This window comes from Comamonas sp. 17RB, assembly GCF_030056555.1.
In the GTDB taxonomy this organism is placed as follows: Bacteria; Pseudomonadota; Gammaproteobacteria; order Burkholderiales; family Burkholderiaceae_C; genus Comamonas; species Comamonas terrigena.
In genome coordinates this window covers 1-57,452 of the sequence record NZ_JASHHY010000004.1, presented here as the reverse complement: position 1 = coordinate 57,452, position 57,452 = coordinate 1, and the positions used below count along the sequence as shown (strand labels likewise).

Annotated in this window: 48 protein-coding genes (1 of these 48 running past the window's edge); 20 read left to right on the top strand and 28 right to left on the bottom strand. The window is 61.4% G+C overall.

The window, feature by feature from the left end:
• The 6 genes in view from QM470_RS08540 to QM470_RS08515 are tightly spaced (at most 37 nt apart) and all read left to right on the top strand, a layout consistent with a single transcriptional unit that may run on beyond the window.
• Positions 1-937, top strand: the 3' portion of a protein-coding gene (locus tag QM470_RS08540) for a KpsF/GutQ family sugar-phosphate isomerase (protein WP_283339174.1). It extends 41 nt beyond the left edge of the window; only the last 937 of its 978 coding nucleotides appear in the window; the start codon falls outside the window, past its left edge; the stop codon is at positions 935-937.
• Between the two features lies 1 nt (position 938).
• Positions 939-3,029, top strand: coding sequence for a capsule polysaccharide biogenesis protein (locus QM470_RS08535; protein ID WP_283338925.1), 2,091 nt, complete (start codon positions 939-941; stop codon positions 3,027-3,029).
• A gap of 37 nt (positions 3,030-3,066) precedes the next feature.
• Complete coding sequence (locus QM470_RS08530) at positions 3,067-4,533, top strand: capsule polysaccharide biogenesis protein (RefSeq protein ID WP_283338924.1); 1,467 nt, start codon at positions 3,067-3,069, stop codon at positions 4,531-4,533.
• The gene (locus QM470_RS08525; protein ID WP_283338923.1) at positions 4,534-5,742 is read left to right on the top strand and encodes a hypothetical protein; all 1,209 of its coding nucleotides are present in this window, start codon (positions 4,534-4,536) and stop codon (positions 5,740-5,742) included.
• Complete coding sequence (locus QM470_RS08520; protein ID WP_283338922.1) at positions 5,739-7,124, top strand: cytochrome P450; 1,386 nt, start codon at positions 5,739-5,741, stop codon at positions 7,122-7,124. Before QM470_RS08525 ends, QM470_RS08520 begins: the two co-directional genes overlap by 4 nt.
• On the top strand, positions 7,121-7,465 hold the full coding sequence (locus tag QM470_RS08515) for a hypothetical protein (protein ID WP_283338921.1): 345 nt from the start codon (positions 7,121-7,123) through the stop codon (positions 7,463-7,465). The genes QM470_RS08520 and QM470_RS08515 overlap by 4 nt, the downstream gene beginning before the upstream one ends.
• 18 nt (positions 7,466-7,483) lie before the next feature.
• Here the strand turns inward: QM470_RS08515 and QM470_RS08510 are convergent, their stop codons facing one another.
• Positions 7,484-10,192 carry a chemotaxis protein CheW gene (locus QM470_RS08510; RefSeq protein WP_283338920.1) on the bottom strand — a complete coding sequence of 903 codons (2,709 nt, stop codon included), beginning with the start codon at positions 10,190-10,192 and terminating at the stop codon, positions 7,484-7,486.
• Between the two features lie 184 nt (positions 10,193-10,376).
• On the opposite strand from QM470_RS08510, the gene QM470_RS08505 reads away from it, so the two are divergent.
• Positions 10,377-11,189 (top strand): SOS response-associated peptidase, encoded by an 813-nt coding sequence (locus tag QM470_RS08505; RefSeq protein ID WP_283338919.1) that lies wholly within the window; start codon positions 10,377-10,379, stop codon positions 11,187-11,189.
• Positions 11,190-11,365: 176 nt separating this feature from the next.
• Here QM470_RS08505 and QM470_RS08500 read toward each other — a convergent pair whose 3' ends face one another.
• Together QM470_RS08500 and QM470_RS08495 are read right to left on the bottom strand one after the other, a co-directional pair.
• Positions 11,366-11,920, bottom strand: coding sequence for an NUDIX hydrolase (locus tag QM470_RS08500; protein ID WP_283338918.1), 555 nt, complete (start codon positions 11,918-11,920; stop codon positions 11,366-11,368).
• Positions 11,921-12,137: 217 nt separating this feature from the next.
• Positions 12,138-12,839: a fumarylacetoacetate hydrolase family protein gene (locus QM470_RS08495; protein WP_280000892.1), complete on the bottom strand. Its 702-nt coding sequence runs from the start codon at positions 12,837-12,839 to the stop codon at positions 12,138-12,140.
• A gap of 138 nt (positions 12,840-12,977) precedes the next feature.
• Between QM470_RS08495 and maiA the strand changes: the two genes are divergently transcribed.
• Together maiA and QM470_RS08485 are read left to right on the top strand one after the other, a co-directional pair.
• The gene (maiA, locus tag QM470_RS08490) at positions 12,978-13,649 is read left to right on the top strand and encodes a maleylacetoacetate isomerase (RefSeq protein WP_283338917.1); all 672 of its coding nucleotides are present in this window, start codon (positions 12,978-12,980) and stop codon (positions 13,647-13,649) included.
• Between the two features lie 77 nt (positions 13,650-13,726).
• Positions 13,727-14,626, top strand: coding sequence for a purine nucleoside phosphorylase YfiH/LACC1 family protein (locus tag QM470_RS08485; protein WP_283338916.1), 900 nt, complete (start codon positions 13,727-13,729; stop codon positions 14,624-14,626).
• 194 nt (positions 14,627-14,820) lie between these two features.
• Here QM470_RS08485 and QM470_RS08480 read toward each other — a convergent pair whose 3' ends face one another.
• Positions 14,821-15,180, bottom strand: a complete 360-nt coding sequence (locus tag QM470_RS08480) for a hypothetical protein (RefSeq protein WP_283338915.1) — start codon at positions 15,178-15,180, stop codon at positions 14,821-14,823.
• Positions 15,181-15,391: 211 nt separating this feature from the next.
• Between QM470_RS08480 and QM470_RS08475 the strand changes: the two genes are divergently transcribed.
• The 4 genes from QM470_RS08475 (at position 15,392) to QM470_RS08460 (ending at position 21,561) form a co-directional block, all read left to right on the top strand.
• A complete protein-coding gene (locus QM470_RS08475) occupies positions 15,392-17,086 on the top strand; it encodes a PHA/PHB synthase family protein (protein ID WP_283338914.1) in 1,695 nt (564 codons plus the stop codon).
• Positions 17,087-17,223: 137 nt separating this feature from the next.
• Positions 17,224-18,402 (top strand): acetyl-CoA C-acetyltransferase, encoded by a 1,179-nt coding sequence (locus QM470_RS08470; protein ID WP_283338913.1) that lies wholly within the window; start codon positions 17,224-17,226, stop codon positions 18,400-18,402.
• A 237-nt stretch (positions 18,403-18,639) separates the two neighbouring features.
• Positions 18,640-19,377: an acetoacetyl-CoA reductase gene (gene phbB, locus QM470_RS08465; protein WP_283338912.1), complete on the top strand. Its 738-nt coding sequence runs from the start codon at positions 18,640-18,642 to the stop codon at positions 19,375-19,377.
• Between the two features lie 1,509 nt (positions 19,378-20,886).
• On the top strand, positions 20,887-21,561 hold the full coding sequence (locus QM470_RS08460; RefSeq protein WP_283338911.1) for a LysE family translocator: 675 nt from the start codon (positions 20,887-20,889) through the stop codon (positions 21,559-21,561).
• Between the two features lie 126 nt (positions 21,562-21,687).
• Here QM470_RS08460 and QM470_RS08455 read toward each other — a convergent pair whose 3' ends face one another.
• The 6 genes from QM470_RS08455 to dapC form a co-directional block, all read right to left on the bottom strand.
• The gene (locus QM470_RS08455) at positions 21,688-23,733 is read right to left on the bottom strand and encodes an ABC-F family ATP-binding cassette domain-containing protein (protein ID WP_283338910.1); all 2,046 of its coding nucleotides are present in this window, start codon (positions 23,731-23,733) and stop codon (positions 21,688-21,690) included.
• A gap of 156 nt (positions 23,734-23,889) precedes the next feature.
• Positions 23,890-24,819: a 50S ribosomal protein L3 N(5)-glutamine methyltransferase gene (prmB, locus tag QM470_RS08450; protein WP_283338909.1), complete on the bottom strand. Its 930-nt coding sequence runs from the start codon at positions 24,817-24,819 to the stop codon at positions 23,890-23,892.
• Positions 24,820-24,843: 24 nt separating this feature from the next.
• The gene (gene dapE, locus QM470_RS08445; protein ID WP_283338908.1) at positions 24,844-26,058 is read right to left on the bottom strand and encodes a succinyl-diaminopimelate desuccinylase; all 1,215 of its coding nucleotides are present in this window, start codon (positions 26,056-26,058) and stop codon (positions 24,844-24,846) included.
• 43 nt (positions 26,059-26,101) lie between these two features.
• Positions 26,102-27,283 (bottom strand): PilT/PilU family type 4a pilus ATPase, encoded by a 1,182-nt coding sequence (locus QM470_RS08440; RefSeq protein WP_283338907.1) that lies wholly within the window; start codon positions 27,281-27,283, stop codon positions 26,102-26,104.
• A gap of 167 nt (positions 27,284-27,450) precedes the next feature.
• Complete coding sequence (gene dapD / locus QM470_RS08435; protein WP_066534269.1) at positions 27,451-28,284, bottom strand: 2,3,4,5-tetrahydropyridine-2,6-dicarboxylate N-succinyltransferase; 834 nt, start codon at positions 28,282-28,284, stop codon at positions 27,451-27,453.
• Between the two features lie 9 nt (positions 28,285-28,293).
• Entirely contained in the window at positions 28,294-29,499 is a 1,206-nt protein-coding gene (dapC, locus tag QM470_RS08430) for a succinyldiaminopimelate transaminase (RefSeq protein WP_283338906.1), read from the bottom strand.
• A 195-nt stretch (positions 29,500-29,694) separates the two neighbouring features.
• Between dapC and QM470_RS08425 the strand changes: the two genes are divergently transcribed.
• The gene (locus QM470_RS08425) at positions 29,695-31,206 is read left to right on the top strand and encodes a methyl-accepting chemotaxis protein (protein ID WP_283338905.1); all 1,512 of its coding nucleotides are present in this window, start codon (positions 29,695-29,697) and stop codon (positions 31,204-31,206) included.
• A gap of 124 nt (positions 31,207-31,330) precedes the next feature.
• On the opposite strand, the gene QM470_RS08420 is transcribed toward QM470_RS08425, so the two are convergent.
• The 3 genes from QM470_RS08420 to dusA form a co-directional block, all read right to left on the bottom strand.
• Complete coding sequence (locus QM470_RS08420; protein ID WP_283338904.1) at positions 31,331-32,116, bottom strand: RnfABCDGE type electron transport complex subunit B; 786 nt, start codon at positions 32,114-32,116, stop codon at positions 31,331-31,333.
• 9 nt (positions 32,117-32,125) lie between these two features.
• The gene (locus tag QM470_RS08415; RefSeq protein ID WP_283338903.1) at positions 32,126-33,517 is read right to left on the bottom strand and encodes a polyhydroxyalkanoate depolymerase; all 1,392 of its coding nucleotides are present in this window, start codon (positions 33,515-33,517) and stop codon (positions 32,126-32,128) included.
• 141 nt (positions 33,518-33,658) lie between these two features.
• Positions 33,659-34,657 carry a tRNA dihydrouridine(20/20a) synthase DusA gene (dusA, locus tag QM470_RS08410; RefSeq protein WP_283338902.1) on the bottom strand — a complete coding sequence of 333 codons (999 nt, stop codon included), beginning with the start codon at positions 34,655-34,657 and terminating at the stop codon, positions 33,659-33,661.
• A gap of 1,559 nt (positions 34,658-36,216) precedes the next feature.
• Between dusA and QM470_RS08405 the strand changes: the two genes are divergently transcribed.
• On the top strand, positions 36,217-37,548 hold the full coding sequence (locus tag QM470_RS08405) for a tetratricopeptide repeat protein (RefSeq protein ID WP_283338901.1): 1,332 nt from the start codon (positions 36,217-36,219) through the stop codon (positions 37,546-37,548).
• Positions 37,549-37,891: 343 nt separating this feature from the next.
• On the opposite strand, the gene QM470_RS08400 is transcribed toward QM470_RS08405, so the two are convergent.
• The 5 genes from QM470_RS08400 to QM470_RS08380 form a co-directional block, all read right to left on the bottom strand.
• Positions 37,892-38,935, bottom strand: a complete 1,044-nt coding sequence (locus tag QM470_RS08400) for a site-specific integrase (protein ID WP_283338900.1) — start codon at positions 38,933-38,935, stop codon at positions 37,892-37,894.
• Between the two features lie 143 nt (positions 38,936-39,078).
• A complete protein-coding gene (locus QM470_RS08395; RefSeq protein WP_502846820.1) occupies positions 39,079-39,504 on the bottom strand; it encodes a DUF6691 family protein in 426 nt (141 codons plus the stop codon).
• Between the two features lie 36 nt (positions 39,505-39,540).
• Positions 39,541-39,990, bottom strand: coding sequence for a YeeE/YedE family protein (locus QM470_RS08390; RefSeq protein WP_283338899.1), 450 nt, complete (start codon positions 39,988-39,990; stop codon positions 39,541-39,543).
• Entirely contained in the window at positions 39,987-40,355 is a 369-nt protein-coding gene (locus QM470_RS08385) for an ArsR/SmtB family transcription factor (RefSeq protein ID WP_283338898.1), read from the bottom strand. The genes QM470_RS08390 and QM470_RS08385 overlap by 4 nt, the downstream gene beginning before the upstream one ends.
• A gap of 397 nt (positions 40,356-40,752) precedes the next feature.
• A complete protein-coding gene (locus tag QM470_RS08380) occupies positions 40,753-40,938 on the bottom strand; it encodes a YgaP family membrane protein (RefSeq protein ID WP_066534252.1) in 186 nt (61 codons plus the stop codon).
• A gap of 220 nt (positions 40,939-41,158) precedes the next feature.
• Between QM470_RS08380 and QM470_RS08375 the strand changes: the two genes are divergently transcribed.
• Complete coding sequence (locus QM470_RS08375; RefSeq protein ID WP_283338897.1) at positions 41,159-42,106, top strand: MBL fold metallo-hydrolase; 948 nt, start codon at positions 41,159-41,161, stop codon at positions 42,104-42,106.
• Positions 42,107-42,527: 421 nt separating this feature from the next.
• Here the strand turns inward: QM470_RS08375 and QM470_RS08370 are convergent, their stop codons facing one another.
• Complete coding sequence (locus QM470_RS08370) at positions 42,528-43,769, bottom strand: MFS transporter (RefSeq protein WP_283338896.1); 1,242 nt, start codon at positions 43,767-43,769, stop codon at positions 42,528-42,530.
• Between the two features lie 165 nt (positions 43,770-43,934).
• Between QM470_RS08370 and QM470_RS08365 the strand changes: the two genes are divergently transcribed.
• The gene (locus tag QM470_RS08365) at positions 43,935-44,708 is read left to right on the top strand and encodes an AraC family transcriptional regulator (RefSeq protein ID WP_283338895.1); all 774 of its coding nucleotides are present in this window, start codon (positions 43,935-43,937) and stop codon (positions 44,706-44,708) included.
• A 159-nt stretch (positions 44,709-44,867) separates the two neighbouring features.
• On the opposite strand, the gene QM470_RS08360 is transcribed toward QM470_RS08365, so the two are convergent.
• Together QM470_RS08360 and QM470_RS08355 are read right to left on the bottom strand one after the other, a co-directional pair.
• Complete coding sequence (locus QM470_RS08360) at positions 44,868-45,401, bottom strand: GNAT family N-acetyltransferase (RefSeq protein ID WP_283338894.1); 534 nt, start codon at positions 45,399-45,401, stop codon at positions 44,868-44,870.
• The gene (locus tag QM470_RS08355; protein ID WP_283338893.1) at positions 45,398-46,012 is read right to left on the bottom strand and encodes a helix-turn-helix domain-containing protein; all 615 of its coding nucleotides are present in this window, start codon (positions 46,010-46,012) and stop codon (positions 45,398-45,400) included. The genes QM470_RS08360 and QM470_RS08355 overlap by 4 nt, the downstream gene beginning before the upstream one ends.
• A gap of 505 nt (positions 46,013-46,517) precedes the next feature.
• Between QM470_RS08355 and QM470_RS08350 the strand changes: the two genes are divergently transcribed.
• Positions 46,518-47,675 carry a serine hydrolase domain-containing protein gene (locus QM470_RS08350; RefSeq protein WP_283338892.1) on the top strand — a complete coding sequence of 386 codons (1,158 nt, stop codon included), beginning with the start codon at positions 46,518-46,520 and terminating at the stop codon, positions 47,673-47,675.
• Positions 47,676-48,444: 769 nt separating this feature from the next.
• Complete coding sequence (locus tag QM470_RS08345; RefSeq protein ID WP_283338891.1) at positions 48,445-49,668, top strand: GGDEF domain-containing protein; 1,224 nt, start codon at positions 48,445-48,447, stop codon at positions 49,666-49,668.
• Between the two features lie 40 nt (positions 49,669-49,708).
• On the opposite strand, the gene QM470_RS08340 is transcribed toward QM470_RS08345, so the two are convergent.
• The 5 genes from QM470_RS08340 to tsaA form a co-directional block, all read right to left on the bottom strand.
• Complete coding sequence (locus QM470_RS08340; RefSeq protein WP_283338890.1) at positions 49,709-50,593, bottom strand: TlpA disulfide reductase family protein; 885 nt, start codon at positions 50,591-50,593, stop codon at positions 49,709-49,711.
• A gap of 545 nt (positions 50,594-51,138) precedes the next feature.
• Positions 51,139-52,152, bottom strand: coding sequence for a c-type cytochrome (locus tag QM470_RS08335; protein WP_283338889.1), 1,014 nt, complete (start codon positions 52,150-52,152; stop codon positions 51,139-51,141).
• A gap of 16 nt (positions 52,153-52,168) precedes the next feature.
• The gene (locus tag QM470_RS08330) at positions 52,169-52,837 is read right to left on the bottom strand and encodes a c-type cytochrome (RefSeq protein ID WP_283338888.1); all 669 of its coding nucleotides are present in this window, start codon (positions 52,835-52,837) and stop codon (positions 52,169-52,171) included.
• 360 nt (positions 52,838-53,197) lie between these two features.
• Positions 53,198-54,157 (bottom strand): DMT family transporter, encoded by a 960-nt coding sequence (locus tag QM470_RS08325; protein ID WP_283338887.1) that lies wholly within the window; start codon positions 54,155-54,157, stop codon positions 53,198-53,200.
• Between the two features lie 206 nt (positions 54,158-54,363).
• A complete protein-coding gene (gene tsaA, locus QM470_RS08320) occupies positions 54,364-54,864 on the bottom strand; it encodes a tRNA (N6-threonylcarbamoyladenosine(37)-N6)-methyltransferase TrmO (RefSeq protein ID WP_283338885.1) in 501 nt (166 codons plus the stop codon).
• A 239-nt stretch (positions 54,865-55,103) separates the two neighbouring features.
• On the opposite strand from tsaA, the gene QM470_RS08315 reads away from it, so the two are divergent.
• Positions 55,104-55,298, top strand: coding sequence for a hypothetical protein (locus tag QM470_RS08315; RefSeq protein WP_066534228.1), 195 nt, complete (start codon positions 55,104-55,106; stop codon positions 55,296-55,298).
• 173 nt (positions 55,299-55,471) lie between these two features.
• On the opposite strand, the gene QM470_RS08310 is transcribed toward QM470_RS08315, so the two are convergent.
• Positions 55,472-56,308 carry an alpha/beta fold hydrolase gene (locus tag QM470_RS08310; protein WP_283338884.1) on the bottom strand — a complete coding sequence of 279 codons (837 nt, stop codon included), beginning with the start codon at positions 56,306-56,308 and terminating at the stop codon, positions 55,472-55,474.
• 274 nt (positions 56,309-56,582) lie between these two features.
• Positions 56,583-57,083 (bottom strand): hypothetical protein, encoded by a 501-nt coding sequence (locus QM470_RS08305; RefSeq protein ID WP_283338883.1) that lies wholly within the window; start codon positions 57,081-57,083, stop codon positions 56,583-56,585.
• Positions 57,084-57,452 lie beyond the last annotated feature (369 nt).

Here is a 57,452-nt window from a genome sequence, read left to right as displayed (position 1 = left end):
AGAAACGCTGGATATAGAGATTGAAGCACTCAAGCGCATGCGTGACCGTTTGGATTCGCGCATTAATGAAGCGGTGGAGCTGATTCTGGCTATGCAGGGGCGAGTGGTAGTGGTTGGTATGGGTAAATCCGGCATCATTGGCCAAAAGATCGCTGCTACCTTGGCTTCCACAGGTACACCTGCTTTTTTTGTACACCCTGGTGAGGCATTTCACGGTGACCTGGGCATGATCAAGCCCATTGATGTGGCGCTGCTGATCTCCAACTCGGGTGAAACGGAAGAAGTGCTGCGTGTGCTCCCGTTTCTGCAGTACCAGCAGAACAAGATGATTGCGCTGACAGGCAAGATGGATTCCACCTTGGCTCAGTACTCGCATGTGGCGTTGGATGTAGGAGTGGAGCGTGAAGCGTGCAAGAACAACCTTGCACCCACCAGTTCGACCACCAATACCCTGGCAATGGGCGACGCACTGGCGGTGGCACTGACAGTGAAGCGCGATTTTCAGCCGGAGGATTTCGCGCGCTTTCACCCCGGCGGCAGCTTGGGGCGCCGTCTATTGACCCGTGTGTGCGATGTGATGCACAAGGATCCGTTGCCCGTGTGCGCACCTGATGCGTCTTTCCGTGACGTGGTGAATTCGATCACCTATGGCCGCCTGGGGCTGACGCTGGTGATGGGTGGAGAAATGCTCAAGGGCATCATTACCGATGGTGATCTGCGACGAGCTTTTGAAGCGCAAGACGAGGTCAAAAATTTAACTGCTGCGCAATTAATGTCTCCCAACCCATTGACGATTGCTGCCAACACCCGCTTTGCTGACGCAGAGGCGTTTATGCGAGAAAAGAAAGTGGGAGCGTTGGTTGTGCAAGATGCGCAGGGAAGCACTGTAGGCGTTCTTCAAATCTACAGCATGACTCAGCTTCCGCCTGCGGTTTGAGATGAGTTTGGGTATTGTCTCCAAGGGAATAGCCAAAATTCCCTTTTTGTCGGAACTCTTGGGCGAGGACGTTCGGTTAACTTCCAAAGCCAAGCACTTGTCGGCTATTGCAGGCTGGGGACTGAAGCCCAGTACACATGCGGCACGCCGGTATGCAAAGAAACATCGGTTGCCTTATGTGGCGCTGGAAGACGGCTTTTTACGCTCCTTTGGCACAGGGGAAACACACCCGCCTTTGGCGGTGGTGCGCGATGAACTTGGGATTTATTACGACTGTACCAAGCCCAGCAGTTTGGAAAATCTGTTGAATAGCGATGATGCTTTGCAAGAGGTTGTGAAGGCAGGAAATGATCGCGCGCGTACACAACTGCTGCATGCCAAGCTTAGTAAATACAATCATGCGCCACTATTAAATCCAAAGCAATTAAGTGATGGTGATGTTGCCAGAGTGCTGGTAGTGGATCAAACCTATGGGGATATGAGTGTTGCCTTGGGAGGAGGCGATGAACATTCTTTTCAGACCATGTTGCAAGCCGCGCTGTCTGATAACCCCGAGGCGACAATTTATGTGAAAACACACCCCGAAGTCTCGTCAGGGCGCAAAGCCGGCTACCTAACCAATCTGCAGACGGACTTGGTCCAGCGCATAGTGGTTCTACGCGATGCCGTGAATCCAATCAGCTTGATCGAGCAGATGGATAAGGTATATGTAGTCAGCTCCACCATGGGATTTGAAGCCTTGATGGCAGGTAAGCCAGTGAGCTGCTTTGGTGTGCCGTGGTATGCGGGATGGGGTGTCACGGATGACAGACAGCCAGATCACCCCGCCATGTTGCGCCGTTCCGCAAGGCGTGGAATCAGCCGCTCTGTAGATGATTTATTTACAGCGGCATATGTGCAGTACACGCGTTATCTGAATCCTGAAACACACCAAGCAGGCGATATTTCTGATGTGATGGCATGGCTGCAGCGGCAACAAGCCATGGCACAACGCTTTAGTGGACGCATGATTGTGGTGGGTTTCCGGCGTTGGAAAGCTGCCAATGTTCGATCCATGCTGTCGCTCCATCCCGGCAGGGTCATCTTCGTAAAAAACGCTTCAGCTGCAGCGGTATTGCTGCCAGAGGACTGTGATTGCCTTGTGTGCTGGGGCAGGGTACCGCCAGCTGGTCTGGCCGAGCTGGCCAAGCAAAGCGGTTCGCGTTTGCTCCGTATGGAGGATGGATTTATACGCTCAGTGGGACTGGGTTCGGACCTTATTCCTCCACAGTCATTTGTGCTGGACGCAAAGGGGATTTATTTTGACCCATCCCAGCCTTCCGAATTGGAAATTTTGCTGAATGAGCATAATTTTACGCCAGAAGATTATTCCCGATCTGATTATGTACGGCGGACTATTATTCAGCATGGTATTACTAAATATAATCTTGAACCTTTGATGCCTGTGCAGTGGGACGTTGAAGATGTTAATCGCCAAGTTGTTTTAGTGCCAGGGCAGGTCGAGGATGATGCATCCATTCGTTTTGGATGTGATTGTGTTAACGGCGTGCATACGAATGCTGGTTTGTTAAGCGCTGCACGCAAGCAGTTTCCCAACGCCTTTATTGTGTATAAACCGCACCCAGATGTGGCAAGTGGGAATCGCAGTGGAAAATTAGCGATGACTGAAGCGCTGCAATGGGCTGATCATGTAGAAATACGCGCGTCCGTTGTGAGCTGTATCGAGAGATGCGATACGGTGGTGACCATGACATCATTAACTGGCTTTGATGCACTGCTGCGTGAAAAGCAAGTTGTGGTATATGGACGCCCTTTCTATGCGGGTTGGGGATTGACTCAAGACATGCTTCCAATCCCGCGCCGGGCACGCGCATTGAGCTTGGATGAGCTGGTGGCATGTGCATTATTGCACTATCCTTTGTATTGGGATCCTGTTTTGAAAGGCTACACCAATTGTGAAGCAGTTCTTAATCAAATTATAGAAAAACGTGATCGTTTGATCGGCGCCGAGAATTTAGATAAATTACGCGTAGGCTATTTTCGACGTCAGCTTAGGAAGCTGATGGTATTATCTAGATCATTTAATAATTAGATTTATAATCTTTAAAATATTGCAATAATAATTAAATATGAGTAAGTCTAGTTTCCACGGTAAGAGAGTACTTTTTCTGCAAGGTCCAGTCGGTCCGTTCTTTTGGAATCTATCCAAGGATATGAGATCGAAAGGGGCAGACGTATATAAATTTAATTTCAATGCGGGGGACTGGATATTTTTCCGGAGGGGCGCTGATTCTTTCAAAGGTAGTTTGGCTGAATGGCCCGATGTCCTAGAAAAATTTATAAAAGAAAAGAATATTGATGTAATCATACTTTTTGGAGACTGTCGGCCTGTTCACGCTTGTGTAAGAGGTTTGGCGCAAGAGTTGGGTTGCGCCGTTGGTGTTTTTGAAGAGGGATATTTGCGACCGGACTATGTCACTTTTGAGCCAGTAGGAGTAAATGGAAACTCTGAATTCTCACAAAGCCTTGGCCCGTGGCTTGTGCAGCAGGCGATTTCTATTCATGCAACTAATAAAGTTAACAAAGATAAAATAAAAAAAGAATCAAACAGTATTCCGGTTGGGAACACGTATTGGCATGCTGCGGTCTGGGGCATGCTTTATTTTTTTGTTTCCTGGTTTTCTCAATGGTTCTGGAACAATACCTTGCATCACCGCCAAATGTCTGTGCTGGATGCTCCTTTTTGGTGGCTCTCATATGGACGTAAGCTCTGGTACAAGATAAAGGAGAAAGGAATAGAGGAAAAACTGTGTGGCGATTTACGTCACCGGTTCTTCTTGATTCCTTTGCAGGTACATAATGATTCGCAAATTACGGTGCATTCTGATTTTGATTCGGTCTGTAACTTCGCTGATTATGTGATGCGGTCTTTTTCCAAAGCATTAATCGAGGAGCGGAAAAAAATTCTGCCAAAGGACGGCGTCTCTATTTCAGACGCAGTGCTGGTGTTCAAACACCACCCGATGGACCGCGGTCATAGAAATTATGGCAAAGCGCTAAAACTACTCACACGTCGTTATGGCTTGGAAGGCAAGATTATTTATATTCATGATCAGCATCTGCCTGCTTTGCTGAAGGCGACGCGAGGGGTGGTTCTTGTGAATAGTACCGTTGGTTTGTCTGCACTCAAACATGGTGCACCCGTCAAAGTGTGCGGAACTGCCCTGTACGATATGCCTGGATTGACTTTTCAGGGGCGATTGCGCGATTTTTGGCATATGAGTGAACAGGCAACTCCTGATGCAGAAGAGTTGAAGCGGTTCAAACAAGCACTTATTCGCCGGACGCAGCTTAATGGAAGTTTTTACAAGAAGCTGTCTCAGGTTGAATGGCAGTGTGGTGTTGCTCTTGATGGTCAAATGGCTGAACGTCTATGGCCGGTTGCTGTTTCAGCGGTCCAAAAGCCTTTGTCCCAATCGTTAAAGGCACCGCTGCTGGCTCCGGCGGAAATGCCTTCTGATGGCGTATTGCTTGCCGCATCTGCTCGGCGTCAACGAAATTTCGAAGAGCAGGGCACTTTGAGCATGGAATCCTAGATGCTGTACCAGCAAGAAAAGGCTGAGTTGCCTTCAAAAAATGACCGGTTAATACTTTTTGTCGGTGGATATGATCCACGCGGTGCGCGGCATTATCACCAGATGATGCAGCGTGAATCCTTGAAGCAGGGCGAAGTATCGCAGGAAAGTTACAAAGTAGGCAGTCGCCACCGTTGGGAGCCCGGATTAAAAGAAGGACTTCTTCACTCCCAATGGACCATTAGCAATGATCGAGGCAAATCCAGTGATTATGTTTTTGTAGATTGGTCAGATTTGGTGCGCCAGAGTTGGGACTCAAGAATTGCAGATGTTGTATGGCAGGGGCTGAAAACGTATTGCTTGATATTCCGCAATAAAAATGTATTGAGCCCATTGCTGAAGGCAACACCCTATGCAATCTGGACGTTGGCCTACCCATTGATGTGTATGCTGCTTTGCTTGGTGCTTGCATGCATTGCAATGACAGTATTGTATAAAATCAATCCGGGATGGGGAGGCTTTACAGGCGGTATATTGCTTGGTTCCATTTTTCTATGGGCAGGGTATGCCATTGATAAGAGAATACATGTTAGCTGGTTGCTTAGAATATTGAATTTCTCAAGAAGAGAAGCAGAAAGTTCATTGCATGAGGTTGATGATCGCTTCAAGAGAACCGCAAACATTGTTGCGAGACAGATAATTTCAGGCGACTACAAAGAACTGGTTGTAATTGGTTTTAGCGTCGGTAGCGCTGTAGCGGTTTCTTTTGTACAAACGATACGTGAAGAATTTATTTCAAAAGGTTGTCCTAAACAAAAAATCAATTTACTGACACTGGGCAATTGCATTCCATTATTCTCGCTTATGCCAGGAGCGGACAGGATGCGCCGCAATTTAGTTGAGTTAGCTAAAGATGAGAGTTCTTATTGGGTCGATATTTCATCTCCTGGCGACAGTGTAAGCTTTGGGATGTGTGATCTGCTGGCGTTGAGTTTTCCCAAGCAGGACTGCAGGGCTTTAGAAGGGTGCGTCAACCCTAGAAGTATGTGTACCCCACGTTTTCACAAGCTGTTCAGACCATCTTCTTACCGCTGGATAAGGCGCAACAAGATGCGGATGCATTTCCAATATTTGATGGCATCGGAGTTATCCGGTGCATACGATTATTTTAAGCTGCTCACGTGTAAAGAGTCGCTACCAGATTTTATTGAGAAGAGATTGGTTCGATGACACTGTTTTGCCCTGCTTATCCAAAGCCTCATTCTGAGAAAGCATCCAAGCTGAGCTTGTTCTGGCACGCACGCCGTTCATGGTTGGATGCGCTGTACGAGCGAAGCTATAGCATGCAAATGGGAGAGGTTCATTTGCCCGGCGTTGATCTCTACATGGTCAATGACTCGCAAGAGATTAAAAAAGTCATGCATACCGAGGCACAGGATTTTCCTAAAAGCCATCTGATGCATGAATCGCTGGAGCCTTTGCTCGGAGACAGTCTGTTCACCACCAATGGGGCACAGTGGCAGCGTCAGCGGACTATGATGAATCCTGCCTTTGAGCAGGCGCGTTTGAATGTTGCTTTTCCACGTATGCTGGGTGCAGCGAATGCCATGTTGGAACGCTTGGATGCGCTGGAAAATGACGTGGCGTATGACATTGAAGTGGAGATGTCACATGTCACCGCTGATATCATTTTCCGCACGATTTTTTCAACCCCTCTGCAGGGTGCTGATGCCCACCGGGTCTTTGATGCCTTTGCACGTTACCAAGCATTGGCTCCCAAGCTCATGTTGCCAGCCCTGTTTGGTGTGCGCTGGTTGCGGCTTCCATGGCTGAAGTGGCAGAGCAATCAGGCAGCCAAGGAAATCAGGACTCTGTTGGTGGAGATGGTTCGTCCTCGCTATGAGGCATATGCGCGCGGCGAAGATCAAGGGCCAGAAGATATCTTGACTGCGTTCATGCGTGCACGAGATCCGCAGACTGGTGAGCCGTTCTCTTTTGAAGAGCTGATCAACCAGGTGGCCATGCTGTTTTTGGCAGGGCATGAAACCTCCGCCAGCGCGTTGACGTGGACTTGCCATTTGTTGGCCAAATCTCCCGATATTCAAGGGCGGGCTTTTAGCCAGGTTCAAAGCTTGCTTGGCGAGCGTGAGCCAGAGCAGCCTGACATGAAAAATCTCCCTCTTCTTTGGAACATTTTTCGTGAATCTTTGCGCCTTTTTCCGCCGGTTGGATTTTTTGCTCGGGAGAGCGCACAAGGCTGCCCTATCCGCGGTAAACAGGTCAAGGCGGGAAGTACGGTGGTAATTGCTCCATGGCTGCTACAGCGACACCGCAAATGGTGGCAGAACCCAGATGCATTCGACCCAGATCGATTCGACCGTGAAGAGAGCAAGCAGGCGATCAAACACACCTACATGCCTTTTAGCATGGGGCCGCGCGTTTGTTTAGGGGCTGCGTTTGCATTGCAAGAGGCAGTGTTGATTCTGGCCTGTCTTCTGCGCCGCTACGAGTTGCTGCCTGTGGAGGGGCATGAGCCGCAGCCAGTGGGGCGTTTGACGATTCGTTCGGAAAATGGTGTCCGAATTCTGTTGCGTAAAAGGATCAGTGGGTGAAAGAGCGTTTAGCAGGTTTTGCTCTGATGTGTGCCATGGTTCCTATGGCGATCATGGGGTATCTGGTGCTGTGGTGGGTTGGGTTGTGTGGGAACACCGAGCGAGGGCGAGCCGGCGTGCGCGCCCTCGATCATTTCGTCAATGCGACAGTGTTCAATGGCTACGCTTGGGAGAGCGTGTCATCCCATGCATGGCGGGCGCGTGAAAAACGCTGGGCACGTTTTGTCATCTGGTTTACTGACCATTTTCAACAGAATCATTGTCAGAGGGCGAACAAGAGAGAGCAGCCCATCGTAGATCTGGCCCTGCGCAAGGGGCTTGAAAAGCGCACGATCGACTAAGCCGTTCAGGCAACGATGTCAGGCGGTGGGCAAGCCATTGCTAACAGACGCTGCAGTGCCATTCGCCTGCCCCTGCAGCGTGTGCAGCAAGGCCGCTGCACTCAGGCACTGGATCAGCAGGCTGCCGCCGTTGGCCTTGACCAGGGCATCCACCAGCCGGTGCTGGGAGGGGGCCATGGCGGGCGCAGGAATGACCTGGCTGTCGGCAAAGCGGGCCACGCCCTGCAGGTCGCTGACCAGCAGGCCCAGGCGGCGGCCGGCATGCTCCAGCACGACGACCTGGCTTTGCGCGGTGACGCGGGTGGGTTTGCCGTGCAGCAGGGCGTTCAGGTCGAACACCCAGACATAACCGGTCAGCGCACCGCGGCTGCGGCGGGCCATGGTGCCCACACAGTGGGGAATGCGGCCGGCCGACACTGGGGCAATGGCCGCAGCCGGAAGTGCTTCGAGCACGCAGGCGGCGTCCAGAGCCATCAGGCTGCTGCCGACGAAGAAAGTGGCCATCTCGCGCAACTGGTGCTGTCCGCCCTGGGCAGGCGCCATGGAGTCGATATAGGTGCTGCGGCGGCGCACGGCGGCGATGGCATCTTCCTGTTCGGCCCCGAAAGGCTGGACGGCCACGGCCAGCACCTCTTCGCGGTAGCCGTCGCTGCGCTTGAATTCACGGTAGCCACTGCCTGCCGTGGCGGCCACGATGCAGTACTGGCCGGCATGCACCATGGCGCGTGCGGCGCTCTGGCCTGCAGGCAACTGCAGGAGATCGGCAGGCAGGGGCATGCGGCTGCCCACAGGCTGGGCCGTGTCGGTGGAGGCCAGCACCTGACCCAGGCGGTCCAGGTAGAGCACGCGGGTGGCGCTGTCAGCGGAGGCCGCGTTGTGCGGCGCGGCGCTGTCCAGCATGGATTGCAGCTCGCGTTCGGCATTGAAGACCAAACCGATGCCGCCAAGCACCTGCCCGTCTTCGCTGCGCAAGGCTGCGTGGTAGGCGTAGGTGGGTGCCTGGCTGCTTTCGAGGGCGCTGGGCCGCCAGGGGCTGACGTGGTAGGCCTGCGGGCCGGACAGGGCCAGTACCTGGGTGAGTGTGTCGGCCTCGATGCTCTGGCCCAGCAGTGGATGCTGCAGGACGTCGTCGGTGGTTTTCTGCCAGCCGGCAGGTGCTCCTGCGGGTGTTTCGCCCCGCAAGCTGGTGGCCACGATGCGGCCGCTGCGGTCGTACACCACCAACTGGCTGTAGACGGTGTAGAGGCTGTGTATGTGGCTGAGCTGGGTGCAGACCTGCTGCACCTGGGTGTCTGTGGCCTGTCCGCGTTGCACGGCCAGCAGCAGCGCAGGCAACTGGGGCGTCAGTGCCCACCAGCGGCAATCGTTGGCGCGCTCGTACAGGTTGCGGTCCAGCAGGTCCACCAGCAGGCGGCTGAGCAGGGTGTTGTCGCGCAGGGCAGCATTCAGCACCGTGTCGTACAGCGCGCGAATGGACTGGGTGAACACCTCGTTGGTGCGTGCCCCGGTCTCGCCGATCTGTTCCAGCACGGCCTGCAGACGGGTGCCGTCGCTGCCGTTGTCGGGTGTGTCGCCGGCGGTCATCACCTGGCCGTTCCAGACCACGCGGCGAATGGTGTCCGCCGCCGTGATGATGGCATGCAGCGGCGGGCAAAAACGGTGGGCATGCGCCAACAGACCCTGTGCCACATAGGGGTCCAGCTGTTCCAGCAGATGCTGGCTCTGGTTGGCAAAGGCCTGCTCCACCGGAATCATGATCTGGCCTTGCCAGCCTTCAGGGCCAGGGTAGCCCTGGTAGCCTGCAGATGCGGCGGTCTGCACTAGGTAGGTGCGTCCCGCATGGATGTGCAGATTTGGCGCACTGTTGTGGTACGTCGGGACGGGGCTGTCGGCACCAATCCAGTGCGGATCGCTGCTGGCCAGCACCAGGCCGCTGCCATTGACCAGCAGGCCCACGCTGCGCACGCCATTGTTGCTGCCTTGCAGGCCAGCGGCGCGTGCACCGAAGATGCCGCGCATTTCGCCATCGAAGTCAAAGCTGAGGCACAGCACGCCAATGGGCTCACCCGTCTGTGGGTGCAGCATGCGCTGAGAATAGATTAGCGCGTGGGTCTGGTGGGGGCGCAGGTCGGTGGCGCGGAAGGTTTCCACATAGCTGCTGCTTTGCAGCGTGCGCGCCAGCAGTGGGTCCTGGCTGCCTTCCACGGGAGAGTCGCCATCGGTCTGGGCCAGCACCGTTCCGTCCAGGCCTACGAGCAAGATCTCGTTATAGACCGTGTATTTGCTGCGGTAAGCGCGCAGGCGCTCCTGCACGCCCACACCGTCGGCCAGGCCGGCCACGTAGCGGCAGAGCATGCTGTCGGTGGCCAGAAAGCCCACGTCGGCCGTGCGCTCGTACAGGTTGCGCACCAGGGTATCGATCACGTTCTGGGCCTGCGTGGCCAGGGCGGCCATCACCCCGGTGACGGACTGGTGCACCATGGAGTGCACCAGATCCTGTTCCAGCTGCTCAAAGCCGGCACGCGTGGCGGCCATCATCGGAAGGATGGCATGGGCTTCCTGTGGGCAGTTCATCTTGGCAGATGACTCGATCAGCCGCCACATCAGGTTCAGCTCGCGCAGCGAAGCCTCGCAGCGCGTGACATTCCGCATATAAGGGATGAAGGCATCGGTGTGCAGCTGGGGGGCGGCAGAAGATGCGGCGGCATGGTGGCTGGGAGTCGTCATACGGGTCCTTGTCTCTTGTTGGTGTGTGCCTCGGTACGCGTGATCTGCATCAGCAAAAGCCGGGCCTGGGGTAAACCCATGTCAAGAAACTGCCAGCAATGTCAGCAGCATGCGCAAGGTGATCTCGCGGTTTTTGTCGCCGTGCCGTGTTCGGGCGCCGCCAAGACCCTTACCATCTGCGCCTATGAGTTCCCAGTATGAAAACCTGCCCCAGCCGGGCGATTACGCCGCCTTCTTCAAAGTGAGTCCTGTGGAGGTGCCTGCGGAGCGCCTGGTCCGTGCCAACCGTCTCAGCGGCATGGTCCGTGCCGTGGCACAGCCCGTCCTGTCGGACGCTGCGGTGGCCGATGTGGTGTCCGTGGCCGGTGGTGCTGCCGAAGCAGCGCCCCTTCTGGAGTCGACCGTGGCGGCTGCCGCCGATGCGGTGCCTGCGGCCAAACCCAAGGCCCCTCCCGTGCAGCGCGAATGGGTGCCGGCACAGTTCGGTTTTGTGGCGCACTGGGTCAAATCCGCATCCGATGCCCGACTGCGTGCGCCCAAGCAATTGGTGGCGCGCAACGACACGGTATCCACCGTGCAGGCCTATCGCGATGCCTGGCTGGCCGGGCAGCGCTGCATCATTCCGATGCAGGCGTTCTTCGAGGACGATCTGCGCAGCGGAAAACCGGTGTCCACCCGCATCTCGCGCGTGGATGGCGAGCCCATGGGCGTGGCCGGAGTGTGGTCCCGCTGGCAGGATCCGGACAGCGGCGCGGAACTGATCAGCTACGCCATGCTGACTGTGAACGCCAACAGCCATGCACTGATGCACCGCTACCAGCACCCGGGCAGCGAAAAGCGCATGCCGGCGATTCTGAACGAAGGCTCGTACGATGCCTGGCTGACTGCCCGCCAGGACAAGGCGCGCGAGTTTTTGCGTGCCTATCCTTCCAACTGGTTGACGGCCAACCCGGTGGAGCGCAAGCAGGACAAAAAGCCCAAGGGCTGGCTGGGCTGAAGAGGCCATTCAACGCGGTAAGGGGCCCGCACATGCACCCTGTACCGCGGCCGTTCCCGCCAGATTGCGAAGTTCCTACGACGGTGCACCCAGGGCAATGCCCGCCGTTGGGTGGCCGGACATGAAAAAGCCCGGGGCATTCCTGCGGGCTTGTGCAGACGGTTGCGTGAGGGGAATCAGACCAGATCGATGGCGTGTACTTGGTCGCTCATGCCGTTGTCGCGGTCGGCAAACCAGCGCTGCAGCGTGTTGCTCACGGTGCGAAAAGCAATTTCGTCCCAGGGAATATCTTCTTCGCGGAAGAACCGTGCCTCAATGGTTTCCGGCCCTGGGTTGAGTGCTTCGCTCAGCACTTCGGCGGTGTAGAACAGGTGCACCTGGCCTACGCGCGGCACATTGATGACCGAAAACAGCCGCCCCATGCGGATCTGGGCGCCGGCTTCCTCATCCGTCTCGCGTGCTGCGCCCTGGCTGGTGGTTTCATCCAGTTCCATGAAACCCGCCGGCAGCGTCCATTTGCCCCAGCGTGGCTCGATATTGCGCTTGCACAGCAGCACGCGGCCATCGGCCAGCACGGGAATGGTACCTACCACGTTCAGCGGGTTCTCGTAGTGGATGGTGGCGCATTGCGGGCACACGGCGCGGGCACGCGTGTCGCCGTCGTCGGGCACGCGATAGGTCACGGCATGGCCGCATTCACGGCAGAACTTGATGGGGCTGCGCAAGGTCATGTCTGGAATATAGGGGAAGTGGGGCTGTGATGCTTGCTGCGTGAGTATTGGTAGCTATGGAAACAGGAGTTATCGGCTGCGTTGATGTGCCCAAATGGGCCGCGGGGCCCGGCAGATCGCAGGGATCGCCGGTGCACCATAAAGACGCCGCACGAAGCCGCAGACGCACGGGACGGTACGCTCAGCTTCGCAACGACGTCTCCAGGGTGGGCCGCGTTTACGCCACGCGCACGCGGATGGACTCCAGTCCGTCCACGCCGCCGGCCATCACATCGCCACGCACCACGGCACCCACGCCTTCGGGCGTGCCGGTCATGATCAGGTCGCCGGGTTGCAGCTCCCAGGCTTGCGACAGGATGGCCACGGTCTCGGCAATGTTCCAGATCAACTGGTCCACATTGCTTCGCTGGCGGTCGGCGTCGTTCACCTGCAGCCAGATGCCGGCAGTGGTGACGTCACCCGCTTGGGCGACTGGCGTGATGGGGCCGATGGGAGCACTGTAGTCGAAGCCCTTGCCGATGCACCAGGGACGGCCCTGCTTCTTCATCTCGCCTTGCAGGTCGCGGCGTGTCATGTCCAGGCCCACGGCGTAGCCGTAGATATGCTCCAGCGCCTGGGCCACGGGAATGTCCTTACCACCCTTGCCAATGGCCACCACCAGTTCGATCTCGTGGTGCAGGTTGTCGGTCAGCGTGGGGTAGGGCATGTCCACCGTTTGGCCTGCGGGCACGGGCAGCACGGCATCGGCCGGCTTCATGAAGAAGAACGGCGCCTCGCGGCCGGTGAAGCCCATTTCCTTGGCGTGTTCGGCGTAGTTGCGGCCCACGCAGTAGACGCGGTGCACGGGAAAAAGCGCTTCGCTGCCGGTGACGGGCAGGCTGGCAACAGGAGCAGGGGGGAGAACGTACTGTTGGGACATGGTTGTTGGTCAATCTAGCGTGTTGTCTCGGGGCACGGGCAAAGTGGCGCTGCGGCTTTTCTGCCCTGCTTGCAGTGTGCCACGGCGCCAGCACGGTGCAGCCCAAAAGGCGACACGGCCTGCGCTATGCTGCGGCCCATGCAGCTCTACAACTACTTCCGCTCCTCGGCCTCGTTCCGTGTGCGCATTGCTCTGGCACACAAGGGGCTGCCGTATGACTACCACGCCGTGCACCTGGTACACGGCGCGCAGCGGGCGCCGGATTACCTGGCGCACATGGGGGACAGCCTGGTGCCGGCTCTGGATATTGGCGGCGGTACCGCCTGGTTGAACCAGTCCATGGCCATCATTGAGTACCTGGACGAGACCCATCCCCAGCCCAGCCTGCTGCCAGGCGATGCGCTGGCCCGTGCACGCATCCGCGGTCTGGCGCAGATGGTGGCTTGCGATATCCACCCTTTGAACAATCTGCGGGTGCTGCGCTGGCTGGTGCACGAAGGCGGTTTGAGCGACGACACCAAGAACCTGTGGTACCACCACTGGGTGCGCCAGGGCCTGGAGGCTTTCGAGCGCGAGCTGGCATTGCTGGCGACCGAGCGCGCGCGCCTGGGTATGGCTCCGTCCACGCTGTGCTGGGGCGACAGCCTGACTTTGGCCGACTGCTGTCTGGTGCCGCAGATCTTCAATGCCCAGCGCTTTGGCGTGCCCCTGGACGGCCTGCCTGCCACCCTGGCCGCTTATGACGCCGCGCTGGCGCAGTCCGCCGTGCAAGCGGCGCAGCCCTCGGCCTGCCCGGATGCACAGGCCTGAACGGCGGTGTTGCACCGAGTATGGAGCTTGAATGTGGTGTGTGAACGAGAAGAACGACGATGCGTGAGAGTGCGATGATGCCTGTGTCCCACCCCTGGCTGGCGCCTGAATGGCCGCAGATCGCGGGTGTACAAACCCTGTTCACCACCCGTGCAGGCGGGGTGAGCCAAGCCCCGTTTGACAGCCTGAACCTGGGCGACCATGTGCGCGACGACTCTGCCGCTGTGGCCGCCAACCGCCACATCCTGACCGAAGCCATCCAGCGCAGCAGCCCTGGAGCGCGCCCGGTGTTCTTGCAGCAGGTGCATGGCTGCGATGTGGAGGCATTGCATGCTCACACCGCCGACGGAGTCGCAGCAGACGCCTGCGTGAGCGATCAGCCGGATGCGGTGTGCACCATCATGGTGGCCGATTGCCTGCCGGTGCTGCTGGCCCACCGCCATGTGCCGGTGGTGGCCGCAGCTCATGCAGGGTGGCGCGGACTGGTGGGGCAGGACGGTGTGGGCGTACTGGAGACGGTGTTTGCCCGTTTTGCAAGGCAGGTACAGGCACGCCAGGCGCATCCGGCGTCTGCAGCCCTGCCACATGCTGCTGAAGCGATGTCGGTTCAGACGGTGGCTGCCATCGCAGCCGATACCCAGGTCTGGCTGGGGCCGTGCATCGGCCCCACGGCGTTCGAGGTGGGCAGCGAAGTCCGCCAGGCGTTCGTCACCGCATCCGCGCAAGCGGCCAGTTGCTTCACACCCGGCGCGGTGTCGGGAAAATGGTGGGCCAACCTGCCAGGACTGGCCCGCCAGCGGCTGCAGGCGCTGGGTCTGACGGGCATCTACGGAAATGACGGCAGCACGCCCTGGTGCACGGTCACCGACAGCACCCGCTTTTTTTCCCACCGCCGTGATGCTGCGGTGCTAGGTAGCACGGGACGGATGGCAGCATGCATCTGGCTGGACGGGCAAACGTCTGCAGCGCGAAGCTGACGGCCGTCATGCCCAGTCGGCCGGGCTACCCCGGACACCGTGGCGGTGCTTTGGGGCGTGATCGCCGCGATTGATTGGCTGCCCTGCGCCGGTGGGTACGCACAGTTTTCAATTGCTTGCAACTTGGCTGGGTGGCCTGGACAGACTGTGGCGTGCGCGCTGCAAGTAGCATGCCGTTGGTCGGCGTCCGTCTTTCAGGGGTGCTGTTCTGTCGGGGCGGTAGCGTTCGCTGGCCGCGCTTCGGCAGGGAAGACGGGTGTGGAGTCAATGCCCGCCGTGGCCGGCGTCTCGATCGTTCCGGTCGGCGTGGACTTGGTGTTGGTTGCAGGTGGCTCCTGGGCAGCATCCCAGGCTTGCTGCTCGGCTTCGCGCCGGGCTTTCAAGCGGCGTTTTCGCTCGGGCGTGGCCATGATGTAGCCCACGATGGCCATGGGGAGCAGGCCATACAGCACAAACGTCACGATGCCACCCAGCACCGAACCCACGGGGTTGCTGGCTTCGGCAATGGCCATCATCAAGGTGACGTAAAACCAGGCAATCAGGATCAGATACATGGCGCCAAGCATAGGGCAGAGGGCGGTATGCACACCCGAAAATGCCGTGAATCTGGCTTGATGTCTGTCAACGTCCCTCCAAGCAAGGCACAGTGCGGCGCTGGGTTGCGTTGTCAGCGCCTGCCGCCTCGGCAACAATGGATGCAAGCCCGTTGGCGACACATGGCATGCGGGCTGACAGCGACAGCAACACCAAGGGGACAAGGCAGGCATGAATTCTGAACCTATCTGGGGCCAAAGCGCCCAGGCTTTCCAGCAGTTCTTTGGCGAGCATTGGGCCAAGACCCTGCAGTCATTCCAGCAGATCGATCCCAAGGCGCCCGGCGCCGTACCGTCGGTGCAGTTCGAGCCGGGCAAGCTGCAGGCGCTGCAGCAGGAATACGTGCGGGAAGCCACGGCCTTGTGGGCCGCCGGTATGAAGGCACCCGTGCCCAAGGACAAGCGCTTCAGCGCCGCACCCTGGGAGCACAACCCGCTGGCGGCGTTCTCGGCTGCCAGCTATGCGCTCAACGCCAAGGTGCTGACCGGCATGGCCGATTCGGTGCAGGCGGACGAAAAGACCCGCCAGCGCATCCGCTTTGCCGTGGAGCAGTGGGTGGCGGCCATGGCGCCCAGCAACTTTCTGGCGCTGAACCCCGATGCCCAGCAAAAAGCCATCGAAACGCGTGGAGAGAGCATCGCCAAGGGCGTGCAGAATCTGCTGCACGACATCCAGCAGGGCCATGTGTCCATGACGGACGAAAGCGTGTTCGAGGTGGGCAAGAACGTGGCCACCACCGAAGGCGCGGTGGTGTATGAGAACGAGTACTTTCAGCTGATCGAGTACAAGCCGCTGACGGCCAAGGTGCACGAGCGCCCCTTCCTGATGGTGCCTCCCTGCATCAACAAGTACTACATCCTGGATTTGCAGCCCGACAATTCATTGATCCGCTATGCCGTCAGCGAGGGGCACCGCACCTTCGTGGTGAGCTGGCGCAACCCCGATGCGGCCATGGGCGACCGCACCTGGGACAACTACATCGAAGAAGCCATCCTGCGCGCCATTGCCGTGGTGCAGGAGATCGCCGATGCACCCAAGATCAACGCGCTGGGTTTCTGTGTGGGAGGCACCATGCTGGCCACCGGCCTGGCAGTGCTGGCCGCGCGCGGAGAGCACCCGGTGGCCAGCGCCACCTTCCTGACCACGCTGATCGACTTCCAGGACACCGGCATCCTGGATCTGTTTATCGACGAGAACTTCGTCAAATACCGCGAGATGCAGATGGGGCAGGGCGGGCTGATGGCCGGTCAGGACCTGGCGTCCACCTTCAGTTTCCTGCGTCCCAATGACCTGGTCTGGAATTACGTGGTGGGCAACTACCTGAAGGGTGAAACCCCTCCCGCGTTCGATCTGCTGTACTGGAACAGCGACTGCACCAATCTGCCGGGTCCGTGGTACGCCTGGTATCTGCGCAACTTCTATCTGGAGAACAACATGGTGCAGCCCAACAGGCTGACCGTGTGCGGCGAGCAGATCGACCTGCGCAAGCTCAAGCTGCCGGTGTATGTCTACGGGTCACGCGAAGACCATATTGTGCCCATCACCGCGTCCTATGCGTCCACCCAGGTCCTGCCCGGCCCCAAGCGCTTTGTGATGGGAGCCTCCGGTCACATTGCGGGGGTGATCAACCCGCCTGCCAAGAAAAAGCGCAGCCACTGGATCCGGGAGGACGGTGCACTGCCGCCCACCCAGGCCCAGTGGCTGGAAGGGGCGCAAGAGCAGCCCGGCAGTTGGTGGGAAGACTGGGCCGGCTGGCTCAAAGGCCACGCTGGCAAGCAAATTGCTGCGCCCAAGCGCTACGGTCAAGGCACCAAATACAAGGAACGCATGCCAGCACCCGGCAGCTACGTGCTGCAAAAAGCCTGAGGTTTCGCTGCCGCAGCCCTGGAGGACAGGGCAGAATGCTGCGGTGCAATATCTGAAGCAGCCGCTGCACGGCCCCTGGGCTGTCATTGGCTGCGGAGCTCAACCACCCCGATACGGAAAAACACAAGAGGAAGACCATGGAAGACATCGTTATCGTTTCTGCTGTCCGCACCCCCGTTGCCAAGTTTGGTGGCGCCCTGGCCAAGGTGCCTGCCACCGAGTTGGGCGCCATCGTCATCAAGGAGGCTCTGGCCCGCGCCCAGGTGGGCGCTGACCAGGTGGGCGAAGTGATCATGGGTCAGGTGCTGACCGCAGGCGTGGGCCAGAATCCCGCTCGCCAGGCCATGATGAAGGCCGGTGTTGCCAAGGAAACCCCGGCGCTGACCATCAACGCTGTGTGTGGCTCCGGTCTCAAGGCCGTGATGCTGGCCGCCCAGGCCGTGGCCACGGGTGACAGCGAGATCGTGGTGGCCGGTGGCCAGGAAAGCATGAGCCTGTCACCCCACGTGCTCAATGGTTCGCGCGACGGCCAGCGCATGGGTGACTGGAAGATGAGCGACACCATGATCGTGGATGGCCTGTGGGACGTGTACAACCAGTACCACATGGGCATCACGGCCGAGAACGTGGCCAAGGAAAACAGCATCAGCCGCGAGCAGCAGGACGCGCTGGCGCTGGCCAGCCAGCAAAAGGCGGCCGCAGCACAGGACGCCGGCAAGTTCAAGGACGAAATCGTTCCCGTGGTGATCCCGCAGCGCAAGGGTGACCCCGTGGTGTTTGCGGCCGATGAGTACATCAACCGCAAGACCAATGCCGAAGCCCTGGGCGGCCTCAAGCCTGCTTTCGACAAGGCCGGTACGGTGACCGCGGGCAATGCCTCGGGCCTGAACGACGGCGCTGCCGCCGTGGTGGTGATGAGTGCCAGCAAGGCCAAGGCTCTGGGCTTGAAGCCATTGGCCACCATCAAGTCCTACGCCACCAGCGGCCTGGATCCCGCCGCCATGGGCATGGGCCCGGTGTTTGCCACCCGCAAGGCGCTGGACCGCGCTGGTTGGTCTGTGGGGGACGTGGATGTCTTCGAGCTGAACGAAGCCTTTGCAGCCCAGGCCTGCGCCGTCAACCAGGTGCTGGGCATTGATGCCGCCAAGGTCAACGTCAACGGTGGCGCCATCGCCATCGGGCACCCCATCGGCGCCTCCGGCTGCCGCGTGCTGGTGACCTTGCTGCACGAAATGCAGCGCAGCGGCGCCAAGAAGGGCGTGGCCGCGCTGTGCATCGGTGGCGGCATGGGCGTGGCCATGGCGCTGGAGCGTTAAAGGCTGGCCTGCACACGCGATGCGCAGTCGCTGCGGCCTGGCAGCAGCCAGGCTGCGGTGTCGCACCACCGGGTATGTCCCGGTGGGCAGAAGGAGAGGCTTGGGCCTACTGTCTGCTCTGGTGTTGATAGCGCGAAATCCAATCTAATTGCCGCGATTGGTACTTACCTCAAGGTTTCCCTGCGCCAAAGCAGGTAGAGTGTTAGTGGAAAACTATCGATTAACAGGAGAATATGTATGAGCCAGAAAGTAGCGTATGTGACCGGGGGTATGGGTGGCATTGGTACGGCCATCTGCCAGCGCCTGCATCGGGAAGGTTTCAAGGTCATTGCCGGCTGCGGCCCGACACGCGACTTTCAGAAGTGGTTGGATGAGCAAAAGGCACTGGGCTACACCTTCCACGCGTCGGTCGGCAATGTGGGCAACTGGGAGTCGACGGTCGAAGCTTTCGGCCAAGCCAAGGCCGAACATGGCAGCATCGACGTGCTGGTGAACAACGCCGGCATCACCCGCGACCGCATGTTCCTGAAGATGACCCCTGATGACTGGCAGGCGGTGATCGAAACCAATCTGAACTCCATGTTCAACGTGACCAAGCAGGTCGTGGGCGACATGGTGGAAAAGGGCTGGGGCCGCATCATCAACATCAGCTCGGTCAACGGTGCAAAGGGCCAGGCCGGCCAGACCAATTATTCGGCTGCCAAGGCGGGCATGCATGGCTTTACCATGGCCCTGGCGCAGGAACTGGCGACCAAGGGCGTGACGGTGAACACCGTGAGCCCGGGCTATATCGGTACCGATATGGTCAAGGCCATCCGTCCCGACGTGCTGGAAAAGATCGTGGGCACCATCCCCGTCAAGCGTCTGGGTGAACCCGGCGAAATTGCCTCCATCATCGCCTGGCTGGCATCGGACGAAGGCGGTTATTCCACCGGTGCCGACTTCTCGGTCAACGGCGGTCTGCACATGCACTGAGCAGCTGGCGGCCTTTCAGGGTCGCTTGTATGCATGCGAGGAGCTGGACATGTCCGGCTCCTTTTTTATTTCTGTGTGGAGCCCTAGCTTGCAACTGGACATCCTGCACGGTGTGCAGCAGATGACCTGGCCAGCAGGACACTCATGAAAAAAGCCCACTTGCGTGGGCTTTTTTACGGGTGGAACAACGTTGAAGACGGCGCAACACTCAAAGAACAGATCCAGGGCATCCGATGGGCGAATGGGCTCCCAAGATCGGGCCAGCGTCATGGCCGCTCAGCCTGCAATCGGATTACAGGCGTGCGGGTGCGCGCTTGCGGTCACGTTCGTCTTCAGGCCATGCGGACAGGATGTCGGTCAGGTTCATACGGTTTTCACTCCTTGTGCTTCTTTAACGCGTGGCCCGCAGCACGGGTTGACGGTCAGGATGCAAGCAGGTGCATGCAAAAGTGAACGAGTGTGTAAACGCCCCAGGTTGGAGGATGCCGTGCACCACGATGGTGCCAGTGGCGTTGCCGTGTGACGTGGTGATGGTGGTGGCGCTGAAGTTTTGTGGTCAGCGGTGTGTACTACGCTTGGTAGCGACAATAAAAAACCCGCCAGAGGCGGGTTTCAGAGCGGGTAATGTGTCGTATCTCAACGCACAAACTGTGCAGCGGCAGCGGCAGCGGCAGCGGCAGCGGCAGCGGCAGCGGCAGCGGCAGCGGTCGGCAAGTGCCGGCACGGCATTTGCTTACAGACGCGCAGGTGCGCGCTTGCGATCACGTTCGTCGTCAGGCCAGGCAGACAGAATGGCGGGGGTTTGCATACGAATTCACTCCTTGTACTGCTTTAACGTTCGTCATCCAGGCCGGGTTGACACACTGTGCGCAAAAGAGCGCCGGAAATGGCGTGGGAAAGGTGGGGAGATCTGGCTTGCAGGGCCGGCATCGCCTGCATCTTGCTCTGGCAGGCCTGTAGGTGCAGGCGGTGGTGTTGCCGCCAGCGCTGCACACTGGCAGACTCCATGAAGCACAAAGCCCGCCGAAAGCAGGTTCAGGCGGGCTGGGTTGTGTAGCAAGGTGCGCGTAGAAAGTGGTGTGCCGGGCAGGGAACGCGCTCCCTGGTGGCAGCCAGCATGCACGTGCTGGCGCGGTGCCTGTGGCAGGCTGTCAGAAGCGGGCGGGTGCGCGCTTGCGATCGCGTTCGTCGTCAGGCCAGGCGGACAGGATGGCGGTGGTATGCATCTGGGTATTACTCCTTGTGCACCTCACAACGCGGCCCCGATCACCCCGGTTGACACATTCTGGAAATATTTCGTTGCCGATATAAAAATTTTTAAACTGTATATGAATACAGTTAACAGCAAAGCATTGGAACAGGCCGCCGCCTACAATCCACGGCTGTAGCTGGATAGGCATTTCCATGCGCTGCTGTCAGCGTATTGCTTGCTGCGGCTATCCGTCCCCTGTGTTCTGCCAGGCGGGTGCCGCCTTGCATGGCGCGCTGCGCTGGCGGTTGGAAGTTTCCATGTCTTTGCATACTTGGCTGTTGTTCGTTTCCCTGGCAGGCGCCGTGATTGCGGCGCCCGGCCCGTCGGCGTTGCTGTGCGTGACGCATGCGGCACGCCATGGGGTGCGCCCTGCACTGGCCACCATCGTGGGCGGGATGACGGCGTCGATGACGCTGATGGGCCTGTCCGCGTTGGGTCTGGGTGCGGTGATTGCCGCATCGGACACGCTGTTTCACATCATCAAATGGGCAGGGGCCGCCTATCTGCTGTATCTGGGCATCGCCACCTGGCGCAGCCAGAGCAGCGGCGCAGCGGATGATCCCGCGGTGCAGACGGCTAACGCCAGTCCTGCCGTTCAAGACCACCCGCAGGCCGGCCGGTCCATGTGGCGCACCTGGCGACCTCTGTACCGCAAAGGCCTGATCGTGGGCATTGGCAACCCCAAGGACCTGCTGTTCTTCAGTGCGCTGTTTCCGCAGTTCATGGACGCCAGTCTTCCCATTGCCGGGCAATTGGGCGTGCTGGCGTTGACTTGGCTGGTGCTGGACGGCGCCATCATGCTGGGCTATGTGCTGTGTGGTGCCACGTTGCTGGCGCGCCTGCAGCAGGGTAGCGCGGGCCGCTGGTTCCAGCGTGTGACCGGCGGCGCGTTCATCGCAGCCGGTGGGGTGCTGGCTGCGTCCCACCGCTGAGAGCTCTTGGAGAGCTGGCACTGAGCGAACTGGCAGCGCCTGTCAGGGGATTGCCACCGGGCGATGGCAACAGGTCTGCAGGCCGGAACTGGATATCTGACCCGTCCCGGCTGCAGGCCTTATGGCTCAGGCCAGACCCGCGGCCTGGGTCAGCCCTTCGATTTCTTCGGTCAACTCCAACCAGCGCTCTTCCAGCGCGTCCAGCTCGCTGTTGATGCTGCTGAGCTGCTTGCCTGCTTCCACAATGTCGGCGCCGGACCGCCCGGGCATGGCCAACTCGGCTTCCAGGGCGTCGCGCTGGGCCGTCAGCTGGGGCATTTTCTTGTCGATCTGCTCCAGCTCTTTCTTGAAAGGCTTGGTCTTTTCCGACAGCTGCTGGCGTGCGGCGGCAGCCAGCTTGCGCTGCTCCCGCTGGTCGCCTTGCGGGGCAGGCGCCGCAGAGGGGGCCGCGGCGATTTCCACAGGTGCTGCCACCGGAGCCACCACGGCAGCGGCTGGAGCCGGTGCCGCAGCTGCCTGCTGCGCCTGGGCTTCGGCATGCTTGGCTTCTTCGCGCAGGCGCTTGGATTCTTCCAGCAGGTAGCGCTGGTAATCGTCCAGATCGCCGTCGAAGGGGCCGACCACGCCGCGGCCCACCATCCAGAAGTCTTCGCAGACGGCACGCAGCAGGTGACGGTCGTGGGACACCAGCATCACCGTGCCGTCGAAGTCGTTCAACGCCATGGCCAGGGCTTCGCGGGTTGCCAGATCCAGGTGGTTGGTAGGTTCGTCCAGCAGCAGCAGGTTGGGGCGCTGCCAGACGATCATGGCCAGCACCAGACGGGCTTTTTCACCACCGCTCATGGTCCCCACGGTCTGCTTGACCATATCGCCGCTGAAGTTGAATGTGCCCAGGAAGTTGCGCAGGTCCTGCTCGCGGCTGGGTTGCTTGGCATCCGGGCCCAGATCGCGTGCCAGGCGGATCATGTGCTCCAGCGGGTTATCGCTGGGACGCAGCACGTCCAGCTCCTGCTGGGCAAAGTAACCGATGTTCAGGCCCTTGCCTTCCGTCACCGAGCCGGCCAGCGGCTTCATGGTGCGGGCAATGGTCTTGACCAGGGTGGACTTACCCTGACCATTGGCTCCCAGAATACCGATGCGCTGACCTGCCAGCACCGAGCGGTTCACGCCGGTCAGGATGGTGGTGGTCTGGCCTTCGTCGTCGGCGTAGCCAAAGGCCGCATCGCTGATGGCCAGCATGGGGTTGGGCAGGTTGGCGGGCTCCTTGAATTCGAAGGTGAATTCGGCCTCGGCCAGCACCGGGGCAATCTTTTCCATGCGTTCGAGCTGCTTGACCCGGCTTTGTGCCTGCTTGGCCTTGCTGGCCTTGGCCTTGAAGCGGTCGATGAAGTGCTGCAGGTGGGCCATCTTTTCCTGCTGCTTGGCAAAGCTGGCAGCCTGCAGTTCCAGCTGCTGCGCGCGCAGTTCTTCGAACTTGCTGTAGTTGCCGCCGTAGCGCGTGAGCTGGCCCTGCTGGATCTGCAGCGTGACGTTGGTGATGGCGTCCAGGAACTCGCGGTCGTGGCTGATCACGATCATGGTGCCCGGGTAGCGCTTGAGCCAGGCTTCCAGCCAGACCAGCGCATCCAGGTCCAAGTGGTTGGTGGGTTCGTCCAGCAGCAGCAGATCCGACGGGCACATCAGGGCGCGCGCCAGCTGCAGGCGCATGCGCCAGCCGCCAGAAAAGCTGTCCACAGGCTGGTCCAGCTCGCTGGTCCTGAAGCCCAGACCCAGGATCAAGGCCTGGGCCCGTGCCTCTGCGTCGTGGGCGCCGGCATCATGCAGGTCGGAATAGGCCTGGGCAATGGCCATGCCGTCGTCGCTGGCCTCGGCTTCTGCCAGCTGGCGCTGCACTTCGGTCAGGCGGGTGTCGCCCTCCAGCACAAAGGCGGTAGCGCTCTGGTCTGTTTCTGGCATGTGCTGGGCGACTTCGGCCATGCGCCAGCTCGACGGAATGTGGAAGTCACCGCTGTCCTCGTGCAGCTTGCCGCTGAGCAACGCAAACAGGGACGATTTGCCGGCGCCATTGCGGCCGACCAGGCCCACGCTTTCGCCTGGGTTGATGGTGGCCGAGATGTTGTCCAGCACCACTTTGGTGCCGCGGCGCAGGGTGACGTTGCGAAGGGTAATCATCAGCGAGTACGAAAAAACGCACCCGCCGGCGAGCTGCGCTCACGGCGGGTGGAGGGGTTGTGCGATGGGGCGCAGGCCTGGCAGTGGCTGCGCCGGGCTTTCCGGCAGGCCCGCCGATCGGGGATCCAGCGGGGCTGCGCGGTAAGGCGATAGCCTCTATTGTGCCAAGAGCTTGGCCTGGGCGAGCAACGCGGCGCGGGTAACCAGCAGAACCTGGTCCTCGCCAGCGCTGGTGTCCAGCCAGAACACCGGCAGCAGTGGGAAAGCCGCTTCAAAAAATGCGCGTTCGTTGCCGATTTCCAGCACCAGCACCGCGTCTTCCGTCATGGCGGCGGGTGCCGCAGCAAACAGGTCCCGGATGAAATCCATGCCGTCGGTGCCTCCGGCCAGGGCCAGTTCGGGCTCGGCACGGTACTCGGCGGGCAGCTTGGACATGCTGTCCGCATTCACATAGGGCGGGTTGCACAGGATCAGATCCCAGGGGCCGGGGACTCGGGACAGGCCGTCGGTTTCCACCAGCGTCACGCGCTCCTGCAGTCCGTGCTTGTCAACATTGATGCGGGCCACGGCCAGCGCATCGGTGGACAGGTCGGCGCCAGTCACTTCGACTTCGGGGTAAGCCATGGCCGCCAGACAGGCCAGTGAGCCGTTGCCGGTGCACAGGTCCAGGACCTTGCGTGTCTTGTCAGAGAGGAAGTGGTCGATGCTGCCGTCGGCCAGCAGCTCGGCAATGAAGCTGCGCGGAACGATGGAGCGCTCGTCGATGTAGAAGGGCACACCCACCAGCCAGGCTTCTTGCGTCAGGTACGCGGCGGGCTTGCGGCTGGTGATGCGCTTGTCAAACAGCGCAGCAACCTGTGCGCTCTGCTCTGCTGTAACAGCTTGGTTGTCGATGGAGTCCTGCTCGTCTTCCAAAGGGCTGTCGATGGGCAGGCCCAGCTGCCACAGCACCAGCCACGCCGCTTCGTCGCGTGCATTGGCTGTGCCGTGGCCAAAGCCTACGCCGGCCTGGGTCAGACAGCTGGTGCCGCTGGCAATCAATTCACCCACGGTGGTGCCGTGGGGCAGGGTATAGGAAGTCGTCATGTCAGAAGGTAAGGTGCGCGCAGCTTATTCGGAGGCTGGCGCGAAGGCTTGTTCGGCGGTGTGGGCTGCCAGTGCCTGGGCATGCAGGTTTTCCAGCGTGCGGCGGTAGATGTTGGTCAGCGGCTGCACATCGGCGATGGCAATGTGCTCATCAATCTTGTGGATGCTGGCATTGGGCGGGCCCAGCTCGATCACCTGGGGGCAGATCTGGGCGATAAAACGCCCATCGCTGGTGCCGCCGGTGGTGGAGAGTTCGGTGGTCATGCCGGTTTCGGCGTGGATGGCGGCCTGCACGGCGCCGACCAGATCGCCCGGGGTGGTCAGAAAGGGCTCGCCGCCCAGGGTCCAGCCCAGGTCGTATTCCAGTCCATGGCGGTCGAGCACTGTCTTGACGCGCTGCTTGAGGGATTCGGCCGTGCTTTCGGTGCAGAAGCGGAAATTGAAATCAACCACTACTTCACCCGGGATCACATTGCTGGCACCGGTGCCGCCGTGGATGTTGCTGATCTGCCAGCTGGTGGGCGGGAAGAAGGCATTGCCCTGGTCCCAGGTGGTCGCAGCCAGTTCGGTCAGCGCCGGCAGCGCCTGGTGGATGGGGTTGCGTGCCAGCTGCGGGTAGGCAATGTGGCCCTGGATGCCGTGCACGGCCAGACGTCCGCTGAGGGTGCCACGGCGTCCGTTCTTGATCATGTCACCGGTCTGGTGGACGGCAGTGGGTTCGCCCACGATGCAATAGTCCAGCTTTTCGCCGCGCTGCTTGAAAATCTCGACCACGGCCTTGGTGCCATCGATGGAGGGGCCTTCCTCGTCGCTGGTGAGCAGGAAAGCGATGTCCAGCAGAGGCTCTGGGGTGGCCGCCAGAAACTCTTCCACGGCCACCACGAAGGCAGCAATGGAGGTCTTCATGTCGCTGGCGCCGCGTCCGTAGAGCTTGCCGTCGCGGTAGCTGGGGATGAAGGGCTGGCTGCTCCACTGGGATTCCGGTCCTGTAGGCACCACATCGGTGTGGCCGGCAAACACCAGGGTCTTGACCGCCGCTTGACCGCCTGTCGCGGGCTTGCCAGACCGTTTGGCCCACAGATTGTGGACGCGGAACGTGTCCGGGCCGCTGTCCAGACGTTCGCAGGCAAAGCCCAGTGGCGCCAGGCGTTCGGCCAGCAGTTCCAGGCAACCGAGGTCTTGGGGGGTGACAGAGGGTCGGCTGATCAGGGCTTCAGCCAGCTGCAGGGTGGGGGACATGTCGAAAACGCTTCCTCGAAGCCCAGGCCCCGGGCACACGCGCTCAGGGTCTGGGCATATGGGTATCCAGCACGATGTCGCTGACCGGGGCCGCAGGGGCGGCGTCGGCGGCAGGGGGCCGGAAGCTCGGTACGGCCTGCTGCGCAAAGGCCGCGGCAGCCGTTGGGGGGTCATTTTGCAGGCGCCACATCAAGTTGGTGTGCGAGTCTGCATTGGACAGACCTTCCTTACGGTCTATTTTGCCGCTCAAAACGAGCTGTGCGAGGCTATCTTCAAAGGTTTGCGAGCCTTCGGCCATGGATTGATCCATCGCATCCTTGATGCCGGTGAAGTCACCTTTCTCGATCATGGTGCGCACCAGGGGGGTGTTCACCATGATTTCGGCGGCCGGAATGCGATGCCCATCGGGCTGGCGCACCAGGCGCTGCGTGACCACGGCGCGCAGCGCCGAGCCCAGATCGCCCAGCAGGGATGCGCGCTCCTCCACGGGGTAGAAACCCAGAATACGTTGGAGCGCGTGGTAGCTGCTGTTGCCATGCAGCGTGGCTAGGCACAGGTGGCCGGACTGTGCGTAGGCAATGGCAGCGGACATGGTTTCGCGGTCGCGGATTTCCCCGATCAGGATCACATCCGGGGCCTGGCGCAGCGCATTCTTCAGTGCAATCTGCTGGCTTTGGGTGTCGGTGCCCACCTCGCGCTGGTTGACGATGGATTTCTTGTTGCGCAGCTGGTATTCGATGGGGTCTTCAATGGTCAGGATGTGGCCGGAGCACAGTTCATTGCGCCGGTCGATCATGGCCGCCAGCGTGGTGCTCTTGCCCGATCCGGAAGCACCGGCAATGAGGATCAGGCCATGCTTTTCCATGACCAGATCGCCCAGGACGTGCGGCATGTGCAGGCTGTCGAGCGAAGGCACCTGCTGGGCCAGAAACCGCACCACCACCGCCACCGAGCCGCGCTGGTGCATGGCGCTGATGCGAAAGCGGCCCACGCCCTGCAGCGGCACGGCCAGGTTCAGCTCGCCGGTGTTGGCCAGCACATCCATGTCCTGGGGGGTAACGATTTCCGCCAGCAGTGTGCGGGGCGCCTCGGGGGTGAGGATCTGGCTGTTGACGGGCATGCATTCGCCGTCAATCTTGATCAGGGCCGGGGAATTGGCGGACAGGTAAACGTCCGACGCCTGTTTGTCGGCCATCACGCGAAGAATGCGCTCCATCATGCTCATGGGGTGAACCTCGGAATCCGGTGGTCTGCACCGTGCATCGCCATCGTGGCGGGCACGTTCCCTTGCATGTGAAGCCCCGGTGCGGGCGCAGCGTCAGCGCACGACCGGGAGAGTCAGGCATGCCCTCCTATGGTGCCTGAACACCATGGAAGGCAGCAGCGCGGCGATCAGTCGCGCAGCAGATCGTTCAGACTGGTCGTGGAACGGGTCTTGGCGTCCACGGTCTTGACGATGATGGCGGCGTACATGGAATAGTCCTTGCCGTCCTTGGTCTTCTTGGGCAGGTTGCCCGACACCACCACGGAGCCCGCAGGCACGCGGCCGAAGGTGGTTTCGCCGGTTTCGCGGTTGAAGATGGGGGTGGACTGGCCGATGTACACGCCCATGGAGATCACGGAGTTCTCTTCCACGATCACGCCTTCCACCACTTCGGAGCGGGCACCGATGAAGCAGTTGTCTTCAATGATGGTGGGGTTGGCTTGCAGGGGTTCCAACACACCGCCCAGGCCCACGCCACCCGACAGGTGGACGTTCTTGCCCACTTGGGCGCAGGAGCCGACGGTGGCCCAGGTGTCGACCATGGTGCCTTCGTCTACATAGGCGCCGATGTTCACGTAGGAAGGCATCAGGATCGCGCCCTTGGCGATGAAGGAGCCGCGGCGGGCGACGGCAGGGGGCACCACACGCACGCCGGTGGCGGCGATTTCAGCTTCCGACAGACCTTGGTACTTGGTGGGAACCTTGTCGAAGAAGTTCAGCGCGCCCGACTGGATCAGTGCGTTGTCCTTCAGGCGGAACGACAGCAGCACGGCCTTCTTGAGCCACTGGTGCACGGTCCACTGGCCCACGCCTTCACGGGTGGCCACGCGCATGCGGCCTGCATCCAGTTCGGCGATCACATGTTCGACGGCGTCCACCACTTCCTTGGGGGCAGAGGCGGCCGAGATGGAGGCACGGTTTTCCCAGGCGGAATCAATGATTTGTTGGAGTTGTTGCGTCATAGCTTGTGCTTAGTTGGAATGGGAGTGGATGAATTGGACGATGCGGCGTGCAGCGTCCACGCATTCGGCGGTTTCGGCCACCAGGGCCATGCGTACGCGGCCGGCGCCGGGATTGTGTCCCTGGGCGTCACGGGCCAGGTAGCTGCCGGGCAGCACGGTCACATGCTGCTCGGCAAACAGGGCGCGGGCGAATTCGGTGTCGCTCATGTCCAGCTGGGCAGGCACGCCGGCCCACAGGTAGAAGCTGGCATCGGGCAGACGCACGTCCATCACGTCGGCCAGCAGCGGGGTCACGGCCGCGAACTTCTCGCGGTACATGCGGCGATTGTCTTCGACATGGGCCTCGTCACCCCAGGCGGCAATGCTCGCCATTTGCACGGTGGGGCTCATGGCACCGCCGTGGTAGGTGCGATACAGCAGGAAGGACTTGAGCAGTTGCGCATCACCGGCCACAAAGCCGCTGCGCAGGCCCGGCACATTGCTGCGCTTGGAGAGGCTGGTGAAAGCCACCAGGTTGCGGAAATCGCTGCGCCCCAGCTGCTTGGCCGCTTCCAGGCCGCCCAGCGGTGCGTCATCGCGGAAATAGATCTCGCTGTAGCACTCGTCCGAAGCGATCACAAAACCATAGCGGTCGGACAGCTCGAACAGTTTTTTCCATTCGTCCAGCGGCATCACCGCGCCGGTGGGGTTGCCGGGGGAGCAGACAAAGATCAGCTGCGTTTGGGCCCAGACCCCGTCCGGCACCGCATCCCAGTTGACCGCGAAGTTGCGGCCGGCTTCGCTGGCAGCGTAGTAGGGCGTGGCCCCGGCCAGCAGGGTGGCACCTTCGTAGATTTGGTAGAAAGGGTTGGGGCAGATCGCGGTGGCGCCGGCACGCGTAGGGTCGATCACGGTCTGCGCAAACGAGAACAGTGCCTCGCGCGAACCGTTGACCGGCAGCACTTGGGTGGCTGCATCCAGCTGCACGCCATAGCGGCGGCCCATCCAGTCCGCACAAGCCTGGCGCAGGCGGATATCGCCCGCCGTGGCCGGATAGTTGGCCAGGCCGCCCAGATTGGCCGTCATGGCTTCCTGGATGAAAGCCGGTGTGGGGTGGCGGGGCTCGCCCATGCCCAGGCTGATGTGGGGGAGGGTGGCGGGCGGGGTCACCGCCGCGAACAGTTGGCGCAGCCGCTCGAACGGGTAGGGCTGCAGTGTGGAGAGCAGGGGGTTCATGATCGAAGCATTATCGGGTGCCCTCCGGCGGGGCGCGGAGACTTTTCCCGACACTAACGACGTTTTTTATCGCCATTACGACAGTGCTATTGCGGAAAACCCCTGCGCCCAGGGGTTTGCGCCGCTGTGCACAGTCGCGTACAAACAGGCGCACACGATACAAGAAACATAAAGAAACATCCAAGGGGGGACACCATGGCTCGGCTTTTCTTTGCACCCGCTTTGTGGCTGCTGCGACGCATGGGGTTGCGGGCCAAGTTTTTTGCGCTGGGGCTGTGCGGGCTGCTGGCGCTGGGCGTGGTGCTGTGGAGTGGCAGCGTGATAGCCGGGCCGACCGTGCAGTCGTTGCTGGCGGCCGGAGTAATGCTGGTATTTCTGTACGGCGTGGGGGCGCTGTATGTGGACCTGTCCCAGGGCTTGCGCCGGCTGCTGCAGGTGACGGCACAGGCCACCGAAGGTGACTTGACCAGCCGTGCCCAGTGTGACGGCCGCGATGAACTGGCCGCCCTGGGTAGCCAACTGGACAAGATGGTGGTGTCGCTGTCGGCCATGGTGGCCGATGTGCGCAGCAACGCCGCGCTGGTGGCCCAGGCCGGTCACCACCTGACGCAGGACCAGCATGCGCTGTCGGTGCGTACCGAACAGCAGGCAGCCAGTGTGGCCCAGACCGTGGTCAGCGTGGAGCAGGTCACGGCTGCGGTGCAGAACAATTCCGATGTGGCCAAGACGGCCGACCAGCACACGCTGGAGGTGCGCAAAGCCGTGGAGCAAGGTGCACAGGCCATGGAGCGTGCGGTGCACTCGGTGGAAGCCATCGAGCAAAGTGCCGGCCGCATGAATGAAATCATTGGTGTGATTGACGGCATCGCCTTTCAGACCAATATCTTGGCACTGAATGCGGCCGTGGAAGCCGCCCGCGCCGGAGAGCAAGGGCGTGGTTTTGCCGTGGTGGCAGCGGAGGTGCGCACCCTGGCGCAGCGCTCGTCCGAAGCGGCCAAGGAAATCAGCCGGCTGATCGGCAATTCCGTCAGCCAGGTGGGTGCCAGCACCACCATGATTCGCCAGGCCGGCAAGGAAATGGGACACATTGCCGAAGGGGTGCGCAGTGTGGCCGGTCATGTGACGGCCATCACCGAAGCCGGCGCCCACCAGGGTACGGGGCTGGCGCAGATCAGCCAGGCCGTGCATGAGATTGACCAGGTCACCCAGGACAATGCCCAGATGGTCGGTCACGCCGTGCGCCAAGCGCAGTCGCTGGAAGACCGCGCCATGACGCTGACGCGTGCTGTTGCACGCTTTCGCCTGCAGCAGGGCACGGCCGAGGAAGCCGTCACGCTGGTGGAGCGCGCCCAGGCCTTGCGTCGCATGGGCATGCCGCTGGAGCGATATTGGGCATCGTTGACCGACCCCAAGCAACCGTTCCATGACCGGGACATGTATGTGTTTGTGCTGGATGCCCACGGGAAGTACATGGCCTTCGGCGGCAACCCCGAGCGTGTAGGTACCCGTGTGCAGGATGCCAAGGGGGTGGATGGTCAGCAGCTGCTGAACGACATCATCCACCAGGCCGAGCAAGCGCCGGGCTGGGTGGAATACGCTTATGCCCACCCGGTGAGCGGCGCGATCCTGACCAAGATGTCCTTTGTCTGCAAACAGGATGGCGTGTACCTGGGCTGCGGCATCTACAAGGCGTTTACGGGAGCGTGAAATGGCCGCGCTGGCCCTACCCCAGACCCTTGGCGTTGCGGATGAGGCCAGCAGGCTGAAATGTGCAGACCGGGCTGAAGAGGCCTGAGACACGCCAGCGGCCCGGTCGTCTGGTGCTATTGGCCTATGGCTTGGACGGTTTCCCTGGCACAGCTGTAGCAGCAGGTGCACGCAGTGCCCGTGCCTTGGCCAGTGCCGCGGCGATGGCGGCTTTCTTCGGGTCGACCACATGGGCAGAGCTGGTCGCCGTGTCCGCACTGCCTACCGTACTGCCAGGCGCATTGGCTGCGGCGCTGATGGATCCTGAACTTTCCTCCGGCGTGTCGGGTTGCGCGGTGGTGACGGGAGGCTCCGTGCGTGTGCGCACTGCAGTGGTCGCGCGTTTGGCGGCCAGACGCGCGCGGTGCACGGCATAGCGTGAGCGGGCATGGTCAGCCTGTGCGGTGGACCAGGCTTGCCATCCCGTGGCCTCCCCGCTGACCACATCCAGCTCGATGCAGTCCACCGGGCACACCGGCAGGCACAACTCGCAACCGGTGCAGTGGGCACTGATGATGGTGTGCATATGCTTGTTGGCCCCCAGGATGGCGTCGGTCGGGCAGGCCTTGATGCACAGCGTGCAGCCGATGCACCAGGCTTCGTCGATGCGGGCCACGGTCAGCGGCCCCTCCACCCCAAAGCTGCGGTTCAGGGGCTGGACGGCCTGGCCGGTGAGGGCGGCCAGGCGCTGCACCCCTTCCATGCCGCCAGGGGCGCATTGGTTGATGGGGGCGCCGTCGGTGGCGATGGCCTGGGCATAGCTGGCGCAGTCCGGGTAGCCGCAGCGGGTGCACTGCGTTTGCGGAAGCGCTTGGTCAATGAAAAAAGCCAGTCCTTGCAGGGCTGGCTGTGGAGGAGAGGGCTCGGCCATGGGCCGGTATTATCGGCGGCTGCGGCGCTTGCTGTGTACAGGCGTGGCGGTGACGTTCAGCGCCGCGGGGGTTTCAGGGGATTCGGCCTTGGTGCGGGCCGGACCGGCAGCCAGCGCGATCTTGGTAGTGGGTGTGCCGGCCTGGTGCTGCAGCACGAAATCGCGCAGTGCCGGGTAGACGGTTTCGCGCCAGCGGCGGCCGCTGAAGATGCCGTAGTGGCCGGCGCCAGGCACTTCCAGGTGCTTGCGCTGGTCTGCAGGGATTTGCGTGCACAGGTCATGTGCCGCACGGGTCTGGCCGGAGCCAGAGATGTCGTCCAGCTCGCCTTCCACCGTCAGCAGGGCGGTGCCGCGGATGTCCTGCGGGCGCACACGCTCGGTTTCCCCGGCAGGGTTGACTACATCCCAGGTGCCATTGACCAGCTTGAAGTCCTGGAACACGGTGGCAATGGTTTCCAAGTAGTAGTCCGCATCCATGTCGAGCACGGCGTTGTACTCGTCATAGAACTTGCGGTGGTGTTCCACACTGGCGTCGTCGCCCTTGATCAGGTCCTTGAAGTAGTCATAGTGGCTGGTGGCGTGGCGGTCGGGGTTCATCGCCACGAAACCGGCGTACTGCAGGAAGCCGGGATAGACGCGGCGGCCTGCGCCAGGGTAGTTGTCGGGCACGCGGTAGATCACATTGTTCTCGAACCACTCGAAGCTGCGCTGCGTGGCCAGGTTGTTCACCGACGTCGGTGAGCGGCGCGCATCGATGGGGCCGCCCATCATGGTCATGGTCAGCGGCGTGGTTTCACCGCGGCTGGCCATCAGCGACACGGCCGCCAGCACCGGTACGGTGGGCTGGCAGACACTGACCACATGGCAGTGCCCGTACTTGCCCTGCAGGTGGCGGATGAATTCCTGCACATAGTTGACGTAGTCGTCCAGGTGGAATTCCCCTTCGGACAACGGCACCAGACGGGCATTCTTCCAGTCGGTGATGAAGACCTTGTGGTCACCCAGCATGCTGTTGACGGTGTCGCGCAGCAGGGTGGCGTAGTGGCCCGAGAGGGGGGCCACGATCAGCACGGCGGGTTGCTCCAGCAGCGTATCCAGCGTGGTGGGGTCATCGGAGAAGCGTTTGAAGCGGCGCAGCTCGCAGAACGGCTTGTCTATTTCCACGTGTTCGCGGATGGTCACATCGACGCCGTTGACCTTGACGGAGCGGATGTCGAATTCCGGTTTCTCGTAGTCTTTGCCAAGGCGGTAGAACAGATCGAAGGCCGCCACCATGCGCTGCGAGTACGGCAGCTTGCTGTAAGGCAGCATGGGGTTGCTGTAAAGCTTGGCCGTTGCCTGGGCGAAGTCGGCAAACGGCTCGACAAGGGCCCGCTGGGTTTCGTAGAGCTGGTAGAGCATGGGGCAGTCGCTTTATGGATGTTGCACTGCAATATATCAGTACTTTCAAACGGCGTCAGGCCGTAATTACCCCGTTTCGCCGTCACTGTAGAGACAAAAGGCTTGCCAGAAAACTGCCTGGGGTCTAGAGCGACTTCCTTGTTAGGGCTTGGTGTTTGCGATAGCAAACACTTCGCGGGCGGGAAGCTGTTTGAGGCGGTGGTCGCTCCACACCTGGCGCCAACGGCGGGCGCCGGGCATGCCGTGGCGCAATCCCAACATGTGGCGGGCGATGGAATACCACCCCGTGCCGTGCTCGGCCGCTTCCTGCTCCATATAGCGCACCATGGCCTCTTCCACTTCCACGTGGGAGAGGGTGCTGGGCGCGGCGCCAAAGTACAGCTCGTCCCAGCGGCTGAGCCACCAGGGGTTGTGGTAGGCCTCGCGCCCCACCATCACCCCATCGACATGCTGCAGCTGCTCTTGCACGATGGCATCGGTGGCAATGCCTCCGTTGATGGCAATGGTGAGTTGCGGGAAGTCGCGCTTGAGCTGGGCCACCACGTCATAGCGCAGCGGCGGGATCTCTCGGTTCTCCTTGGGCGACAGGCCCTTGAGCCAGGCATTGCGCGCGTGGACGATGAAGACATTGCAGCCGCCTTCGGCCACGGTCCCGATGAAGTCGCGCACGAAGTCATAGCTCTCGTCCTTGTCGATGCCGATGCGGTGCTTGACGGTGACAGGCACATCCACGACATCCACCATGGCCTTGACGCAGTCTCGCACCAGTGTGGGCTCATGCATCAGACAGGCGCCAAAGGCCCCGCGCTGCACACGTTCGCTGGGGCAGCCACAGTTCAGGTTGATTTCGTCATAGCCCCATTGAGCACCCAGCCTGGCCGCCTGGGCCAGGTCGGCTGGTTCGCTGCCACCCAGCTGCAGGGCGAGTGGATGCTCCTGCTCATGAAAGCGCAGGTGGCGCGGTACATCGCCATGCAGCAGCGCGCCCGTGGTGACCATCTCGGTGTAGAGCAGGGCATTGCGGCTGAGCAGACGGTGCAGGTAGCGGCAATGCCGGTCTGTCCAGTCCAGCATGGGCGCAACGCTCATGCGCCATGGTGATGTAACCTGTTGATTTTTATCTGTATTGTTTGCGTTCATTGCGAGTTCTGGATGCCTTGTAGCACCGAGGTAGTACCCCGGAAACCACCCAAGTCCGGATTTCTGGCATGCAGTGCTGCAAAAACGATGTGCAGCACCGGGGCAGTGGGTGCCATCACTGCCTGAAAAATGGGGGCCGCGCAACTGCGTATGCAGCGCAGATCCGTTTCAAGGAGAAGGGCGTTATTGTGCACACCGGTAGGCAGATTTTCATGCGCAAGGCTTTGGCCCGGGAGTGGCCAAAGCGCAGGGGGCGAAGTTGTGGGGTGCCCGTGCAATATGAATGCTGCGCCAAGAGCACTGTGCGAAGGGACCACATCCGAGATATGCGAGGTCATCTCCGCAACCTTTTCACAGCAAGCTCCAGGCAGGATATCGCCGCCCCCGTATTCGCTAGCGAGGAGAAGCTGGGTAAGCCTTTGCCATGCTCGAAAAAGAAACCCCGCACGGGTGGCGGGGATGGAGAGGTGGAGGAGGCGGTCTCAGTGTGCGGACTGGCCCATGCGTGGCGGGGCAGTGGGCAGCCGGGCCAGCTTCTGAGAGCAGTCACCACACACATGGCATGCATGAAAAAGGCGGGCACCAGAAGCCGGTTTCTTTTGGCTGCATTGGATGCAGTCGATGGTGTGGGCTAGGTCTTGAAGCCGCATGGGGGGCTGGCCTTTCTTGGGACTGCGCATGGATCTCCTTTGGCTTGTGCGGCGGCAATGGCGCGTTGAATGCCGCAGTGGCGGGGTTGCTTGTTGCCACGGTGGCGCGGGCTTGTTACATGGCTGTGACTGGAGGGTATGGGTTGGTATTAGCAGTGCAGCAAAAACGATGCCCGCGCGGCGTGGGCCGGGCGGGCTGGTGAATAAACGCAGAGGTAGCGCGGGCTCCCGCTCTAGCGCTTGAGATATGGTTTGCGATCTCGGCGGCTATCTTGCGGCGGTCCTGCCACCACATCGCACGCTGTCATTCAGCTTCGGGGGGGCAGGCAATGCCTGTGATGACGCGGTGAAGCCGGTCAGCCTTTGTGAGCCCTGCGCTTGCGAAATGCTGCAGTGATCATCAGAACAATGCCCAGTGCCAAAAGGGTAGGGCCCAGCGTCCAGTGCCCGCCCTATTGCATTGCGTCCAGCCATCGGCATAGGCCGTACGGTGGCTGGCATTGGGCTTTGCCATGAGGGATGGCAACAAGGGCTGACTCAGCAGGGACTCGCACCTCCCGGGCGCAGGGGGGAACGCTCCAGCACAAGCGCGGGCCGAAGCGGAGAGGCTGACGACTTCCCCGCAGCCCAAAGCACCCATGTGCGGCCGTGGGCACATATTGATCAAGGAGCGGGAGCGCTGTTCTTCCTGTGCAGGGCGAAACCGTGCCATTGCCGTCCAGCTTTTTGCGTCCGGGTCTTTGTGGAAGCAGCTGTGGCCCGGTGAAAGCCTGGCCTGTGGACGCTCGGAAGATGTTGCTGGATTGTGTCCTTTATGTATCAATTTTGATAGCTGAAAATGCAGTCTGAATAAGCTTTTCGGTTCATATAATGAATTGTTTTGTGACGGAGTGAGGAAGAGAGATGCGCGTGCGATGGTTCCATGTGGGGGTGCTGTCTGCCTGTCTGGCGGCAGTCTTGGGGGCACAGGCCCAGCCCAGCGAGACGGTCAGCGCCGCAGAAGCCGGACAGCCCGTGGCCCAGTTTGAGCTGGGTTCCATCTACTTCAATGGCAAAGGCGCAGAGCGCAACCCCAAGGAGGCATTGCGCTGGTTCCGTCTGGCGGCCGAGCAAAACCATGCCCAAGCCCAGTACATGCTGGGCCTGGTGAAACTGCTGGGTGTGGGAGGGGTGGAGAAAAACCTGAAGGAGGGCATGGCCTGGATTCAGAAATCCGCTGCCAACGACAATGTGGATGCACAGAACATGCTGGCCAGCCTGTATCTGCAGGCCAAGGATGTGCCGCGCGATCCCGCTGCTGGAGTGGCCTGGCTGGAGCGCGCAGCACAGCAAGGATCGTTGACGGCGCAGAAAAACCTGGGTTTTGTGTACCGCAAGGGGGAACTGATCCCGCAGGACCTGAAGAAGTCTTTCCAGTGGAACATGGCCGCAGCCCAGCAATCCGACATGCTGGCCCAGTTTGTGGTGGGAGAGATGTACTACCTGGGCGAAGGCGTGGAACAAAACCATGCCGAAGCCGCGAAGTGGCTGACACCGCTGGCCGACAAAGGGGCGCAGAACGCCAAGCTGATTCTGGGCAAGATCTACTTTGAAGGGCAGGGCGTGCCCCCGGATTACAAGCGCGCCGTGCTGTTGCTGCACGATGTAGCCATCCGCGGATCGGGCCAGGCCTTCTTTGAACTGGGCCGCCTGTTTGAGCAAGGAGAAGGCGAGTACCGCAACGAAAAAGAAGCGGTGGCCTATTACACCCAGGCGGTCAAGTACAAGAACACCGCGGCCGCGAAACGGCTGGCCGAAATTTCTGCCGAATCACCCAGCTCCGGAGAGATGGTCCAGTCCATGGAATACGTGGAGAACCTGAACTCCGCTGTACGGGGCAACAAGCTGGCGCAGTACAACATTGGTGTCTTCCAGTATCTGGGCAAGGGCTTTGAACAGCCCAATTACGCCGAGGCGGTGAAATGGTTCACTTTGGCAGCCAACCAGGGATATGCCAAGGCCCAGTACAACCTGGGCACCATGCACGAAAACGGTGAAGGCGTGACCAAGAGTCTGGCCCAGGCCCTGAAGTGGTACCGCCTGGCCGCTGAGCAGGAAGATGCCCCGGCCCAATATGCCCTGGGAACCATGTACCGCGACGGCGTGGGGGTCAAGAAGAATGCCAAGCAGGCGCGGCGCTGGCTGCAGCGCGCCGCAGACCAGGGCTATGGCCCAGCCAAAAGCGCTTTGGCACGCCGTTGAGTGCTTAGACGCTAGTTGCTCAGTCAAGGCCAGCTCGGCTCCGAGTCGATTCGGCTCCCGGCGTGGAAATGACCGGGCAAATGAAGAGGGGCTCAGGGTCAGGTTATTGCAAGAGTCCCTGCCAACCGTACGGCGCATACAGGGCTTTTGCATGCGCACGTGCCCATCAGGCCCGCAATGCGAAGAAGTGAAGGCAGTCGGCAACCGGATTAAGCCGCACAAGCTTGCATCTTCCATGGCTTGCGCTGAGGCTTGCATGCTGCGAGCTCTTCATCCTTGGGTTCTTTCTGTCTTGAATACAGCTTACATGAAATATATCAAGGCACTCGAAACTTACCGAACCTCATTCCAAGTCCACAAACTGCTGCAGGTGGCCTAGAGCATGGGGGGTCTTCAAGCCGGCACGTTGCAGCACCTCCGCCTGGGGCAGGCCGGATTGCAGCCACTGCACGATGACGGTGTTGCGGATCACCTGGGGCCCCATGCGAGGAGGCCGCTCCTGAGAAGAGCGGACGCTGGCGGCCTTCAAGGTCTTGCTGACCAGATGCAGCACGGTGTGGGTGGAAAGCGCAGGCGCCTTGCGCGTACAAAACAGGGCGGGTTGCTGTGCCATCGGTGCATAGCCTGCCCGGTAGCCCAGCCAGACCCGCAAGGCCTCGTCCAGCTGTGGTGGAACCTCGAGCGTGCGGGATTGCATGGCGCGCAGCCCGGTGATGCGCAGACCGTGAATGCGGGCGGAAGACGCCTTGGCATGGTTGGCAGGCTGAGCCAACGTAGCGCCCGCTTTGGCAGAGGCATCCCCCCACAGCACATCTTCCAGCACCAGGGCGCGCACCTCTTCGGAGGAAAGCCCCAAATGCACCAGCACCAGCAACACCGCACGGTCACGGGCGGAAATCAGATCGGTGGCGGCAGGAATCTGGCGCAGCAAAGCATGCCATGTCCGCGGGCTCAGGATCGCACCCTGCGGATCTTCGCTGGGAGGTTGGTCCAATTCGGACACTGCATCCAAGGGATTGTGTGCGATCCATCCATGCAGCAGCGCATGGTCGTAAATGCGTTCCAGAACACGCCAGTAGCGGCGGCGGGTGATGTTGCTGGGCAGATCCAGTTGTTTTTGGCTGCGCGTGGACTGGTTCAGAAACTGCAGTACCTGCACAGCCTGGGCCTGCTGCCAGGGTTGGAGCGCCTGGCCTTCAGCTGGCCGTGCGGCATCAGCTGATGCTGCCAGCAGTTTGAGCCACGCGCCCCAGATAAAGCGGTAGGGGGTGGCCGCCGCTTCGCTCAGCGGTGCCCAGGGGTCGGCGCTGCAGGCTGACAGCCAGTGCTGAAACAGCGCATCGCCAGTCGGCGCGTCAAAGGCTGGAAGGAGCTTGCGGGGCTGCATTCGTCTATTTTAGGAGCGCGTAATTCAAAGTATGCATAAGCTGGAGCCAGATTCCACGGAAATTTCTGAAAGCAGGTGCCACCTTGGGCCGCTCCGCTTACCCAGAGATGGGTATGCCATCGCCTGCACGCCCTTGCGGGCGTTCAGCGCCGTGTTGCCCACCAGTGTTGCAGCAGCATGCCGGCCAGCATGGCGGCCACAAACAGCCAGACTTCGGATTGCAGCGTGGCCAGACTCATCACGGCGGGCCCGGGGCAAAAACCTGCTAACCCCCAGCCGGTGCCAAACAGGGCCGCGCCGGTCAGCAGGCGACGGTCCACGGCCGAGGCTGTGGGCAGCTGCATGGGCTCGCCCAGCAGGCTGGTCTTGCGGTGCCTGGCCCAGGTGAATGCAACCAGGCCCACGGCGATGGCGCCACCCATGACCAGGGCCAGCGATGGATCCCAGGTGCCGAAAAAGTCCAGAAAATTCTGAACCTTGGCTGGATTGCCCATGCCTGACAGGATCAGCCCCAGGCCAAACACCAGACCTGCGCCCAGGGCCACCAGAGAACGGGTGATGTTTCGCATGGCAGCTTGGGATTGCTGTGATGACATGGCAGTCTTTCAGGCAATGTGGAGTACATGGCGCAGCACAAACACCGTCAGTGCACCGGTGGCCATGAAGGTCAGCGTGGCGGCGAGTGAACGTTGTGACAGGCGGGACAGCCCGCACACGCCGTGGCCGCTGGTGCAGCCCGACCCCAGGCGCGTGCCAAAACCCACCAACAGGCCGGCCAGCACGATCAGCAACGGGTTGCGTGGCAGTTCCATGGCGGGCAGGGGGGCAAACCACTGCCACACCAGCGGTGAGCCGATCAGGCCCAGCACAAAAGCCAGGCGCCAGCCCCAGGCGCTGGTTTGCCGCCAGGTACTGGGTTGCAGCAAGCCGCCTACAATGCCGCTGATACCGGCAATACGGCCCAGCAACACCACCATCAACGCGGCGGCCACGCCAATCAGCACGCCTCCGGCCAGCGAGGATCCGGGCGTGAATGCGTTCCACAGAATCGTCATGCCTGCTCTCCAGGGGCGCAGAAAAGTTGGTGAATGGCCTGCATCAGCTGCAGAGCCCGGTTGTCGGCCAGTTGATACCAGATGAATTTGCCTTCGCGCCGCGTGCTGACCAGACCTTCGCGGCGGAGCACTCCCAGCTGCTGGGACAGTGTGGGCTGGCTGATGCCGGTCAACTGCTCCAGCTCGCCCACAGTGCGCTCCTGCTGTGACAACTGGCACAGCAGCATCAGGCGGTCTACGTTGCCCAGCACCTTGAGCATTGCCACTGCTTCATCGGCATGGGCGCGCAAAGCGTCCTGATCCAGCGTGGCAGTGACAGACAGCTCAGATGCAGCAGGAGGGGGCGAGGCTTCGTTCAAGGACATGGTCGGCAGCAGGGCAACATGCGGTGGATCAATACTATATAAAAAAGTAAATTGTCATGGAGCACCAGGCGATAGCCGCCTTCGTTACCTGCAGGGCAACGCCGCGTGTCCGGAGGCGGTGTCCATGGGAGTCCGCCGCCGGATTGCCTCCGCGCCAGCCCCAGACAATGATCAGGACTGGCGCGCTGCGCCTGCATGAACGCATGGCCGGGATGAACCTCCAACCCCTGGGCATTGACCACGGACTGCCTCTGTGTTCGCAGGGAACGCGGTCCATCGCTTCCATCGGTTCACGGCCTTTTGAAGCGGGTTGCAATGGAGGCAATCAGTCATACAACATCGTGCATGCCGGTACTTTGCGCGAGGGCCGTGTCTATGGGTTACATCGCGCCCGGGCTCATCGCTTGCAACTGCTGATGCCCAGCAGCGGATACGCCGGGCAGAAGCGAAAGATTCCGGTCAGCAAGGGCAGTATGCCCAGCCAGCCCCACCATCCCACTGTGCCAGTGGCAGCCAGGGCAATCAGTACCAGGCCGATGGCGATGCGCAGAATGCGGTCCAGGCCGCCTACATTGAACTTCATGGTCTTTTCCTTTCAAGGATGGCTACAAAAAATGGGTGGACGCAGGGCAGGGCCTTGACAGCACGGAGGTCCCAGCGGCATCGCTAAACAATATGTTTTTGTATATTATATAAAAACATAAATTAATCAAGCGATCGCTGACCTCGTTGCTGCAGCCCACTACCATGCCGGCATGCAGTGCGCGCAGAGCACCGCTCCCCCAGCCAACCTCAGAGCTGTCATGACCACTGAACGCATGCATATCCAAGGCTTCTATGACGCTGTCACAGGAACCATCAGCTATGTGCTGGCCGATCCCCAGGCCCGCCAGGCCGCGGTGATTGATGCCGTGCTGGACCTGGACCCCAAGTCTGGCCAGCTCTCCACCACTTCAGCCGATCGCATTGCCGCTTACCTGCATGTCCAAGGTTGGCAGTTGCAGTGGATTCTGGAAACCCACGCCCATGCTGACCACCTCTCTGCTGCGCAGTACCTGCGCCACCAACTGGGAGGCCAGGTGGCCATGGGCGAACGCATACGCGATGTGCAACGGGTATTCCGCAGCGTGTTCCACTTCGAGCCAGGCTTTGTGCCCGATGGCCGCCAGTTCGACCGCTTGTTTGCGGCCGGCGAGGTCTTTCAAGTGGGGCAACTGCCTGTGACGGCGCTGTGGGTGCCGGGCCATACGCCAGCGGACATGGCCTACCAGGTACAAGGCCGCCAGGGCGAAGCCTCTGCTGCCTTTGTAGGGGACACACTGTTCATGCCGGATGTGGGCACAGCCCGGGCCGATTTCCCTGGCGGCGATGCAGCCCAGCTGTACCGTTCCATTCACCAGTTGCTGGCTTTGCCGGGCGATACGCGCTTGTTCATGTGCCATGACTACCCCCCGGCAGGCCGCGGACCGGCCTGGGAGTGCACGGTGGACGATCAGCGCCGCAGCAACATCCATGTGCACGACGGTGTATGCGAGGCCGACTTTGTGCAGATGCGCCAGGCACGGGACGCCACGCTGGCTATGCCCACGCTGATCCTGCCCTCCGTGCAGGTGAACGTGCGCGCCGGCAAGCTGCCGCCTGCACAGGATGATGGGTGCACCTACATCCAGCTGCCCGTCAATGCGCTGGGTGCCGGGGCAGGCCAGCCGTTGCCTCCAGGCCTGGGGCAGGGCCCCGGTGCAGACAAATGAGGTGCTGCCCACGCACACACAGGTGAACGGCTGCGCACCTGCGATCGGTCAGCGTTCTTTCCACTGTCTGAGTCTTCGCCATCACCGGCCAAGTTTGCATGCCTGCAGGCGGCTTCATCCACCAGAAGCACTTTGGAAGACTCCGTCAGCGCCACACACAAAGAGTTCGTTCCTCTGCCATTCGCGTTACGCAGTGCTGCCCGGGCTGCATGCGCTTTCAGGTCAAAAGACTGGAGCTAGAACCAATGCTGGCGGTTGCCATCTACAGGGGGCGCCCCTGAGCGGAGACATGCCGCCAAGGCCGGGAATGCCAGGGAGAGGATGCCCGGCCGCTAACCGCCTGGACATAGTCTGGCAGCAGAAAGAGAACAGTCCCAGCACGCCATGCGCTCTGGGGCTGTTCTTTGGCTGGTCCACGTGCTCAGTGCTTGGCCTTGCGTGTATCCGGCAGCAATGCAGTAGCCAGGCCCAGCAGCGGCAGGAACGACACCAGACCATAGACCCAGACAATGCCATGCGTGTCGGCCAGCTCGCCCAGGCCAGCGGCGCCGATGCCGCTGATACCAAACATCAGCCCGAACATCAGGCCAGAGACCATGCCCACGCGGCCGGGCACCGCTTCCTGCGCATAGACCACCAGTGCGGCAAAGGCGGATGACATCACCAGGCCGATCAGAATGGCCAGCACCGCAGTCCACACCAGTCCCACATGGGGCAGGGCCAGCGCAAACGGTGCCACACCCAGGAACGAAATCCAGATCACTGCCTTGCGGCCGATGCGGTCGCCCACCGGGCCGCCAGCAAAGGTGCCAGCAGCCACGGCCGCCAGAAAGACAAACAGATAGAGCTGGCTGTGCTGCACGCTCAGTCCAAAGCGCTCCATCAGATAGAAGGTGAAATAGTTGGTGAAGGCGGCGATGTAGACGAACTTGGCAAACATCAGCAGGCAGATCACCACCATGGCGCGCACCACGGCGGCGCGGCCCAGGCCTTGCTGGACACCTTGCCTGGCCAGGCCTTTGGCAGTGGCGGTGCCGTGCTGCAGCACCCAGCGGGTGAGGCGGTACAGCACATAGATGGCTGCCAGTGCCACCAGCATGAACCAGGCCACTGCACCCTGACCGTAGGGGATGACAATGGCCGCGGTCAGCAGCGGACCTATGGCCGAGCCGGTGTTGCCCCCCACCTGGAAAGTGGACTGTGCCGTGCCAAAGCGCCCCCCAGAGGCCAGCCGTGCAATGCGCGAGGCCTCGGGGTGAAACGTGGCCGATCCCACTCCCACCACGGCGGCGGCTGTCAGCAGCATCGCGTAGCTGCCCGCGGTGGCCAGCAAGGCAATGCCGATCAATGTCATCACCATGCCGCAGGGCAGCAAATAGGGCTGGGGGTGCTTGTCCGTGTACAGGCCGATCCAGGGCTGCAGCAACGAGGCGGTGACTTGGTAGACTAGGGCGATCAGACCGATCTGTCCAAAGCTCAGCGCAAAACTGGTTTTCAGCAGCGGAAAGATGGCCGGCAGCATGGCCTGAATCAGGTCGTTGAGCAAATGGGCCAGCGCGGCGCCGCCTACGATGGGCAGCAGAAAGCCCTGCGGGCGCGCGAGTGCGGCAGGGGCTGGGTTTGCCTGGGGCGATTCAGCAAGGGTGGAGGAAGGGGGAGTCATGGCGCAAACAGCTTGGGAAATGTGGGGTCCAGGATGGCCTGGCCCCCACGGCCCGGGGTTCCAAAAACCGTGTCTGCCAGCATGGCAACCCACGGAACCGCCAGCGTAGTGCGCTACAGCGTGGCTGTCGCACGCTTATCTGCCAATTTCTGTAGAGTTTCTGCCATGAGCGCAGATCCATCGCACCACTACCTCGCCTATGACCAGCGGCCCCAGCCGGTGGTGGCCATGGAAAGCCGCTGGCGCCACGGCATGTCCACAGGCTGGCACAGCCATCCCCGGGGGCAACTGCTGTACGCCACGGAAGGCGTGATGGTCATCCACACCGATGCCGGCTCCTGGGTCATTCCGCCCAACCGGGCGCTGTGGATGCTCACAGGCCTGCGCCACTGCGTCAACATGTCCGGTGATGTGGTCATGCGCACGGCCTACATCAATGTGGATCAGGTATCCGCCATGCCTGCGCAAAGCTGTGCCATCAATGTGTCGCCGCTGCTGCGGGAGCTGCTGGTGGAAGCGGTTCGCATCGCTCCTGGTGCTGTGCCATCGCCACGCCATGCCCGTGTGCTGGAGTTGCTGATCGACGAGATACAGGTCTCGCCCACCTTGCCCCTGCATCTGCCACTGCCGCAGGACACACGGCTGCACCGCATCTGCACTGCATTGATGGCGCAACCGGCCGATGCTGCCAGTGCCGCGCAATGGGCCGCCAGCATCCAGGTGGCAGAGCGCACCTTGCACCGTCTTTTTGCACAGGAAACCGGCATGACCTTTGCCCAATGGCGTGAACAGGCCCGGCTGTTGCACGCACTGCGTCGTATCGCTTGCGGAGACAAAGTGATCGATATCGCGCTGGACTGCGGCTACGCCAGCCCCAGTGCATTCACCGCCATGTTCCGCCGGCACTTTGGGGTGACGCCTTCTGGTTTCTACCGCTAAGCGCTTGCCCGGCTCAACGCAACCCTGGCTTTAGGGAGACGGCCTGGCCGCAATTCTGATGGAGGAACGCTCATGGCGATCCCATCTGTGTCGTTGTACCTATCTCCATGGCGGATGGATAGGCCGCAATCAGCAGCAGGCTTCTGTGCACCAGGTGAATCAGCCATCCACCGGCTGCAACGGTGTTTCCAGCAGCAGCTGGTAGAACACCAGATCCAGCCAGCCGCCAAATTTGAAAGCCACCTGCGGCAGGCTGCCCACCAAGGCAAAGCCCAGTTTTTCATGCAGCGCACGGCTACCGGTGTTGGCGGCGTCGATAGCGCCAACCAGTGCGTGCACATTACCGCGCGTGCGGGCCTCGGCGATCAGCGCGTGCATCAGTTGCAGGCCCAGGCCACGCCCGCGCTGGGTGTGGTGTACGTAGACCGAATGTTCCATGGTGTATTTGTAGGCCGGTTGTGGGCGAAACGGCCCGTAGCTGGCGAAGCCCAGCAGGGTTCCTGCAGCGTCTTCCAGACCCAGCACGGGCAGGTTGCCGGTGGCCTTGCTGGCAAACCAGGCAGCCATTTGCTCTGGAGGGCGCGGGTGGTAGTCATACAGCGCAGTGGAAGTGGCGATGGCGTGGTTGAAAATGTCCAGAATCGCGCCAGCGTGGCGTTCGGGGGTGCAGGGCACCAGGTGCAGATCGTTCATCGCAAGGTCCTGGCAGCGGGGGCTGCCGTGAAAGAAGGGGATGCCACCGTCAACGCCAGCACATAGCGGGCAGGGCGGTCGCCGGGGTTGGCAAAGACGATGGGCTGGTTGACCACCATGGCCAGGCAGTCGCCGGCCGCCAGTGCCCAGGTCTGGTGGCCCACAGTCAATGTCATGCGGCCTTCCAGCAGCCACAGCTGCTGCTGGGGCGCGAGGTGCGCAGGCAGGTGGGTGGCGTTGTCAAAGGTCACGCTCTGGCCAGCAGGGAAGGTCACTTCCACCAGTTCCAGCGGCGCCCCCAGGCCGGGCGGCGTGAGGTGGCGGCGTTGGTAGCCGCTGCCAGGGTCGGTCCAGCAAGCCTGGTCGGCATGGCGGGCCAGCGGTGAGGGCGTGGTGTCGGCGGGCACGGCATCAAACAGCGCAGCCAGCGGCACATCCAGTGCAGAGGCCAGCTTGCTCAGCACTGCTGCCGTGGGGCTGGTTTCGCCGCGCTCGATCAGCGAGATCATGGAGCGGCTCACGCCGCTGCGCTGTGCCAACAGATCCAGTGTGGCGCCCCTTGCCTTGCGCAAGCCACGCACACGGGCAGCGAGAAGGATGTCGATGTCCATGTATCCATTATGCAAGAAATAAATTCCAGCATCATGGAATTTGACGTTCGTAGATTGCCTGCGCGTCCCGCGGCTGCAGAGAGCTTGGCGGGCAGGCAACTGTTGACCGCGCCAGCGTGAAAAGTTGCGCAGGCCTGGCTCGCAGGCATCGCTGTGCTGTCGCTCCTTTAGCGTGTGGCAGTGGTGGTGCCCGCGCCTTGCAAGGTTGCGACCGTGCTGGCGCGACTGTCTCGCTCAGCTTCTTGGAGCCCCAATCTCCAGGGCTGAGTATGGCAAAACCTCTGCCTGGCGCATTTCTCAATTTCCAGCCGCATCTGTCACCAGCAAGACAAAGCCGTCGCACAACAGATAATGCGCCGCACCAGCCTAGTGCTACGATTTATCGTGAATATGCACAGACATATTCATTCAAGAATAATCGGATTGGAGACAAATCACCATGCTATTGCGCTATCCCCTGAATGCCGTATCTCTGGCCTTGCTTTCAAGCTTCTGTACAGCTGCCATGGCCGACGGCCTGCCCAATGTGCACAGCAAGGAACGTATTGGTACCGTACAGCAGGTGTACGACGGTGCACTGCTGCCGGATGTGCAGGCCAACACCTTCCGCAATATCGACCGTTTGTTTTCGACCCGCACCATCCACAAGGGGAAGACGGTTTATCCGCTGCCGAAATCCGATGTGCAGCTGAAGAATTTCAGCTTTGCATCCAATGGCAAGAACTACGACTTGTACGATTATGTTTCGATCAACCGGGTCAGCGGCTTGCTGGTGATCAAGAACGGCAAGATCGCATTCGAAGACTATGAGCTGGGCAACAGCGATCAAACCCGCTGGATGTCCATGTCGGTGGTTAAGTCCATCACCGCAACGTTGGTGGGTATTGCCATTCAAGACGGGTTCATCAAAAGCATCGACGATCCGGTGACCCGGTACCTGCCCGAACTCAAGGGCAGTGCCTACGACGGTGTGTCGGTGCGCAATTTGCTGCAAATGGCTTCCGGCGTGCAGTGGAACGAGACCTATACCGACCCGGCTTCCGACCGCCGCAAGATGCTGGAAGTGCAGAACGCCCAGACGCCCGGGGCCGTGCTCAAGCTGATGGCCCAGCTGCCCCGCGCAGCGCCCCCCGGTACGCGCTGGAACTACAGCACCGGCGAAACCCATGTGGCCGGCGCCCTGGTGCGCGCAGCGGTGGGCAAGCCTGTGGCACAGTATCTGTCCGAGCGCGTGTGGGCCAAGTTTGGCATGGAGTCCGACGCCACCTGGTGGCTGGAATCTCCCAATGGCCTGGAAGTGGGGGGCAGCGGCCTGTCGGCCACGTTGCGCGACTATGGGCGTTTTGGCCTGTTCCTGATGGGGGGTGGTAAAGTGGGCAGTGAGCAGTTGTTGCCTGCCGGCTGGGTGGCCGATGCAGGCAGCCCCAAGATGGTGGACGGCAAACCGGTGGACTACGGCTACATGCTGTGGCCCATTCCCAAGTCCCAGGGCACGCCCAACGAAGGTGCCTTTGAAGCACGCGGCATTTTTGGCCAGCATGTCTACATGAACCCGCGCGAAAACACGGTGATCGTGGTGTGGGGGGCCTTGCCCAAGCCCACGGGCAAGAACACCATCAATGACAACGATTTCTTTGCTGCAGCGGTGCAGGCCGTGCGCTAAGGCATGGGCTAACAATGAAAAACGCCCGAAAGGGCGCTTTCCTGTTTTGAATATAATTATTTTTGGTTCTTGTAATTTTAAAAATTAATCTTCTGAGAATATATGCAAAATTAACTTGCATGACATATGTGAATAAAAGTATTATATATTTATTTAAATTGATTATTCCACTAAGATTACTTTATATTGATTAATGCCATCGAGGATAGTGAATTCTGATTCACAGTGCCGTTGTCTATTGTTAATTCATGGCTGAATGCAAGCTGGTATCAAGAATATAAATGCAGCATCTGGGTGTGCTCATGCACTGAATAATCCGATACCTGTTGCATTGAAAATGCAACCACCAACGCCTTAAGCGCGCGTGCCAGGGCCACCTGTGGATTCATGGCCTGGCCCGATGGCTGGTGCACTGGCCGACAGCAAGCATCTGTGTACGAAGAATCAACAGCCGCCCACACCGTCAAAGGCTTGCTATTCACCCTCTGGTCTTACACTCTGATCGTTTAGAGCGGCTAGCGTGACCTTTGATGCGTCGTTGCTTCGCCTTGCCGTACGACTGTGCTGTCTGCGGCTTCGCGCCTCGTCTCCACCGCAAACCTTGGTTTGCTGAGTCGTGTTAGCCGCTCTTGCTACGCTGGGCGACTGTGCCGCGATGGGCCGACACAGCTTTTCCGATCCCTATGTGAGCAAAGTGCTGTCCGGCGGGCCGAGGCGCTTTGCGGCGGCAGTTCTGTACAGGCCCTACTTGGTACCCCTTCACTTTTCCATGGTTGCAACCATTCTTGTCGGCATGCTGTGTGCACACCTGCTGTGCTTTGCAGCGATGTTCCTGCTCATCAGCAAGCGCCTGCATGGCAAGAAGATGGGGCTGGACTTTTTTGCCGTGGGCAATCTGCTGTTGGGGCTGGCCTATGTGCTGCAACTGGTGGAAGGCGGGCCGGCCTGGAGTGTGATGAGCGTGGTCAACCACACGCTGACACTGGCCTCACCGGTGGCCTTTTGGCTGGGGGCCATGCGTTTTTTTGGGCGGCCCGTACCGTTGCTGCGGCCGCTGCTGGTGTTTGCGGCCGTCTACAGCACGGCACAGGTGCTGGTGCAGTGGAGCCTGGGGCCGGTGGCGCGCTACGCCATGCTGTCGGGCGTTTCGGCACTGATGTTCCTGCTGATGGCCGGCACCGTGGTCTATGGGGTGCGCACCTTTGCCAAGGACCTGTACGGCGAGATGGTGTTTTTTGCCGCCCTGATCTTCGGCATCTGCGTGCTTAATGCCGTCAAATTCGTCAAATTGCTGAGTGGTGGGCTGGCAGCGCTGCAGATGGATGCCGATTTTCAGCTGGTGTTCTATATCTACATGTCTTTTCTCGCGACGGTGCTGCCGCCATCCATCATCTGGCTGGTGCTGCGTAGGCTGACCGACGAGCTGCGCAATCTGGCAGCGCGTGACCCTATGACGCAACTGCTCAACCGCCGCGGGTTGAACGATGCGCTGCAGCTGTATTTCAACTCCCGCAAGGCCGTGCCGGCGCATGCGCTCATGGTGGACGTGGACCACTTCAAGCGCATCAATGACCGCTACGGCCACCAGGCGGGTGACACGGTGCTGTGCCATGTGGCGCAGGTGTTGCGCCACACGGTGCGCCGTGGCGATCTGACCGGACGCATCGGGGGCGAGGAATTCGTCGCCATCTGCCTGGACAGCGATGTGGATGGCGTGATGCAACTGGCAGAGCGCCTGCGGGCCGCCATCGAAAACCAGGCCGTTGCCATGGCGGGAGGAGGGCAGATGCTGCACTGCACGGTCACCGTGGGGGTGTCGCACCACTTCATGGGCGCGCAAGGTCTGGAAGCGGCCATGCAGGAGGCCGATGCCGCCTTGTACCGCGGCAAGGCTGCCGGGCGCAACCGGGTGGAGCTGGCCGCCTGCGCCCAGAATGGCTTGCCCGTCCAGCGCACAGACGGCCCATCCGACACGACCAAGACGGTGATGTAGCCTGCGCGTTGCACGTCCTAAGGAGCGGACGGCGCAGGCCTTATCGGGTCGCAGACTGCGGCAGGGCGGGCGAGGCAGCGGAAGGCACGTCGGTGTCAGGCCCCGTTGGCTTCAGCAAAGGCTGCAGATGCTGGGCCAATGTCGCGGTAGAGAGCTCGCCCACGCGCAACGCGCTCTGGCGGCCTTGGGCATCGACAAACACGGTGGTGGGCAGCGCACTGCTGCGCAGCAAGCGGCCCAGTTCCTGGCGTTCATCCAGCAACACCTGGGCCGGAGGCAACCGGTGCTGGGCCGCGTACTGCAGCACGGTTTCCGGGGCCTCTCCCTGGTTGACCCAGAGAAAGCGAACGTCCGGGTGCTCACGCTGGGCTTGCAGCAGGGCTGGCATCTCGCGGCGGCACGGCGGGCACCAGGTGGCCCAGAGGTTGATGACCAGCGGCTGGCCTTGCTGCTGGGCCAGTTGATCCAGTTGCACGGTGCGTGCGTCCAGCGCCACGGCGGAGAAGGTGGGCAGTGGCGCCTGACCGGGCGCCATGGCGTGGCGCAGCCCTTGCGCACCCAGCCACAGCGCCAGAGCAGTAGCGATGCCCACCATGGCGGCGGGGGCCAGCGCATGGCGCTTCAGCCACAGGGCTGCCCCATACAGCAGTACGGCGATCATGCCCACGCTGGCGGTCCAGCCTCCGTCACGGATGTCGAATGCCGCCCAGGCGGGCTGGGCGTAGTGGGGGGCAAACTCCAGCACAAAGGCGGCGCGCGCCGCCAGCAGTCCGCAGACCAGCAACAGCCAGCCATGCCAGCCCCATACCTGCTGGCTGCGCGCGGCCCGGCGCTGGGCCAGGGCATCGCCCAGCCACCAGGCGGCAAACAGTTGCAAGGGGGCAAGGGGCAGGGCCAGAGGGCCGATGCGCAAGACTTCTTCCATCACATATCCGGGTCAAGAGGGAGGGGTGGGCGAGGAGCCCAGCCGCACAGCCTACCGTGGCACCTAAAGCAGGGTGCTGCGGCATGGATAGCAGCACACCCGCAGCCAGCCGGCAAAGGGCGCAGAGCTTCAGCGGCGGAACGGAACGAGGCGGCACCTCGCGGTGGCCGCGCCGAAGCGCATTGCAGGCCAGCGGGCCATAAAAAATCCCCCGGCCCAAGGCGACCGGGGGGAAGCACAAGCGTCAGCCTGGACGCTGCCCACCATGGGTGGCGCAACAGGCTGGCGGCCAGATTGGGCCCTGCTTGCGTTATAGGGGGATTAAGTACCGATCGCACAAGCCTCACTGCGCCGTTGTCCAGCCTGGTCTGGGACCCAACTGAAGCTGGGCTGAGCGCGTGCCAGCAGCTCCAAAGCATGGGGTGCAGCCTGCGCTCCGGGCGTGTCTGCTGGCCCGATTCGGGCAGCCCCGCGCCAACCACCTGTGCCGAGGCGAGCGATGAGGGGCGAGTACCTGCCAGCCCTCGCCAATACAGGCTGGCCGTTCAGGTGCCCTTGCCCAGCAACTTTCCGTTGACTTCCACGCCGTACAAGGAGTTGGGGCTGTTGTGAAAGACCTCGCGCGTACGGGCGATATCCCCATTGAAGCGGGGATCCTGTGGGCGCTCGAAGCTGTTGATGAAGGTGGCCACCTCCCAGGCTTCCTGGTCGCTCAGGTCGTTGTGCAGACCATATGGCATGTTGGATTTGATGAAGCTGGCTGCCTTGTCGATCTCGTGCATGCCGGCTCCCCAGTTGTAGGAGTCCTTTCCCCAGAGGGCCGGGAATACCGTCACGCCGTCTTTCTTCTGGCCTTGGCCGCTGTCGCCGTGGCACAGCGCACACTTGGCCGCATAGACCTTCTGGCCCGCTTCAAAGGTGGGCGCCACCTCGGCTTGGGACAATTTCTGGAAGCCGGCACCGGGCAATTTTTCGCCAAGGGGGGCTTTTTGCGCCATCCAGTAGGCATAGGCTTCCACCGCCACCAATATGTCGTGCCCATCGTCGGGCGCCTTGCCGTTCATGGAATACATGAAGCAGCCGCGCACGCGTTCGGCAAAGGTGTCGACATGGTCCGTCTTTTTGCGATAGGCCGGGTACAGCGGGTAAGCCCCCCACATAGGCGCCGCATTTTTCAGGCGACCGGCGTCCAGATGGCAGTTCACGCAGTTGAGCGAATTGCCGGAAAAGCCTTTGGCATTCTCGGGCGTGCGCAGGAAGATGGCTTCACCGCGCTGGATCCACTCTCCCATCTTGCTGTCCGGAATCGCGCGCGCATCGGGCACGCTGTATGCCGCCGGTTGCAATCCGGCCTGCGCGGTCTGGGCCTGCTTGGCGGCCTGGGCGGCTTTCTCGGCCGCAGCGCGTTGCGCCTTGGGGGTGTCGGGGAGGCTGTAGGCAATGCCGCCGATGGCGGCCACCAGCGGGATGGCGCAAAAAGCCACTGCCAAAGCAGCGCCCAGCGTACCGCCGGCGTGTTGCCGGTCTGCCGTGGTGTGCACAAAAGAGTCCGTGGTCATATCCGGGGTCTGCCTTTCAGTGGGAAGCGGCAGCGCTGCCGTGCTGTTGTTGGTAATAGGCCGCAACGTCCTGGATATCCTGAGGGCTGAGCTTCCGGGCAATGGAGCCCATCAGGCCCAGCGGGCCGGCCTGGCGGCTTTTGTTCTTCCAGGCATCCATCTGGGTTTGCATATAGGCCGCGCTCAGATGGCCGATGGCGGGGAAATCCACACCCACGCCAGTGCCGCCCGGTCCATGGCATTTGGCGCAGGCCGGAATGCCGTCTTCCCAACGGCCGCGCTCGACCAGCCAGGCGCCATTGCCGTCCTTGGCCTTGGGCAGGGGGCCCACTTTGCTCTGGATGGGGAGTTTCAGACTGGCGTAATAGGCCGCGACGTCGGCTTTTTCCGCGTCGGTCAGCGCACGGGCATTGGGCTCCATGGTGGGTGCCTTGCGCTGGCCGGCCGCAAAGTCGTGCAACTGGCGTTCCAGATAGCCTGCAGACTGACCGGCCAGGGGCGGGAAGGAGGCCGTGCCTTCACCGTTGCTTCCGTGGCAGGACGCACAGGCGGCAGCTCCCTGGGAGCCACCGTTGGCAGCAATCTTGGCGCCGGCGTTGACATCGGCAGCCCATGCGGGAAAGTGGCAGGCTGCGAGCAGGGCGAGGCAGGCCAGCCCGTGGGGAGGGGCCTTGGGGACAGGCATAGGGATGACGGAATGGAGAGAGGGGAGAAAAGCAGGGGCCAGCCGCGTGGCGGGAGCCCCAGGCGTGTGCATGCCCCGCAGGCGCACAAGCACCCGACAGGTATTGACCCGTTGAAGGTTAGGGGCAAGGGATTAAGTGCGGATTAAGCGCTGTGCACTCGGTCCGAATGTGCCGCTCACCTCGCCGGGCCGGACGCAATGCATGGTCCTGGCTGTGCACATCAGCGTGCAGCTGGCCGGGCGGATGGTCCCCATGCTTTCATGATGCATGGTCCGGCCGGTGCCGGGTGCCATCGTCCCGCGCATCACCGGCCGGGGCTGTATAGGCCTGCGCGCCATGGCGGCAGGCAGGAAATGGCACTATTTGGCGGCCGGCACACTGGCCGCGCGCCCGGGTACGGGCACCGTGGCCACCAACACGCTGGCCAGTGCAATGCCCAGGGCCAGCAACTGCAGCGGTTGCAGCGATTCACCCAGCAGCAGCACACCGGTGAGCGCGGCACTCACCGGCAGCAGCACGGTGAAAATACCGCTTTGCGAGGCGGGCACGGTGCGCAGTCCCGTCATCCACAGCCACACGGTCCACATGCTGGCAGCCAGCGCGTACAGCAGCAACAGCCACCACATGCCGCTGGCCACGGCAGCAAAGTCAAACTGAAGCGCCATATAGATGCCCGTGGGCGTGGACAGTGCCAGACCCCACAGATTGATGATGGCCGTGATGCGTTTGGGTGGTAGTGCCGCTGTGAGTTTTTTGCCGATGACGGCATATGAGGCCTCGCACAGCACCGCGGCAACCAGCAGCAGGTGCCCGATCAGGCTGCGGGTGCCTTCCGTGGACAGGCTGTTGCCATCCGCGTCCGCACCATGCGCACCCTGGTGGCCGGGGGCAAGTGCCAGCAAGGCAATGCCGGCCACCGCCAGCGCAATCGCCCACCAGGTGCGGGCGTTGGCTTTTTCTTTCAGAAAGATCCAGCTGAATACGGCCACTGCGGCAGGGATGGCCGCCATGATGACGCCGGCCGACACGGCACTGGTCAGGCTGACGCCAGTGATCATGCACAGCGTGAACAGAAAATTGCCGAAAAAAGACTCCAGGAACAGCAGCCCGCGCGTCTGGCGGGTCATCGGTACTTCCACCCCCGTCTTGCGCAGCCACGGCGCCATGGCTACGGCGGCAATCCCGAAACGCAGCCAGGCCAGCAAGAACACCGGGATGGCCGCCACCAGCGGTTTGGTCAGCGCCACATAGCAGCCCACCATGGTCATGCTCAGGCCCAGACAGAAATAGGCCACAGGTTTGGAAGGCGGATGGGACATGGTGCAGCGGGGCGAAGGCAAGGGAGAGAGACCGTAAGAGGGCGCCAGAAGGCGGTGCCCGGCGAAAAGCGGATCCCTGATGCAGGGAACAAGCCGGACTGCTGCCACTTGGCGCAAGCAAAACGCCTGCCATCATGCCGCAAGCGGTCAGGGCCGTGGGTCACCTGCGTGCGTGTGCGCCTTGCGTGGGGGGCTTGGTGTCTGGTTCAGCGCATGCGATCGTCCGACTGCGCCGTCGGCAGCCGTTGCAGCCCGTGCTGGAACCAGCCAATGCGTTCGGTATGGCGCACATCCAGGGCCGGCACGTAGGGCTTGATGTCCAGCACCGGCGTGCCATCCAGCATGTCGTTGCCGGTGAAATGCAGGCAGCCTTGCTGCACGCGTTCCAGGCGCACGATGGACAGTCCCAGGCGGTTCGGACGCGCCGGCGCCCGTGTGGCAAAGACGCCGTGGCTGTGGTCATCCATGAAAGGTACGACCTCCAGTTTTTCGACCGCCTGGTGCAGATGGGTGATGAGCATCAGGAACTCAAAGCCTTCGATGTCGCGCAGGCCGGGCTGGTAGTGCGCCAGCAGCTCCAGTTGCCCGGGGACGTCGGCCGCCGCCACGGTCTGGATGGGCATGCCTTGGGGGCTGTGAAAGGGGCTGCGCACAAAGCCGATGGGCTGCAGAGTGATGGGGCAGGAAAGCGTGTCAGGAGCGGTCATCGATGGCAGAGGTGGTTTGCGCACCGTGCGGTGTACGGACCGGCGATGCAGTGGTGGCGCGCTTTGGTCGAGTGAAATGCAGCGGATTATTCCGCTATTCTTATTTTGAATAGCGAAGGGTATTATCGCGCTCTATCAAAGGAATAGGGGACATAGCAGGACATGTGTCATACGGCCTGCCGAGCCCCTTTGGAACGCCCAGAACCAGCGCTGCAGCATGTGCGCGCGCATTTTTTTGCATGACCGATATCCACCGCAAGCCACGCAAACCTGGAAGCGGCCGCAAGGCCATCTACGATGCGCCCATGGGCCGCGTCAATCTGCCGATGACCGCAGTGCAACGGGCCAAGCTGATGCGCCTGGGCGGTGCCGCCTGGGTGCGCCAGCAGATCGATGTATCACCCGAGCCGCCGCGCCAGGAAGCTGCAGGCTGAACGCACGCCATGCGTTCGGATTGACGCCCCGCCATGGCGTGGTATGCCGGATGCTTGGGGCTTGTGCCACCAGAGGAGATGCAGAGTGAGAGCGGCTGCATCGCAGCCTGCCCGACCCAGGCGGCCTCGGGTGCGCATGGTCCCCAGCGACGCAGGTGCGCGGAGCTCTCGCTCTAGCTTTTCAGAAAGTCCAGCAGTACCTGGTTGAATTCCTTGGCGTGTGAGAGGTTGCAGCCATGCGGCCCGCCCTGGATCACATGCAGCTTGCTGCCTGGGATGGCCTGGTGCGTGCGTGCACCGCTGGCTTCCAGCGGTACGATCTGGTCGCTGTCTCCATGCAGCACCAGTGTGGGAATGCGGAACTGGGCCAGATCATCCCGAAAATCGGTGCGCGAGAAGGCGCCAATGCAGTCGTGCGTGGCCTTGGGCGACGCCATGGCAGCAATCAACTTGGCGTATTGGCGCTGGGCTTCGCTGACCAGCAACCCATCGCCCTTGGAGGTGAAGAATTTCTGCGTGAATTCATCCAGAAACGCCAGACGGTCGGCGCGCACGGTGCGTTCGCGGTCGGCAATGTCCTTGTCGGTGCGCAGACCGTCGGGATTGTCGGCCTTCTTGAACAGGCAGGGCGGTACGGCCGCCGCAAACACGGCCTTCGACACCTGTGCTGTGCCATAGGTGGCCACGTAGCGGGCCACTTCGCCGCCGCCCATGGAAAAGCCCACCAGCGTGGCGCCCTTGAGCTCCAGTGCCGTGATCAGCGTGTGCAGGTCCTGGGCCAGCGTGTCGTAGTCATAGCCTTCCCAGGGCTGGCCCGAAGCGCCGAAGCCGCGCCGGTCATAGCTGATGACGCGGTAGCCGGCCTCGACCAGCGGCATCACCTGGGCTTCCCAGCTGCGGCTGCTCAGTGGCCAGCCGTGGATCAGCACCACAGGCGGGCCATCACCGACATCCTGGTAGTACAGGTGCAAGCCGGGCTGGTTGGAAGCGGTCAGAGGCAGATACGGCATGGCGAACTCCTTGCGGGCGGAAAGGAACGCACAGCGTTGCAAACCACGGGCCGATCGTCTGTAGGCCATTCCTGACAGTGCGCTGCAACAAGGCTGTGCGCTCGACCATTGGATGTATCTCCCAGGTTGCGGCCCTGGTCAGTGTGCGTTGCGCTGTGCGATATTTTTTTGCGCCCCTCCTTAGGGGAGCTGCCGCGCCTGCGCATGGTTGTGCAGCACGCTGCCTGGACAAGGGAGGCGGCGTGCTGCGTGGTGCAGTGCCAAACACCAGCGCTCAGTAGCCGCCTTCCTGTACATACGAGCGGTTGGCCCGTTCCCAGGCCGCGCGAATGGGGTGCTCGGCATCCGACCATTTCAGCCGGCTGTGGGCATGCTCGGCATCCCAGCGGCGCTCCCATTCCTGGCGGGTATAGCTCCATTCCTCATGACCCTGGCCGCTCTTGCGGCTGTGGCAGCCGGCGCGGTAGGCCGGAGCGTAGTCGTCGTAGGTGTAGGCGTCCGAGTAGTACGGCTCATGCTGGTAGGCATCGCGCCAGTAGGTCTCCTCGGCATCGGGCACCAGGGCCTGGGCCACGGTGTTGCCCGCCAGCCCGCCCACGACGGCCCCCACCACGGAGGCCACTGCCGCCGCCCGCGGGCCGCCAGCCAGACCCACTGCGGCGCCCAGGGCCGCACCGCCTGCCACGCCCAGTCCCGTTCCGACGGGGTGATCGCGGCTGGGCTCATCGGTGACCAGATCCACGGGGCGGCGGTGCGGAGTATGGAGATATGTCATGACAGCCTCCTTGCCGGACTCTGCACGCACGCTGTGTGGCAGTGTCCTGGCTCCATGCTACGCCTGTGGCGCCGCCATGGCACAGCACCCTTGTTCGGTGAAGTTGCTTGTGTGGTCCCTCCCGGGGCATGGGCCTGTATCGGCGTATCTTTGCTCGTCGGACTACAGCTTGTGCGCTGCGGCGCAAGAGGGAAGAGCGCCGGCCTGCATGCCGGGCACAGGCATAAAAAAGCCCGCCAAAGGCGGGCTGTGGAGATGGCATGCAGCCTGTGCTGTCAGGTGCAGGGCCTCTCTCAGGCGTGCTTCAGGCGGAACACGCTGACCATCTGCGACAGATCACCGGTCTGCTGCTGCATGGACTGTGCGGCT

Coding starts and splice junctions, on each gene's coding strand:
- QM470_RS08535 (WP_283338925.1), top strand. CDS start 939: ATGAGTTTGGGTATTGTCTCCAAGGGAATAGCCAAAATTCCCTTTTTG.
- QM470_RS08530 (WP_283338924.1), top strand. CDS start 3,067: ATGAGTAAGTCTAGTTTCCACGGTAAGAGAGTACTTTTTCTGCAAGGT.
- QM470_RS08525 (WP_283338923.1), top strand. CDS start 4,534: ATGCTGTACCAGCAAGAAAAGGCTGAGTTGCCTTCAAAAAATGACCGG.
- QM470_RS08520 (WP_283338922.1), top strand. CDS start 5,739: ATGACACTGTTTTGCCCTGCTTATCCAAAGCCTCATTCTGAGAAAGCA.
- QM470_RS08510 (WP_283338920.1), bottom strand. CDS start 10,192: ATGACGACTCCCAGCCACCATGCCGCCGCATCTTCTGCCGCCCCCCAG.
- QM470_RS08505 (WP_283338919.1), top strand. CDS start 10,377: ATGAGTTCCCAGTATGAAAACCTGCCCCAGCCGGGCGATTACGCCGCC.
- QM470_RS08500 (WP_283338918.1), bottom strand. CDS start 11,920: ATGACCTTGCGCAGCCCCATCAAGTTCTGCCGTGAATGCGGCCATGCC.
- QM470_RS08495 (WP_280000892.1), bottom strand. CDS start 12,839: ATGTCCCAACAGTACGTTCTCCCCCCTGCTCCTGTTGCCAGCCTGCCC.
- maiA (WP_283338917.1), top strand. CDS start 12,978: ATGCAGCTCTACAACTACTTCCGCTCCTCGGCCTCGTTCCGTGTGCGC.
- QM470_RS08485 (WP_283338916.1), top strand. CDS start 13,727: ATGCCTGTGTCCCACCCCTGGCTGGCGCCTGAATGGCCGCAGATCGCG.
- QM470_RS08480 (WP_283338915.1), bottom strand. CDS start 15,180: ATGTATCTGATCCTGATTGCCTGGTTTTACGTCACCTTGATGATGGCC.
- QM470_RS08475 (WP_283338914.1), top strand. CDS start 15,392: ATGAATTCTGAACCTATCTGGGGCCAAAGCGCCCAGGCTTTCCAGCAG.
- QM470_RS08470 (WP_283338913.1), top strand. CDS start 17,224: ATGGAAGACATCGTTATCGTTTCTGCTGTCCGCACCCCCGTTGCCAAG.
- phbB (WP_283338912.1), top strand. CDS start 18,640: ATGAGCCAGAAAGTAGCGTATGTGACCGGGGGTATGGGTGGCATTGGT.
- QM470_RS08460 (WP_283338911.1), top strand. CDS start 20,887: ATGTCTTTGCATACTTGGCTGTTGTTCGTTTCCCTGGCAGGCGCCGTG.
- QM470_RS08455 (WP_283338910.1), bottom strand. CDS start 23,733: ATGATTACCCTTCGCAACGTCACCCTGCGCCGCGGCACCAAAGTGGTG.
- prmB (WP_283338909.1), bottom strand. CDS start 24,819: ATGACGACTTCCTATACCCTGCCCCACGGCACCACCGTGGGTGAATTG.
- dapE (WP_283338908.1), bottom strand. CDS start 26,058: ATGTCCCCCACCCTGCAGCTGGCTGAAGCCCTGATCAGCCGACCCTCT.
- QM470_RS08440 (WP_283338907.1), bottom strand. CDS start 27,283: ATGAGCATGATGGAGCGCATTCTTCGCGTGATGGCCGACAAACAGGCG.
- dapD (WP_066534269.1), bottom strand. CDS start 28,284: ATGACGCAACAACTCCAACAAATCATTGATTCCGCCTGGGAAAACCGT.
- dapC (WP_283338906.1), bottom strand. CDS start 29,499: ATGAACCCCCTGCTCTCCACACTGCAGCCCTACCCGTTCGAGCGGCTG.
- QM470_RS08425 (WP_283338905.1), top strand. CDS start 29,695: ATGGCTCGGCTTTTCTTTGCACCCGCTTTGTGGCTGCTGCGACGCATG.
- QM470_RS08420 (WP_283338904.1), bottom strand. CDS start 32,116: ATGGCCGAGCCCTCTCCTCCACAGCCAGCCCTGCAAGGACTGGCTTTT.
- QM470_RS08415 (WP_283338903.1), bottom strand. CDS start 33,517: ATGCTCTACCAGCTCTACGAAACCCAGCGGGCCCTTGTCGAGCCGTTT.
- dusA (WP_283338902.1), bottom strand. CDS start 34,657: ATGAACGCAAACAATACAGATAAAAATCAACAGGTTACATCACCATGG.
- QM470_RS08400 (WP_283338900.1), bottom strand. CDS start 38,935: ATGCAGCCCCGCAAGCTCCTTCCAGCCTTTGACGCGCCGACTGGCGAT.
- QM470_RS08395 (WP_502846820.1), bottom strand. CDS start 39,504: ATGCGAAACATCACCCGTTCTCTGGTGGCCCTGGGCGCAGGTCTGGTG.
- QM470_RS08390 (WP_283338899.1), bottom strand. CDS start 39,990: ATGACGATTCTGTGGAACGCATTCACGCCCGGATCCTCGCTGGCCGGA.
- QM470_RS08385 (WP_283338898.1), bottom strand. CDS start 40,355: ATGTCCTTGAACGAAGCCTCGCCCCCTCCTGCTGCATCTGAGCTGTCT.
- QM470_RS08380 (WP_066534252.1), bottom strand. CDS start 40,938: ATGAAGTTCAATGTAGGCGGCCTGGACCGCATTCTGCGCATCGCCATC.
- QM470_RS08375 (WP_283338897.1), top strand. CDS start 41,159: ATGACCACTGAACGCATGCATATCCAAGGCTTCTATGACGCTGTCACA.
- QM470_RS08370 (WP_283338896.1), bottom strand. CDS start 43,769: ATGACTCCCCCTTCCTCCACCCTTGCTGAATCGCCCCAGGCAAACCCA.
- QM470_RS08365 (WP_283338895.1), top strand. CDS start 43,935: ATGAGCGCAGATCCATCGCACCACTACCTCGCCTATGACCAGCGGCCC.
- QM470_RS08360 (WP_283338894.1), bottom strand. CDS start 45,401: ATGAACGATCTGCACCTGGTGCCCTGCACCCCCGAACGCCACGCTGGC.
- QM470_RS08355 (WP_283338893.1), bottom strand. CDS start 46,012: ATGGACATCGACATCCTTCTCGCTGCCCGTGTGCGTGGCTTGCGCAAG.
- QM470_RS08350 (WP_283338892.1), top strand. CDS start 46,518: ATGGCCGACGGCCTGCCCAATGTGCACAGCAAGGAACGTATTGGTACC.
- QM470_RS08345 (WP_283338891.1), top strand. CDS start 48,445: ATGGTTGCAACCATTCTTGTCGGCATGCTGTGTGCACACCTGCTGTGC.
- QM470_RS08340 (WP_283338890.1), bottom strand. CDS start 50,593: ATGGAAGAAGTCTTGCGCATCGGCCCTCTGGCCCTGCCCCTTGCCCCC.
- QM470_RS08335 (WP_283338889.1), bottom strand. CDS start 52,152: ATGACCACGGACTCTTTTGTGCACACCACGGCAGACCGGCAACACGCC.
- QM470_RS08330 (WP_283338888.1), bottom strand. CDS start 52,837: ATGCCTGTCCCCAAGGCCCCTCCCCACGGGCTGGCCTGCCTCGCCCTG.
- QM470_RS08325 (WP_283338887.1), bottom strand. CDS start 54,157: ATGTCCCATCCGCCTTCCAAACCTGTGGCCTATTTCTGTCTGGGCCTG.
- tsaA (WP_283338885.1), bottom strand. CDS start 54,864: ATGACCGCTCCTGACACGCTTTCCTGCCCCATCACTCTGCAGCCCATC.
- QM470_RS08315 (WP_066534228.1), top strand. CDS start 55,104: ATGACCGATATCCACCGCAAGCCACGCAAACCTGGAAGCGGCCGCAAG.
- QM470_RS08310 (WP_283338884.1), bottom strand. CDS start 56,308: ATGCCGTATCTGCCTCTGACCGCTTCCAACCAGCCCGGCTTGCACCTG.
- QM470_RS08305 (WP_283338883.1), bottom strand. CDS start 57,083: ATGACATATCTCCATACTCCGCACCGCCGCCCCGTGGATCTGGTCACC.